Source organism: Marinobacter salexigens, assembly GCF_018860765.1.
GTDB lineage: Bacteria > Pseudomonadota > Gammaproteobacteria > Pseudomonadales > Oleiphilaceae > Marinobacter > Marinobacter salexigens_A.
The window spans coordinates 57,704-115,374 of record NZ_JAHKPV010000001.1; the positions used below are offsets into that span (position 1 = coordinate 57,704).

Annotated in this window: 54 protein-coding genes and 1 pseudogene (1 of these 55 cut by a window edge); 38 read left to right on the forward strand and 17 right to left on the reverse strand. The window is 53.7% G+C overall.

The genetic code is table 11. The annotated features are described in order from the left end of the window. The 6 genes from KO508_RS00280 to KO508_RS00305 all read left to right on the forward strand — a co-directional run. A partial coding sequence (locus KO508_RS00280) for an autotransporter outer membrane beta-barrel domain-containing protein (protein ID WP_216006363.1) occupies nt 1–1,085 on the forward strand: 1,085 nt, incomplete at its 5' end. Between the two features lie 593 nt (nt 1,086–1,678). Then, entirely contained in the window at nt 1,679–2,053 is a 375-nt protein-coding gene (locus KO508_RS00285) for a DUF4398 domain-containing protein (RefSeq protein ID WP_216006364.1), read from the forward strand. A 27-nt stretch (nt 2,054–2,080) separates the two neighbouring features. Further along, complete coding sequence (locus tag KO508_RS00290) at nt 2,081–2,917, forward strand: OmpA family protein (RefSeq protein WP_216006365.1); 837 nt, start codon at nt 2,081–2,083, stop codon at nt 2,915–2,917. 84 nt (nt 2,918–3,001) lie between these two features. Then, complete coding sequence (locus KO508_RS00295) at nt 3,002–3,259, forward strand: YdcH family protein (RefSeq protein WP_216006366.1); 258 nt, start codon at nt 3,002–3,004, stop codon at nt 3,257–3,259. Between the two features lie 174 nt (nt 3,260–3,433). Then, nucleotides 3,434–5,782, forward strand: coding sequence for a molybdopterin-dependent oxidoreductase (locus KO508_RS00300; RefSeq protein ID WP_216006367.1), 2,349 nt, complete (start codon nt 3,434–3,436; stop codon nt 5,780–5,782). Further along, nucleotides 5,751–6,206 carry a DUF2489 domain-containing protein gene (locus KO508_RS00305; protein ID WP_216006368.1) on the forward strand — a complete coding sequence of 152 codons (456 nt, stop codon included), beginning with the start codon at nt 5,751–5,753 and terminating at the stop codon, nt 6,204–6,206. The genes KO508_RS00300 and KO508_RS00305 overlap by 32 nt, the downstream gene beginning before the upstream one ends. Nucleotides 6,207–6,484: 278 nt before the next feature. Here the strand turns inward: KO508_RS00305 and KO508_RS00310 are convergent, their stop codons facing one another. From KO508_RS00310 to KO508_RS00320, 3 genes are all read right to left on the reverse strand, one after another. Further along, nucleotides 6,485–7,849 (reverse strand): aminoacyl-tRNA deacylase and HDOD domain-containing protein, encoded by a 1,365-nt coding sequence (locus KO508_RS00310; protein ID WP_216006369.1) that lies wholly within the window; start codon nt 7,847–7,849, stop codon nt 6,485–6,487. A 145-nt stretch (nt 7,850–7,994) separates the two neighbouring features. Continuing rightward, nucleotides 7,995–10,070 carry an ATP-dependent DNA helicase RecG gene (gene recG, locus KO508_RS00315; RefSeq protein ID WP_216006370.1) on the reverse strand — a complete coding sequence of 692 codons (2,076 nt, stop codon included), beginning with the start codon at nt 10,068–10,070 and terminating at the stop codon, nt 7,995–7,997. An 8-nt stretch (nt 10,071–10,078) separates the two neighbouring features. Then, nucleotides 10,079–11,038 (reverse strand): hydrogen peroxide-inducible genes activator, encoded by a 960-nt coding sequence (locus tag KO508_RS00320; RefSeq protein ID WP_216006371.1) that lies wholly within the window; start codon nt 11,036–11,038, stop codon nt 10,079–10,081. Nucleotides 11,039–11,114: 76 nt separating this feature from the next. On the opposite strand from KO508_RS00320, the gene KO508_RS00325 reads away from it, so the two are divergent. Next, entirely contained in the window at nt 11,115–11,981 is an 867-nt protein-coding gene (locus KO508_RS00325) for an NAD-dependent epimerase/dehydratase family protein (protein ID WP_216006372.1), read from the forward strand. Nucleotides 11,982–12,046: 65 nt separating this feature from the next. Here the strand turns inward: KO508_RS00325 and KO508_RS00330 are convergent, their stop codons facing one another. From KO508_RS00330 to gmk, 4 genes are all read right to left on the reverse strand, one after another. Beyond that, on the reverse strand, nt 12,047–12,433 hold the full coding sequence (locus KO508_RS00330) for a RidA family protein (RefSeq protein WP_216006373.1): 387 nt from the start codon (nt 12,431–12,433) through the stop codon (nt 12,047–12,049). 89 nt (nt 12,434–12,522) lie between these two features. Further along, a complete protein-coding gene (locus KO508_RS00335) occupies nt 12,523–14,664 on the reverse strand; it encodes a RelA/SpoT family protein (protein WP_216006374.1) in 2,142 nt (713 codons plus the stop codon). 21 nt (nt 14,665–14,685) lie between these two features. Then, the gene (gene rpoZ, locus KO508_RS00340) at nt 14,686–14,898 is read right to left on the reverse strand and encodes a DNA-directed RNA polymerase subunit omega (protein ID WP_200366995.1); all 213 of its coding nucleotides are present in this window, start codon (nt 14,896–14,898) and stop codon (nt 14,686–14,688) included. An 85-nt stretch (nt 14,899–14,983) separates the two neighbouring features. Further along, nucleotides 14,984–15,631 carry a guanylate kinase gene (gene gmk, locus KO508_RS00345; RefSeq protein WP_216006375.1) on the reverse strand — a complete coding sequence of 216 codons (648 nt, stop codon included), beginning with the start codon at nt 15,629–15,631 and terminating at the stop codon, nt 14,984–14,986. A gap of 177 nt (nt 15,632–15,808) precedes the next feature. Here gmk and KO508_RS00350 point away from each other — a divergent pair, with 177 nt between their 5' ends. From KO508_RS00350 to fauA, 10 genes are all read left to right on the forward strand, one after another. Then, nucleotides 15,809–16,696, forward strand: coding sequence for a universal stress protein (locus KO508_RS00350; protein WP_216006376.1), 888 nt, complete (start codon nt 15,809–15,811; stop codon nt 16,694–16,696). Beyond that, entirely contained in the window at nt 16,696–17,511 is an 816-nt protein-coding gene (locus KO508_RS00355; RefSeq protein WP_216006377.1) for an RluA family pseudouridine synthase, read from the forward strand. The genes KO508_RS00350 and KO508_RS00355 overlap by 1 nt, the downstream gene beginning before the upstream one ends. A gap of 744 nt (nt 17,512–18,255) precedes the next feature. Continuing rightward, the gene (locus KO508_RS00360; RefSeq protein ID WP_216006378.1) at nt 18,256–18,531 is read left to right on the forward strand and encodes a hypothetical protein; all 276 of its coding nucleotides are present in this window, start codon (nt 18,256–18,258) and stop codon (nt 18,529–18,531) included. After that, the gene (locus KO508_RS00365) at nt 18,528–20,048 is read left to right on the forward strand and encodes a PepSY-associated TM helix domain-containing protein (RefSeq protein WP_216006379.1); all 1,521 of its coding nucleotides are present in this window, start codon (nt 18,528–18,530) and stop codon (nt 20,046–20,048) included. The genes KO508_RS00360 and KO508_RS00365 overlap by 4 nt, the downstream gene beginning before the upstream one ends. Next, nucleotides 20,048–21,364 carry an ABC transporter substrate-binding protein gene (locus KO508_RS00370; protein WP_216006380.1) on the forward strand — a complete coding sequence of 439 codons (1,317 nt, stop codon included), beginning with the start codon at nt 20,048–20,050 and terminating at the stop codon, nt 21,362–21,364. The genes KO508_RS00365 and KO508_RS00370 overlap by 1 nt, the downstream gene beginning before the upstream one ends. Beyond that, nucleotides 21,357–22,394 (forward strand): FecCD family ABC transporter permease, encoded by a 1,038-nt coding sequence (locus tag KO508_RS00375; protein WP_216006381.1) that lies wholly within the window; start codon nt 21,357–21,359, stop codon nt 22,392–22,394. Before KO508_RS00370 ends, KO508_RS00375 begins: the two co-directional genes overlap by 8 nt. Then, the gene (locus KO508_RS00380; RefSeq protein ID WP_216006382.1) at nt 22,391–23,428 is read left to right on the forward strand and encodes a FecCD family ABC transporter permease; all 1,038 of its coding nucleotides are present in this window, start codon (nt 22,391–22,393) and stop codon (nt 23,426–23,428) included. Before KO508_RS00375 ends, KO508_RS00380 begins: the two co-directional genes overlap by 4 nt. A 63-nt stretch (nt 23,429–23,491) precedes the next feature. Continuing rightward, nucleotides 23,492–24,301 (forward strand): ABC transporter ATP-binding protein, encoded by an 810-nt coding sequence (locus KO508_RS00385; protein ID WP_436836607.1) that lies wholly within the window; start codon nt 23,492–23,494, stop codon nt 24,299–24,301. A gap of 128 nt (nt 24,302–24,429) precedes the next feature. Further along, nucleotides 24,430–25,359 carry a helix-turn-helix transcriptional regulator gene (locus KO508_RS00390; protein WP_216006384.1) on the forward strand — a complete coding sequence of 310 codons (930 nt, stop codon included), beginning with the start codon at nt 24,430–24,432 and terminating at the stop codon, nt 25,357–25,359. 164 nt (nt 25,360–25,523) lie between these two features. Then, nucleotides 25,524–27,686, forward strand: coding sequence for a TonB-dependent alcaligin siderophore receptor FauA (fauA, locus tag KO508_RS00395; protein ID WP_216006385.1), 2,163 nt, complete (start codon nt 25,524–25,526; stop codon nt 27,684–27,686). A gap of 396 nt (nt 27,687–28,082) precedes the next feature. On the opposite strand, the gene KO508_RS00400 is transcribed toward fauA, so the two are convergent. Then, nucleotides 28,083–28,949 (reverse strand): YicC/YloC family endoribonuclease, encoded by an 867-nt coding sequence (locus KO508_RS00400; protein ID WP_216006386.1) that lies wholly within the window; start codon nt 28,947–28,949, stop codon nt 28,083–28,085. A 218-nt stretch (nt 28,950–29,167) separates the two neighbouring features. Here KO508_RS00400 and rph point away from each other — a divergent pair, with 218 nt between their 5' ends. Further along, nucleotides 29,168–29,884, forward strand: coding sequence for a ribonuclease PH (rph, locus tag KO508_RS00405; protein ID WP_216006387.1), 717 nt, complete (start codon nt 29,168–29,170; stop codon nt 29,882–29,884). A 136-nt stretch (nt 29,885–30,020) separates the two neighbouring features. Here the strand turns inward: rph and KO508_RS00410 are convergent, their stop codons facing one another. After that, nucleotides 30,021–30,827, reverse strand: a complete 807-nt coding sequence (locus tag KO508_RS00410; RefSeq protein WP_216006388.1) for an exodeoxyribonuclease III — start codon at nt 30,825–30,827, stop codon at nt 30,021–30,023. A gap of 81 nt (nt 30,828–30,908) precedes the next feature. On the opposite strand from KO508_RS00410, the gene pyrE reads away from it, so the two are divergent. Both pyrE and KO508_RS00420 read left to right on the forward strand, forming a co-directional pair. Further along, nucleotides 30,909–31,547 (forward strand): orotate phosphoribosyltransferase, encoded by a 639-nt coding sequence (gene pyrE / locus KO508_RS00415; protein ID WP_216006389.1) that lies wholly within the window; start codon nt 30,909–30,911, stop codon nt 31,545–31,547. A gap of 3 nt (nt 31,548–31,550) precedes the next feature. Further along, nucleotides 31,551–32,204, forward strand: a complete 654-nt coding sequence (locus KO508_RS00420; protein WP_216006390.1) for a DUF4124 domain-containing protein — start codon at nt 31,551–31,553, stop codon at nt 32,202–32,204. Nucleotides 32,205–32,332: 128 nt separating this feature from the next. Here KO508_RS00420 and KO508_RS00425 read toward each other — a convergent pair whose 3' ends face one another. After that, nucleotides 32,333–32,737, reverse strand: coding sequence for a hypothetical protein (locus KO508_RS00425; RefSeq protein WP_216006391.1), 405 nt, complete (start codon nt 32,735–32,737; stop codon nt 32,333–32,335). Nucleotides 32,738–32,953: 216 nt separating this feature from the next. After that, a complete protein-coding gene (locus tag KO508_RS00430; protein WP_216006392.1) occupies nt 32,954–33,292 on the reverse strand; it encodes a DUF2782 domain-containing protein in 339 nt (112 codons plus the stop codon). Nucleotides 33,293–33,379: 87 nt separating this feature from the next. Between KO508_RS00430 and polA the strand changes: the two genes are divergently transcribed. Both polA and KO508_RS00440 read left to right on the forward strand, forming a co-directional pair. Beyond that, complete coding sequence (polA, locus tag KO508_RS00435; RefSeq protein WP_216006393.1) at nt 33,380–36,133, forward strand: DNA polymerase I; 2,754 nt, start codon at nt 33,380–33,382, stop codon at nt 36,131–36,133. A gap of 193 nt (nt 36,134–36,326) precedes the next feature. After that, nucleotides 36,327–36,689: a hypothetical protein gene (locus KO508_RS00440; RefSeq protein WP_216006394.1), complete on the forward strand. Its 363-nt coding sequence runs from the start codon at nt 36,327–36,329 to the stop codon at nt 36,687–36,689. Nucleotides 36,690–36,728: 39 nt separating this feature from the next. Here KO508_RS00440 and KO508_RS00445 read toward each other — a convergent pair whose 3' ends face one another. The 3 genes from KO508_RS00445 to KO508_RS00455 all read right to left on the reverse strand — a co-directional run bounded on the left by KO508_RS00445 (nt 36,729) and on the right by KO508_RS00455 (nt 40,517). Next, nucleotides 36,729–38,150, reverse strand: coding sequence for an OmpP1/FadL family transporter (locus tag KO508_RS00445; protein ID WP_216006395.1), 1,422 nt, complete (start codon nt 38,148–38,150; stop codon nt 36,729–36,731). A 120-nt stretch (nt 38,151–38,270) separates the two neighbouring features. After that, entirely contained in the window at nt 38,271–39,392 is a 1,122-nt protein-coding gene (locus KO508_RS00450; RefSeq protein WP_216006396.1) for a PilT/PilU family type 4a pilus ATPase, read from the reverse strand. A gap of 90 nt (nt 39,393–39,482) precedes the next feature. Further along, nucleotides 39,483–40,517 carry a type IV pilus twitching motility protein PilT gene (locus KO508_RS00455; RefSeq protein ID WP_216006397.1) on the reverse strand — a complete coding sequence of 345 codons (1,035 nt, stop codon included), beginning with the start codon at nt 40,515–40,517 and terminating at the stop codon, nt 39,483–39,485. Between the two features lie 140 nt (nt 40,518–40,657). On the opposite strand from KO508_RS00455, the gene KO508_RS00460 reads away from it, so the two are divergent. From KO508_RS00460 to KO508_RS00505, 10 genes are all read left to right on the forward strand, one after another. Continuing rightward, a complete protein-coding gene (locus KO508_RS00460; protein WP_216006398.1) occupies nt 40,658–41,362 on the forward strand; it encodes a YggS family pyridoxal phosphate-dependent enzyme in 705 nt (234 codons plus the stop codon). 62 nt (nt 41,363–41,424) lie between these two features. Continuing rightward, on the forward strand, nt 41,425–42,258 hold the full coding sequence (gene proC / locus KO508_RS00465; protein ID WP_216006399.1) for a pyrroline-5-carboxylate reductase: 834 nt from the start codon (nt 41,425–41,427) through the stop codon (nt 42,256–42,258). Nucleotides 42,259–42,288: 30 nt separating this feature from the next. Next, nucleotides 42,289–42,873: a YggT family protein gene (locus KO508_RS00470; protein ID WP_200366956.1), complete on the forward strand. Its 585-nt coding sequence runs from the start codon at nt 42,289–42,291 to the stop codon at nt 42,871–42,873. 168 nt (nt 42,874–43,041) lie between these two features. Then, nucleotides 43,042–45,006: a dynamin family protein gene (locus tag KO508_RS00475; RefSeq protein WP_216006400.1), complete on the forward strand. Its 1,965-nt coding sequence runs from the start codon at nt 43,042–43,044 to the stop codon at nt 45,004–45,006. Nucleotides 45,007–45,142: 136 nt separating this feature from the next. Beyond that, nucleotides 45,143–46,291, forward strand: coding sequence for a homoserine O-succinyltransferase MetX (metX, locus tag KO508_RS00480; protein WP_216006401.1), 1,149 nt, complete (start codon nt 45,143–45,145; stop codon nt 46,289–46,291). Continuing rightward, the gene (metW, locus tag KO508_RS00485) at nt 46,288–46,890 is read left to right on the forward strand and encodes a methionine biosynthesis protein MetW (RefSeq protein ID WP_200366950.1); all 603 of its coding nucleotides are present in this window, start codon (nt 46,288–46,290) and stop codon (nt 46,888–46,890) included. Before metX ends, metW begins: the two co-directional genes overlap by 4 nt. Further along, nucleotides 46,890–47,348, forward strand: coding sequence for a DUF4426 domain-containing protein (locus KO508_RS00490; protein ID WP_216006402.1), 459 nt, complete (start codon nt 46,890–46,892; stop codon nt 47,346–47,348). Before metW ends, KO508_RS00490 begins: the two co-directional genes overlap by 1 nt. Nucleotides 47,349–47,355: 7 nt before the next feature. Beyond that, entirely contained in the window at nt 47,356–47,955 is a 600-nt protein-coding gene (gene rdgB / locus KO508_RS00495; RefSeq protein ID WP_216006403.1) for an RdgB/HAM1 family non-canonical purine NTP pyrophosphatase, read from the forward strand. Between the two features lie 5 nt (nt 47,956–47,960). Further along, nucleotides 47,961–49,109: a radical SAM family heme chaperone HemW gene (gene hemW, locus KO508_RS00500; RefSeq protein WP_354667986.1), complete on the forward strand. Its 1,149-nt coding sequence runs from the start codon at nt 47,961–47,963 to the stop codon at nt 49,107–49,109. Then, complete coding sequence (locus tag KO508_RS00505) at nt 49,109–49,642, forward strand: hypothetical protein (protein ID WP_216006404.1); 534 nt, start codon at nt 49,109–49,111, stop codon at nt 49,640–49,642. The genes hemW and KO508_RS00505 overlap by 1 nt, the downstream gene beginning before the upstream one ends. Nucleotides 49,643–49,665: 23 nt before the next feature. Here the strand turns inward: KO508_RS00505 and trmB are convergent, their stop codons facing one another. The 3 genes from trmB to KO508_RS00520 all read right to left on the reverse strand — a co-directional run bounded on the left by trmB (nt 49,666) and on the right by KO508_RS00520 (nt 52,361). Further along, nucleotides 49,666–50,418: a tRNA (guanosine(46)-N7)-methyltransferase TrmB gene (gene trmB, locus KO508_RS00510; RefSeq protein WP_216006405.1), complete on the reverse strand. Its 753-nt coding sequence runs from the start codon at nt 50,416–50,418 to the stop codon at nt 49,666–49,668. Nucleotides 50,419–50,489: 71 nt separating this feature from the next. After that, nucleotides 50,490–52,016, reverse strand: coding sequence for a YifB family Mg chelatase-like AAA ATPase (locus tag KO508_RS00515; RefSeq protein WP_216006406.1), 1,527 nt, complete (start codon nt 52,014–52,016; stop codon nt 50,490–50,492). A 90-nt stretch (nt 52,017–52,106) separates the two neighbouring features. Continuing rightward, entirely contained in the window at nt 52,107–52,361 is a 255-nt protein-coding gene (locus KO508_RS00520; protein ID WP_216006407.1) for an accessory factor UbiK family protein, read from the reverse strand. A 390-nt stretch (nt 52,362–52,751) separates the two neighbouring features. Between KO508_RS00520 and glnK the strand changes: the two genes are divergently transcribed. The 6 genes and pseudogenes from glnK to KO508_RS00550 form a co-directional block, all read left to right on the forward strand. Continuing rightward, nucleotides 52,752–53,090 (forward strand): P-II family nitrogen regulator, encoded by a 339-nt coding sequence (gene glnK / locus KO508_RS00525; protein WP_071264623.1) that lies wholly within the window; start codon nt 52,752–52,754, stop codon nt 53,088–53,090. 69 nt (nt 53,091–53,159) lie between these two features. Beyond that, complete coding sequence (locus KO508_RS00530; RefSeq protein ID WP_216006408.1) at nt 53,160–54,428, forward strand: ammonium transporter; 1,269 nt, start codon at nt 53,160–53,162, stop codon at nt 54,426–54,428. 295 nt (nt 54,429–54,723) lie between these two features. Next, nucleotides 54,724–55,329, forward strand: a complete 606-nt coding sequence (locus tag KO508_RS00535; RefSeq protein ID WP_216006409.1) for a hypothetical protein — start codon at nt 54,724–54,726, stop codon at nt 55,327–55,329. A 24-nt stretch (nt 55,330–55,353) separates the two neighbouring features. Continuing rightward, on the forward strand, nt 55,354–56,061 hold the full coding sequence (locus tag KO508_RS00540) for a hypothetical protein (RefSeq protein ID WP_216006410.1): 708 nt from the start codon (nt 55,354–55,356) through the stop codon (nt 56,059–56,061). Nucleotides 56,062–56,365: 304 nt separating this feature from the next. Next, nucleotides 56,366–57,453: pseudogene (locus KO508_RS00545) on the forward strand (IS3 family transposase). 121 nt (nt 57,454–57,574) lie between these two features. Next, nucleotides 57,575–57,671 carry the start of a hypothetical protein gene (locus KO508_RS00550; RefSeq protein WP_216006411.1) on the forward strand. It continues 221 nt past the right edge of the window, so only the first 97 of its 318 coding nucleotides appear in the window; the start codon lies at nt 57,575–57,577; its stop codon lies beyond the right edge, outside the window.

Genomic DNA, 57,671 nt, shown 5'->3' on the forward strand with positions numbered 1-57,671 from the left:
CCGAGCCCGAGCCCGAGCCCGAAACGCCCATTGAGACCTTCGCTCTGGCGGGCATGAGCCACAACCAGACGGTAACGGCGGATGCGGCCTTCACTCTGGGCGCCGGCCACGGCGTGTATGACCGAGTGCTGAATATGAGCGAGGCCCAGGCCTTTGCTGCCATGAGCCGGCTGTCCGGAGAAATCCACACCGGCACCCGCAGCCACCAGATCAGCGGTGCCGAGCAGGTGCGCCATGCCGCCCTGCAGCGGATGAACGGGGCACAGGACCCGTCCCGGGGCCTGTGGTTCTCGGTTCTGGGGCAGAACCGTGAGCTGGACGGCGACGACCATGCCGATCTGGACAGCGAGGATTATGGCCTGCTGATCGGCGTGGATGGCCAGCTGGGCAATGGCTGGCGCCTGGGCCTGTTCGGTGGTGGCAGCACCGGTGAGGTGAGTCTGGGCGGTCAGGATGCCGCCAGCGACAACGAGACCCTCTACCTGGGGGCTTACGCCAGCCAGAACTGGAACGCGCTCCGGCTGAACCTGGGCCTGGGCTATGGCCGGGGCGCGGTCGAGACCGAGCGCCGCCAGGTGCTGGGCCAAACCCTGCGTGCTGACTACGACGTCAGCAGCCTGCTGGCATTCTCGGAACTGGGTTACCGGTTGGCATTCGGGGGCCACTGGCTGGAGCCCTATGGCGGCGTGTCCTGGGTGTCGCTGAGCAGCGACAGCGCGCAGGAGCAGGGCGGTAGTGCGGCCTTGCGGATCGACAGCCAGAACAGTGATACCGGCTTCAGCACCTTGGGCCTGCGCGGTGGCACGGATGTGGCTGTGGGTGAGAGCCAGGTCAACCTCCACGGTGGCGTGGGCTGGAAGTACGCCTTTGGCGATCGCCAGCCGGAAAGTCGCCAGACTTTTGTGGACGGCGGTAGCCGCTTTACCATCCAGGGCGCACCGCTGGCTCGCCATACGGCTGAGGTAGAGGTGGGTGTGTCGGTGCAGGTGTCATCGGATTCGACCCTGGGGCTCAGCTATCAGGGCGAGATGTCCCGTGATGCTGACAGTCAGGGTGTAAGCCTGGACTGGGCGCTTCGTTTCTGAGGCTCGTCTGTCTCCACATGGCAGTAGCCGACGGCATTGGAGGCCACTTTCACGGGTATGGCCTTTTGTTTACCCTCACGAACAAGCTGAACATTAATGGCTCGGGTCACTTTGCGACGCGCTCTTCCACTGCTGGTATTTTCCAAATTCTGAGTGTTCGCTTTGCAAGCTTTGCGGGCATTTCAGGATCTCAACCTCTGACCATGACATGGTGGTATGATCAATTCCATTTAACCCTTCGTGCCCAGTACACCCCACGCCGCTACTTACATGTACCTCCTTTTGTCATGCCTACTTTGTGACAGGTACTTCACCCCTAACCCACCCCAAAAAAACCGATACTTTCCGAATAGTTACGCCCGCTTTGCGCAGATAAACCACACCCGTATCCTGTCAACCAAACTAGGTTTATTGCGAACAAGTCATGGTTGATTGCCACCTGACTGCTAAACTAGCAAGCAAGGTGCGTTTGGCGCCCTGCATTTTACGGTTCATCTCGCCGTTCAAAAGAGTCCGTCAAATCTGTTGGCAGGAACGTTTCGTAAATTAATAGGGTCCTGCCGTACAGTTATTTCGCCGAAAGGAGATCGTGCATGATTAAGCATAAGTCGAAGTTATTCACCGCCAGCATTGCCGGTATAGCGCTTACTTTGAGCGGCTGCGCAAGCCCCGGCAAGCCACCAACAGCAGAACTTCAGTCGGCAGAAAATTCTCTCCAGCAGGCCGTTGCTGCAGACGCTCGGGAGTTTGAGCCAATTCTGCTCAACGATGCCCAAAATAAAGTCGCCGACGCAAAAAAAATGATTGATCAGGAAAAGTACACTCAGGCGGAAAGGCTACTGGAGCAAGCCGAAGTAGATGCCCAACTGGCAGCTGCTCGCGCGGACACAGCAAAAGCTAAACACGCTGTCGAAGAGATCAATCGAAATATTGAGTCCATGCGCAAGGAAATCAACCAAAGCCAGTAAATGCCATATCTTAGGAAGGAGACTGTTATGAACAAACGCAACATAACACTGGGCGTGGCTGTGGGCTTGTCAGTAATGATTTCAGGCTGTGCCACAACGCCACCTGAAAATGCGATGGTAACTGAAGCCCGCGCATCCTACGCCAAGATTCAAAACGATCCAGATGTTGCCCGCAGCGGCAACCGCCAGCTACGCAATGCCAGAGATGAATTGCAACGGGCTGAGTATTTGCTGGAGGAAGGCAAAGACACTGTTCGTATTGAGCACGCAGCCTATCTTGCCAACCGCCACGCTGAAATTGCTAACGAGCAGGGTCAGCGTGCAAGGCTACAAAAGCAGATTGACTCGGCGGAAGAGCGCCGCCGTGTGTTAACGCTAGAGCAGCGGTCAAGTGAAGCCCAACGAGCTCAAATGGAAGCCGAGCAGGCTCGCCGGGAAGCCGAAATGCTGCGCAAGCAAATGGAAGAACTACAAGCCGAACGTACAGATCGCGGCATGGTTCTGACGCTTGGCGATGTACTTTTCGACTTAAACAAAGCCGACCTAAAATCTTCGGGAGAGCAAACGGTTGCGCGCCTAGCCCAGTTCATGAAGGAATACGAAAAGCGCAGAGTCCGTGTAGAAGGTTATACCGACAGCACCGGCGACGAGTCGTACAACCAGCAGTTGTCTGAACGTCGGGCGCAAGCGGTTCGTGATGAACTGGTAGCCCAAGGCATAGACCGTCGCCGGGTTGAAGTTCGAGGGTTTGGCGAACAATACCCTGTTGCCAGTAACGACACCGGCGTTGGCAGACAGCAAAATCGTCGCGTCGAAATCGTTATTTCGGACAAAGACGGCAATATTGAAACACGTGGAAACTGAGCTAGGTCAGATACGCCTGGAGCAAACGCGCTAAGCTGAAAGTTGGCTTTAGATAACACGCTGAACAACTTGGAGTACGAACGAATGCCACTTGAAAAACACGATCTTGCACAGGACTTTCCGGAGTCTAAAGACGCTATCCATACCCTGAAGACAACCGATAACCACTTTGCGAAGCTTTTCGAAGCCTATCAAGACATCGATCACGAAGTTTATCGTATCGAACAAGAGGTTGAGACAACCTCCGATGAGTATCTGGAAGAGCAGAAAAAGAAGCGAATGAGCTTGAAAGATCAGCTCTATGGCATGATTCGTGATTATGAGGCCTCAATGGCAAGCTAGATCCGCCAAGTCCTCGCAAACCCTGCAATACCTGTAGGGTTTGCGCCTTCCTTATCCCTCCGCTAAAAACTCTTGATTCTCTCCCTCCTCGTTTCCCTCCACCGGTATTTTCCTGCTAATCTGGTTGCACAACGAAACCCAACCTGAATAATAAAAATCTCGGGAGAAACCCTCATGAAAAATGGCACCCATTACCGTACCTGTCACCTTTGCGAAGCGATGTGTGGCGTTGCCATTGAGGTAAAAGCAGGCAAAATTGCGTCTATCCGCGGGGATAACAAAGACCCTTTAAGCCGAGGCCACATTTGCCCTAAAGCAGTGGCGCTGCAAGACCTGCACGAAGATCCGGAACGCTTACGCAAGCCGGTTCGCAAAACGCCTACGGGTTGGCAGGAGATCGAATGGGACGAGGCGTTCACAACTGTTGCAGAAAAGCTTCACAGTACCCGCTCAACCCATGGCAGAAACAGTATTGGCGTATACCTTGGCAACCCGAACGTGCACAACCACGGCTCGTTAATCGCTACCATGCCGTTCCTTCGGGCCATCGGCTCTCAGAACCGCTTTTCGGCAACGTCTAACGACCAACTTCCGCATATGCTTGCGAGCTTGGAAATGTTCGGCCATCAGGTTCTGTTCCCTATCCCGGATATCGATAACACCGATTTGTTTATCTGCATTGGCGGCAACCCCATGGCCTCCAATGGCAGCTTAATGACCGTACCCGATTTTCGCGGCAGGCTAAAAGCTCTGAAACAGCGCGGCGGCAAGATGATCGTGGTAGATCCTCGGCGTACAGAAACTGCCCAACTGGCCGAAGAGTTCCATTTTATTCGCCCGGGTACGGATGCATTCCTGTTAATGGCCATGGTGAACACTTTGTTTTCGGACGGCTTGGTTCACCCGGGGCCTGCAGAGCAATTTATAAAAGATCTGGGCCTATTACGCTTGGCCGCCCTGCCCTTCACCCCTGAGGCAGTCGCTGAAACGACCGGAATTGCCGCAGCCAGCATTCGTGATCTGGCGCACCAACTTGCCAACACGCCCAAAGCGGCGCTTTATACCCGCATGGGGACCAGTACTCAAACCTTCGGGAGTATTGCGACCTGGCTCGCTTATTGTTTAAACATCCTTACCGGAAAGCTGGATAACGTTGGCGGCGTTATGTTTACTCAGCCCGCTATTGATCTTATTGCTCTGGGTGCCATGTCCGGGCAGCGAGGGCACTTTGGCAAGCGGCACAGCCGGGTGAAAGGGTTGCCGGAGTTTGCTGGCGAATACCCTGCAAGCACTATGGCCGACGAAATCCTCACTCCGGGCGAGGGGCAAATTCGAGCGTTCGTAACGGTAGCGGGTAACCCGGTGCTTTCAAGCCCCAATGGGCGGCGGCTAGACGAAGCACTGAGCGGGCTGGACTTTATGGTTTCAGTAGATTACTACATCAACGAAACCACACGCCACGCGGATATTATTCTGCCACCGACTGCCGCGCTTGAGCGTAGCCATTACGATATCGTGTTCAACATGCTGGCGGTTCGTAACGTTTCCAAATACAGCGAGGCACTTTTTGATGCTGGCACGGACAGCCGTCATGATTGGCAGATTCTGTTGGAGCTGGCTCACCGATTGGAGAAACTTCGTAAAGGTAACAAGCTGCCTCTGCGTTCAGAGCTAGGCTGGCAGGCATTCAAACGGGTTGGCCCAGACTCGCTCGTTGACTTGCTTCTGCGCACTGGCCCCTACGGCGTAGATACCAGCCGGGTGCGCGGAGTTCTGGAACCTACCACAAGCTTGATTCTAAATTTACTGCCCAAGCATCATCCATTGAAAGGTTTGGCTAAGCTAAGCTCTCTCAATCCACAGTGGAAGGAATTACCCAAAGGCCTTTCCCTCAAGCGTTTGAAAGAAAACCCTAGCGGTGTTGACCTAGGCGCTTTGCGACCTGCATTAGCGAACCGCCTATTCACCCGGGATGGAAAAATCAATCTAGCCCCGCGACGGTACTTAAAGGATGTAGAGCGCCTGCACCGGCAACTCTCTGCCCCCGCTTCAACCGGCGAACTTCTGTTGATTGGCAGGCGCCATGTGCGCACTAATAACTCCTGGATGCATAACAGCCACAGGCTGGTTAAAGGCAAAGATCGCTGCACGCTGTTGGTAAACCCGGATGATGCAAACAGGTTGGGGCTTCAAGCCGGATGCGACGCAGAGATCCGTGCAGAGAATCGTTGTATTCTATTGCCTGTAGAAATTACGAGCGACATGATGCCCGGCGTTGTTTCTATTCCCCACGGCTGGGGTCATGACCGCGACGGAACACAACAAACCACTGCATCGGCCCATGCTGGCGCAAGTATTAACGATGTGTTGAGTGATCAGCATATCGATCCGGTAGCGGGTACGTCCGTATTGAACGGACAGCCGGTAACTGTCAAAGTCTCGCAGTCAATACAGCCGTCTACATCCGCCCGAACCACACAGGGAGAACAGCATGCCTCAATGGCTACAGTGGAGCCTGATTAGTGCCGGTGCTATCGCCATCATTGCTTTGCTGGGTTTTATACGGCGGCAAATGACTATGTTGACTGAAAACCGGAGGCGCCAGCAGAAGGCTGAGGCTTTTAAGGCGAAGCGGCGTCAAGACATAGTCGACAGCATTAAGGTTATCGCCATGGCGATAGAGGAAGATCAGGTTGAGTACTCCGAGGCCTGTTTGCGCATCAAGGGCTTGCTCGACCATATTGCACCTGAATTGATGGAGAAATCACCCTTCCGTGTTTTTTTGGAAGTGCATGAAAAACTCCGCCATATGCCGACCCACCAAGCTCGTCAGGATACTGAAATTCGTTTTGTGGAAAAGATGGACAAAGAGCGATTTGAAGTAGAAAAGCGCTACGCGGATGAAATTCGCCGCGCCGCGACGGCGATACGAAACCACCGCTTTTAATTTTGTTTGAATTTGTGTCATTTTGTAACACAAAAAAGTAAAGGTGTTTTTTTATCGCATGAATATCAAAGGCTTGTTTAGCTTAAAAAAATGACGGGGCGCTCAGCTTCGTGTGCAGCGAGATAACGGCTTTTCTTTTTGCAGATTGTGTCTAACTTCAAGAGTAACAGAGCAGTAATTGTTGCACGGGTGGTCGCTCTGCGTTGCTTCTCCTGTTTTTGTTAGGACGACTCTGCCATGAGCAGAAACCTTGCCGGCCCTCTTGGCCGGCCTTTTTGTTACTGACCCATCATGCCTGCCATGGCCATAACACTGTCTTTGCTGGCCACCAGCTCGTCAAACTGTGCCTCTACCAGCTTAAGATCCAATCCCAGCTCGTCATAAATCACTTGTTCAATAGGTTCACAAGCACCTAATTGAACACCCCGTGCCGTTAGCAGTTGGCGCCCCAACCACAAAAGCCGGGCATAAACGCTGTGCGTGCCCCGGTAACGAGGATTCTTCTGATACCTTAGGGCCACGTTTACCTCATCTGGCATGCCCCAGTTTTCCATAAGCTGGGCAGCAATTTGTTCGCGGGTAATACCCAAAAGATAATGCTCGGTTACCGAGGAATCGATATTGGAGTTTACCTCTAACGAGCGGCAAACCAGCTTAAAGTGGGGAGGAAAAACCTGAGCCAACAGAATATAGCCAAAGTTGTGCAGCAGACCAGCGAGATAGGCCAAACCAAACACCGGGCGCTCACCGCGAGGCATCATGCTCGCCAGAACACCCGCCGATTGGGCTTGCCAGATGGCTTGCTGCCAATAGTCCACGTACCCATCCGGATGATCTTGCGGCTGTTTCAGCGCTCGGCCCAAAGACAAGCCCATGGCCAAGTTCATTACCATATCAAAGCCAAGTACTCTTGATACTGCATCGTGTACAGAGCGCACTTGGCCCGCGGCAGCATAAAAAGAGGAAGACGCCCAACTTACGACCTGAGCGGCCAAGCTGGGATCACTTTCTACAATATCCACCAAGTCTCCCATAACCGCGTTCGGGTTTACTCGCAGACGAATAATACGCTGAGCCGTTTCTGGCAGTGGCGGAAGCTCTAACGTGTCTTCTAGGCGCTGCTGAATGCGCAGGCTGGTAAATTTTTTGAGCGCAAAAGTCAGTTGGTTTAGATCATTAGCCGGATCATCAAGATTTACAGCTATGTTTTCAGAGGCCACGGTAAACGAGCGAAGTTCTGCATTTTTCGTCAGTGCACGGAATTCTTCAGCAGGCATAACCATCGCCAGGTTTTGCTCTCCTAGCTCCAAAGCAACACAAGGCAAATCATTAACACGCCGATCCACAATGGTGGGCCAGCCTGTTAAAGAAGGCAGCGCCGGCAGTTCCCGCAGCCCGGCGCGCTCTTTAATACGCACTTGCTCACGGGGCTTCATAAGACGGAAATCCCGCCCCAGTTGTTTGTTCAGCTGTTCAAGGTCAATTAAATCATCTTTGCAGCAGATGGCCTGAAGGTTTTCCTTGCCGTCGTGAAGCAGCACCATTCGCAATAACTCGTGGCTGTTAGCCTGACGCGTATCTCTAAGCGAAACACCTTTTGCGGATTCGCCAAGAGCCTGTTGTACCGTGACAGGTAATTCCATCATATTCTCCCAAGTATCGCTGCTGGCAGTCCGGCCAAAACGTCCGCCATTGGATTTTTAGTATAGGGTATGACTTAGCAATAAATGTTGATATAGAGCCCGTTCATAAGGATGTATTCCTAGTTGACGCGAATATCAAACCGGTTTAGACATCTCCATAACGTGTTTTTTCTCCCAGCCAACGTCGGATTAGAGCCTGTACTAACTGAGGGTGCTTCATAAGCCCCGGTGCCATCTCCCGCACTGGTTCAATCCAGCCTTTGTCACGCTCAAAGTCTGCCAGCCTGAACTGCATCATGCCAGTCTGGCGAGTGCCTAACACCTCTCCAGGCCCACGAATTTCCAAATCTTTCTCGGCGATAACAAAGCCATCCTGACTTTCACGCAGGGCTTGTAGTCTTGCTTTACCATTGGCTGACAAAGGAGGATGGTACATGAGAACGCAAAAGCTGACCTGCTCACCTCTGCCCACCCTACCCCGAAGCTGATGTAGCTGGGCCAGCCCCAAACGCTCCGGATTTTCAATAATGATCAGAGAAGCGTTGGGCACATCCACTCCCACCTCAATCACCGTGGTGGCAACGAGTAGGTCAAGCTCTCCGTGTTTGAAGCGGTTCATCACTTCGGCCTTTTCAGCCGATTTCAGACGGCCATGGACCAGCCCAACCTTTAATCCCGGCAGCCGCTCTGCCAGCTCCTGTGCGGTTACCTCTGCAGCTTGGCACTGGAGGGCTTCAGATTCTTCAATCAGGGTACAGACCCAGTAAGCCTGCCGACCCTCTGTACAAGCTCCGCGTACACGCTCAATGACAGCTTCCCGGCGGCCATCCGGAATAACGATGGTTTCAACCGGCTTGCGGCCAGGGGGTAATTCATCAATCACTGAGGTATCCAGATCGGCGTAGGCACTCATGGCCAAGGTACGAGGAATTGGGGTGGCAGTCATGATCAACTGGTGCGGCGCCAGAGTTCCACCAACGCCTTTTTCCCGCAAAGCCAAGCGCTGGTGCACACCAAACCGGTGCTGCTCATCCACAATCACCAGTGCCAAGCGATGAAACAGCACGTCTTCTTGAAACAGTGCGTGGGTGCCTATAACAACACTGGCGCGCCCTGAGTGAACTGCCTCCAGCGTCTCTTTTCGGGCTTTGCCTTTGATCTTGCCGGTCAGCCACGCCAGTTGAGTGCCCAAAGGCTCCAACCAATCACAAAAATTCTGATAATGCTGCTCAGCCAATATTTCGGTAGGCGCCATAAGCGCAACCTGAGCGCCCCCACTAATGGTCTGTATCGCGGCCAGCGCAGCCACCACGGTTTTACCCGAACCAACATCTCCCTGCACCAAACGCAGCATGGGCAGCGGCTGGCTAAGGTCTTGACGAATCTCACTCAAAACCTGACGCTGGGCGCCTGTAAGCGCAAAAGGCAGCGCATCCAGAAACCGTTCGGACAAGTTGCCGGTAGGAAGTAAGGGCAATGCTTGCCGGGCCTGAATCTGTTCCCGAACCTGCAACATGCTTAATTGATGAGCCAGTAACTCTTCCATAACCAGACGCTGCTGTGCCGGGTGGCGTCCTTCCATGAGAAGCTGAACCGGCGCATTCGCGGGGGGAGAATGCACCAATTGGACGGCCTCGGTAATTCCCGGTAGCTGATAGCACGCCAGCAATTCAGTTGGCAGCCAGTCGCGTATGGGATGCCGCTGAAGGTATCCCAAAGCCTGCTGACACAAGCCTCTGACTCTGGGCTGCTGTATACCTTCGGTCAGTGGATAAACCGGCGTAAGCGTTGCTTGCTCCCCTGAGGGCATAGCGGGTGGGTTGGTTTGGTACTCTGGGTGGTAAAACTCATATCCGGCACGTCCCGGCCGCACTTCGCCGAAGCAGCGAACCCGGGCGCCATCTGACAGCTGGTTTTTCTGGGCGGCGTTGAAATGGAAAAACCGCAGCACCAGAAATCCACTGCTATCTTTCAGAGTAACCTGCAGGCTGCGGCGACGCCCCATCACCAAATCCGACTTCATCACCTCGCCTTCTACAACCGCCACATCACCCACTCTCAAGCTGCCCATGGGTATGATTCTTGTGCGGTCTTCGTAGCGATGGGGGAGATGGAACAGCAAGTCTTGCAGCGAAGCGATACCCAGCCGCCCAAGTTTTTCAGCAAGGGCGTTTCCTACGCCCTTGAGCTCGGTGACGGGGATATCATCCAGTGATGCCATGGCTCAAATCAGTCCGTTGCGGCTGCAACCGGTGTGTCTTCCTTCGCCTTTTCAATCACCCTGCACTGGCCTGCCGCAAGCGAGAGGACATCAATAGCTTTCGGCCGCGGAAAGGTTACTCGCCAAGCCAGCGCGACAGTGCGGGATGGTACAGGCGGAGCAAAAGGTCGGGTTACGAGTACATCTTTTTGGTATTGCATGCCGGTGGCCGCAGACAGTGGAAGCACGGTAATCCCCAAACCGGAGGCGACCATGTGGCGTATGGTTTCCAATGAGCTGCCTTCGGTCACCAAAGATGGCGCACCATCATCAGCTCGGCGGGTAACCGCCTCTACTAGAGGCGGGCAGGACTCAAGGATCTGGTCCCGAAAGCAGTGCCCTGGTCCAAGTAGCAACAGCTGTTCGCGAGCAAGCTCTGCGCCGGTGATCTGTTTTCTATCTGCCAGTGGATGATCTGCTGGTAGCAGGACAACAAAAGGCTCATCGTACAAAGGCAAGGTCAGTACTTCTGCCTCTTCAAATGGTAGCGCAATGATAATGGCGTCAAGCTCGGATTGGCGCAGTTTCTGTCGCAGGTTGGCGGTGTAGTTCTCTTCTATGTAAAGGGGCATTTCTGGCGCTGCCCGGCGCAATTCGGGTAACAAGTGCGGAAATAGATAAGGCCCAATTGTGTAAATAGCACCAACCTTGAGCGGGGAGCTCAACTGATTTTTACCATCCTGAGCCATGTCGCGGATCACACCTACCTGATCCAAAACCCGCTGAGCCTGCGCAACAATGCGCTGGCCGGTTTCGGTCACACGAATGCTGCTTTTGCTGCGCTCGAACAAGGGCACGCCCAACTCGTCTTCCAGTTTTTTGACCGCAACGCTGAGCGTCGGCTGACTGACGTGGCAACGCTCGGCAGCGCGGCCAAAATGCCTTTCACGGGCAAGCGTAACGACGTATCGTAACTCGGTAAGAGTCATGGTGATCTCCGGTCAAAAGGATACGGGGCAAAGTTTCACTTATTTATGGGTTAGAGGATAAGGATTGATATTGTCTATGGCAATCGCTGATCGCAATAGTAGACCAGGAATTCTCATAGCTGGTTGTGGCAAACTCGGGGGCGCCATCGCCAGCATGCTAAAAGAGTCGGCACAGGTTTACGGACTGCGCCGCAACCCTGCCAAAGTACCTGAAGGCGTTGAGGGTATAGGTGCAGACTTAACTCGCCCGGAAACTCTAGTTGGCAAGCTACCAGATAATCTGGATACGATTATCTACTGCCTAACGCCTTCCAGTTACGACGAAAAAGGATATCGCGATGCCTATGTGTACGGGCTCTCGAACTTACTAGAAGCGTTGGGTAACAACCCGCTAAAACGGCTTTTTTTTATTAGCAGCACCAGTGTTTATGCTCAGGATGATGACAGTTTGGTCGACGAATCCAGTACCGCGTCTCCTACCCGCGTAACGGGCCAGCAAATTCTTGCCGGTGAGCGAACAGCACTCGATAGCGACCACCCCGCCACCATTGTTCGCTTCAGTGGGATTTACGGGCCATCACGACGGCGCTTTTTGGAGGAGGTCATTGAGGGCCGCATGAACCCGGTAAGGCCCGCTCCGTTTAGCAACCGCATTCATGAAGAAGATGCCGCTGCGGCAGTCGCTCATCTCAACGAGCTGGCACTTGCAGGCAAACCGCTGGATACCTGCTATGTGGCCAGTGATTGCGAGCCCGTTCGTCTTGACGAAGTGGTCGATTGGGTGCGCGAGCAGGTGCCCTGCGCCCAGCCTGTAACCGAGGCCAGAAAGGGCGGTCGCGCGGGTAGCAAGCGCTGCAACAACAGACGGCTGCTACAGACCGGATTTACATTCCGCTACCCGGACTTTCGCGCGGGATACCGCAAAATGATTGAGAAGGGTTAGTCTTAGAACGAACAAAGGCGGCCTCGGCCGCCTTTGTTTTAATCATCTTACCAATAAGCGCTGAATTAACTCAGCACCATCACAGCCTCTACTTCTACCGGAACGCCTTTCGGTAACGCCGAAACCTGTACCGCTGCCCGGGCGGGGTATGGCTCCGGGAAATACGTCGCCATGATTTCGTTAACCGTAGCGAAGTTTGCTAGATCGGTCACGTAGATGTTCACTTTAACGATATCCTTCAATGCACCGCCAGCGGCTTCACAAACCGCTTTAAGGTTATCAAATACCTGCCGGGTTTTTGCCGAAAAATCCCCTGCTACAACTTCCATGGTTCCGGGATCCAGCGGAATTTGACCGGAAATGTAGACCGTGTCGCCTGCCTTTACAGCTTGAGAGTAGGGCCCAATTGCCTGCGGTGCGTTTTCAGTCTGGATGATCGATTTGTTGGTCATATTGTTTGTTTTCCTTTCGTCTAAAACGCCAATCGTCGCTGTTCCGGGCGCGAGCTGTCAACCAGACAGACCTCCAAACTCTTGCCGGGTTAGTATTTCACTCGATTGATCGACGTAACAGCTTTGATGTTGCGTACCCGACGCATTACCCGGGCCAAATGCTTGCGGCCATGCACCTTAACAACAAGGCTAACAACGCTAAAGCGCGCGTTCTGCTCGTCGACATTTATCCGCTCTATGTTACCGTCTGCCATTGCAACCGCGTTGGCCACCTCAGCAATTACCCCACGCTGGCGCTCTAACTCAACTCGCAGCTCGACAGAGAACTCATCGGTAATGTCTTTAGCCCAGGTGAGGTGGGTCAAGCGGGTCCTGCCCTCATCATCTTCCGGTAAACGGGAACAGGTGTCGGAGTGGATAAGCATGCCACTGCCGGAATCCATCACTCCAACAACGGGGTCTCCAGGTATCGGCTTACAGCAGGCAGCAAAGTGAACCAGCATGCCTTCGGTACCTTGTATGGTAACCGGCGTATCACTGCCACCCTGAACATCCTTAATCGCCCCGTTTGGCTCTTCGCTTTCAGCACCACTCACCAACTGACGCGCTACCAAATACGCCATGCGGTTACCCAAGCCAATATCACTGATTAGCTCATCAAAGCTATTTACCTGATTGTGGTTCACAACGACCTGCTTCTGAGCATCATCAATATCAGCTAGACGCGCACCGAAACCATTGAGAGACTTTTTCAACAGCGCACGGCCCAATTCCATCGACTCCGCCAACTTTTGGCTGTTTAGGGTATGGCGAATACTGCTACGCGCTTTTCCTGTCACCACAAAACTCAGCCAAGCAGGGTTCGGGCGGGCACCCGGGGCAGTAATAATCTCTACTGTTTGGCCACTTTGAAGAGGCTTACTCAGAGACCCGAGATTGCGATTAATGCGACAAGCAACCGTAGCGTTACCGATGTCCGTGTGGATGGCATAAGCAAAGTCCACCGGTGTTGCGCCCCGGGGCAGCTCCATGATCTTACCCCTTGGGGTGAACACATAAATTTCGTCCGGGAAGAGATCCACTTTAACGTGTTCAATAAACTCAAGGGAGTCATCCGCGCGCTCGCGCATTTCCATCAAGCCCTTAACCCAACGGTCTACTCGCGTCTGATTGACACTTGTAGCGCTGGTCGGCTCGTTTTTATACATCCAATGGGCTGCAATGCCATCGTTGGCAATGTGTTCCATTTCCTCGGTACGAATCTGGATTTCGATATTTACGTGCATACCAAAAAGGGTGGTATGCAACGACTGATAACCATTGGCCTTGGGCATAGCAATATAGTCTTTGAACCTGCCCGGCATCGGTTTATAAAGGCTGTGAACCGCACCCAAAATCCTATAACAGTCGTCTTCAGTATCGGTAATGATTCGGAAGGCGTACACGTCCATGATTTCATAGAACGATTTCTGCTTAAGCTTCATCTTGTTGTAGATACTGTTCAGGTGCTTTTCGCGCCCAAGTATCCTGCCCGGCAATCCACGCTCTTCCAGTTTTTCCTGCAGCCGGCCACGTATTTCTTCAATGATTTCACGGTGGCTGCCACGCGCTTTGGCCACAGCTTTAGAAATATAACGGGATCGCATTGGGTGGAGCGCTGCAAAGCCAAGATCTTCAAGCTCTGTGGAAATTGCATGCATGCCAAGGCGGTTGGCAATGGGAGCGTATATGTCTAGGGTTTCGGTGGCAATGCGCTGGCGTTTTTCGTAGGGCATGGGGCCCAGAGTGCGCATGTTGTGCAAGCGGTCAGCAAGCTTAACCAGAATAACCCGGATATCTCGGGCCATGGCCAAGGTCATTTTCTGGAAGTTTTCTGCCTGAGCTTCGGCACGGGAACGGAACTCTATTTGGGTCAGTTTACTGACACCATCCACCAATTCAGCCACATCCTCGCCGAACTGTTCAGCAAGGGCATCTTTGGGGATACCCGTATCTTCTATAACATCGTGAAGCATTGCAGCCATCAAGCTCTGATGATCGAGCTTGAGGCCTGCAAGAATGTGAGCAACTGCGAGAGGGTGAGTTATGTAGCGGTCACCGCTTTTTCGCATCTGGCCCTCATGGGCCTGCTCGGCATAATAGTATGCTCGTCGCACCTGATTAATGCGACTGGTATCAAGATAGGTACTAAGCTCGCCCGCTAGCCCTTCTACCTTAGCCTCATGCGACACCGCAATCTATCCGAAACCGCCCTAATCTTCTTCGATTTCAGTTAGCAGATCGCGGCTAACCAAGCCAGCGGCGATTTCGCGCAGGGCGATAACCGTAGGCTTATCGTTTTCTTCCGCAACCATCGGCTCAGCGCCTTTTGTGGCAATCTGGCGGGAACGCTTGGTCGCCAGCATGACCAACTGGAAGCGGTTATCCACATGTTCGAGACAATCTTCAACGGTAACTCGTGCCATAACATCCCCGACAAAATTAAAATGACTGATTTAGCAGACCGCGTAGTTTACTGCTAGCGGCACAAATTGTATACAGCAAAAGCCCCTATCGGGCCTTGCTCTCACTTGTTTCAATGAGCCCCGAGAGCAGTCGGCTGTGCCGGGCCTGCTGACTGGCTATACGTAAACGCTGGCTACGTACAATAGCCAAGAGGTCGGTTAGCGCTTCCTGAAAGCCGTCATTCACTACCAAGTAGTCAAATTCCCCGACATGCTCGCATTCTTTTCTGGCTTCGGATAAACGCCGCTCCATTACTTCCGTTGCGTCCGTACCACGGCCCACCAGACGATCCCGCAAGGTTTCATAAGAAGGCGGTACAATAAATATGCTTACGCATTCTGGAATAAGCCGACGCACCTGAGCAGCGCCCTGCCAGTCGATTTCGAGAATAACGTCTCGCCCACTGGACACCATTTCCCGAACCCATACCTGCGACGTGCCGTAATAGTTACCGAAAACGTCTGCATGCTCCAGAAAGTCGCCACGACCTATCATAGCCTCAAATTCTTCACGGCTTACAAAATGGTAGTTAATGCCGTCTTTCTCGCCTTCACGCATGGGGCGCGTGGTATGAGATACAGATACTCCCAACTTTTGATCTGCATGCAACATTTCTGCTACAAGACTGGTCTTGCCAGCACCCGATGGCGCAGAAATAACAAACAGCGTACCCGTTTCACCGGACTGGCTCATGATTCGACAACTCCTGAACTGGGCTTGGCCGCCACTACTGGAGACCCGCAAAGCCGGTAATTATACGATCTTTGACCAAACAGCGCATCCCGGATGCCGCCACAACTGGTAATATCGAAGTGCGTAGCAGCCAAGAAAAGACACCACACTCAAGCTCAGCAAACAACGGAAGGCAGCATGGACAAATTTCTGATTGTCATGGACCCGGCCCACCAGCACCAAAAAGCTCTGGCAAGGGGAATCGAACTGGCACGCGCAACGGGCGCCCATCTGGAAATTGTGGCCTTTATCCATGAGCACCTCGGCGCCTTGCCCTCAGACGCTACAGTGCAGCAACGCGCCCGAGATGCACTCATTGACCTTCGCCAACGTTGGATGGATCAAATGCTGGCTCTTTCAGATTGCGGCGACCTGCAGGTCTCCACACATACGGTGTGGGAAAAGAACATACACCAGTGGATAATCGAACACTGCCGCCCTAATCGTTTCAAGGCTGTCATCAAAACCGGCAACCGTTCCGAGACCTGGCGGTATACGCCAACCGATTGGCACCTGATCCGTGAGTGCTCGGTACCTGTCATGCTGGTTGCGGAGCAGAAGTGGAATCACGCTCACCCGATTCTGGCTGCAGTGGACTTAAGCTCTACCAAGCCCGTTAAAAAAGCCCTCAATACAAAGATCATTGAGCAGGCAAGCGCTCTGGCAAAAGCCTTCGACAGCGAAGTGCACTTGGTTCATGCGCTGCATATTTCCGAGGTATTGGCAGACCTTGAGATCATCAATGTAGCCGAGCATGAACAAAAACGCAGAGCCGCATTGGAGCCCGCCATTACGCACCTATGTAACACCTGGCGCTTGAGTCTGGAGCAGGTGCACATGGCCGTTGGCCCTGCACACAAGGTTATCCCCAGCGTAGCCAGCAAATTGAAAGCCGACATGGTGGTCATTGGAACCAGCGGTAAAACCGGCCTGAAGGCTCGCGTGATTGGCAACACTGCAGAGAAGGTGCTCACTCACCTGAGAACCGACCTGCTTGCAATCAAGCCCGGAGATGCCACCCAGTAATGCGCAGAAAATTCGACGTTACAACTGAACAGCCAGAAACCGCCAGTGAAGCCTTGAGTCAGGCATCGGGGTTACCGCGCCAGCGCATCAAAGACGCCATGAACAAGGGAGCCTGCTGGTGGACACTCAAAGGCAAAACTGTGCGGCTCCGGCGGGCGACTAAGGAACTCAAAGCCGGCACCCGGCTGCAACTCTATTATGATGAGAAGGTTCTGAGCCGCAAACCAGAAGCCGCAACCCTAATAGAAGATAAAAGCCGCTACAGCGTTTGGTACAAACCCCATGGATTGCTGGCTCAGGGCTCGCAGTGGGGGGACCACTGCAGCCTGCTACGCCACGCAGAGCTTGAATTGAAGCGCCCCTGCTTTCTTATCCACCGGTTGGATGGGGATGCTGCCGGGCTAATGCTGATTGCCCACGACTCGAAAGCCGCTGGCGCGCTCTCCCAATGCTTTGCCGGACGCACCATGGCCAAACACTATCTGGCCAGAGTAACCGGAATTATCAACGCTCAAAACCAGCTAATCGACACACCCGTTGATGGCAAAGCCGCCATCAGTCGCGCAACTACGCTAAGCGTCGACGAAGCCACTGAAACCAGCCTTCTGCAAGTGATTATCGAGACAGGCCGCAAACACCAAATCCGCAAACACTTGCAGAGCATTGGTCATCCAATTATTGGCGACCGGCTGTATGGCAAGCCTGCACGAGTTCCACTGCAATTACTCGCTGCTAGCCTTGAGTTTCACTGCCCTCTTAGCCGCCAGCGGGTAAAATTGGCATTGCCAGAAGAACTGAGGCGTCTAAGCACCTGAGCTCCTTTTGTCACTCCTAGTTAACCGAGAACTGCACTCCTGCGGTGGTAACGGGCTGGACGATGCCAAACAAGGTTTGTAACAGGCGCCTTTGTGCTTCACGGCCACACTGCACCAATCGATGCATACCCTCAAGCACAACCCGATAGCCCGCACACTTGGAGAGAAAATCGTTTAATGCTTCGTGAAGGTAGCATTGTAGATGCTCCCATCATTTCTGCACCAAGCTCCACGAAGAATGAAAGCGATCAGCGCGACCGAATCGTCGGGCCGCCTATGATGCCCCAGGCCAGAATAGGCAATCAGTCGCACTTTCACATGAACATGCACAGCAGCGTCGAGAACACGCCCGGGCGAAAGTGGAACTCCCATTCAGGTAAATCAAACAAATTTTTGGCTATAGCAAGGTCAGCTATCTTGGCCTTGCTAAAAACAGTAACCGTCTGCACATACCCGTTACTCCGGCAAGTCTCCGAGAGCCATGCCTAATAAGAATAGACCTCAGGAATGCCCCGTAGCTTCACTCAACCTTCCAGAATAGAAAGGCTTCTATCCGCGCAAGATGCTCAGGTAGGACGTCAAGGAATCTATGTCATATGCCACAATGTTTATGCATCCTGCCAAAGCATCTGTTTGATGAATGCGACCGTCTAAACCAGTCGATAGACTGCCTTCGCTCAGCGCATCCGGGTCTCTCCCATCCGGGTGTCCGCCGTCTCGCTCACCGTTGGACAGGACAGATTCATGACGGCTAAAGTTCGGTTTTATCCAGCCCCCTTGCTCAGGACGCTGGTTGCCATCGTCTGTGCGTTCCTGTTGACGCGCTGGAGCAGCCTGGCGGTGCTGGCCTTACCCTGGCAGCCGGAGCAATCCGTGGTCGCCGGTATGTTGCTGGGATTTAGCATCTTCGCGGCCACGGTGATCTGGGTTTTCGTTGCGGGCAGCCTGCGCAGTGCGTGCCTTGGCATTCTGCCTGCCGGGGCATTTCTTATGTATTTCAGTCAGCAGGGCGGCTTGTGATCGCGCCTCTGGGAGCGGGTGTACGCCAGCGTATGGCGCAATTGCATCGCTGGGCGGGTCTGCTCTTGGGTTGGTTACTGTTTGTCATTTTTCTGACCGGCACCCTGAGCTTTTTTCGCCAGGAAATCACATTATGGATGCAACCGGAACGCCCCTTAGTCTCCGAAACAGTTCCGTCGGCTCTGGCGCTTGAACAAGCGTCCGGTTATCTGCAACGGCATGCTTCCGAAGCCAGCCACTGGACCGTAACGCTTCCGGGCACGCGTGACCGTCTGGTTCACCTGAACTGGCGGGGGGCCAACGGGCAGGGCCAAGTCTACCTGAATCCGATGGGTGGAGAGGTGATACCCGTCCGAGACACCCGCGGCGGGGATTTTTTCTATCGCTTCCATTTCCAGTTGCACTACCTGCCGGTTCTCTTTGCCCGTTATCTGGTGGGCATTGCAGCCATGCTGATGCTACTGGCCCTGATCAGTGGCGTCATCACCCACAAGAAAATTTTCAAGGACTTCTTCACCTTTCGCTCGGGCAAAGGCCAACGCTCCTGGCTGGATGCACACAATGGCTTTTCAGTCCTCGCCCTGCCTTTCCACCTGATGATCACCTACACAGGGCTCGTCACCCTTATGATGCTGTACATACCCTGGGGACTGAACCAAGCGTTTCCTGAACCTGAACAGCGCCAACGCCTGATCAGCGATGTGTTTGCTGTCATACCGACGGAGCCCCCTTCCGGCGAACGGACGCCGATGGTGGCTTTGCCAGCGTTACTCGCACAGGCCGAGGCACATTGGGAAGGAGCGAAGGTTGGTCGGGTTCAGGTCTCCAACCCCGGTGATCGGCATGCCCGGGTCGTTATGGAAGCCAGAAGCGACCAGCCGGACCTGCTGGGCATCCGTGGTCACCCCCCCTTTCTGGTCTTTGATGCTGGCAGTGGCGAACCGCTGAGAGAGAAAGTCTCGGCGCCAGCCTACGATACCTACGGCCTTCTATTGGGGCTGCATCTTGGGCGCTTTGCCGACTGGCCCACCCGTTGGCTCTATGCCCTGCTGGGCGTTGCCGGGTGTGGCATGCTGGCCTCCGGGTTAATACTCTGGTCCGTCAAGCGGCGCCAGAAGCCGGGGCATTCCGCTGTGGGCCTCTGGCTGGTCGACCGGCTCAATCTGGCAACCCTGGCCGGTTTTCCGGTGGCGGTCGTGGCTTTTTTCTGGCTGAACCGATTGCTGCCAGCGGCATGGCCAGAGCGATCCCAGTGGGAAATTCACGGGCTGTTTCTGGCTTGGCTGGCCATGCTCATTCACGCACTCATTCGCCCCTTACACGCCGGTTGGCGGGAGCAACTGGGGCTGGCCGGCGCACTGTTGCTGGGCCTTCCTGTTCTGAACATGGTGACCACGGAAAGAGGGTTCGCCACCAGCCTGGTTGCCGGTGACTGGTTGTTTGTCGGTTTTGATCTGGCTCTGATCATTCTGGCAGCCCTGATGTTCCGGTTCGCCCGACAAAAGCGAGCCTCCTGATGACGCATCTGATCGTATTCACCCTCTCCTTCGCAGGGTTTCAACTGTTGGCGATAACCACCCCCAAGGGAACATTCCGGCATCGGCGCGATGGGTTCTGGTTGGGCTGGCTGATGTTGCTGACGGCGCTGATAGCGGCTATCCATATCTGGCACCCCGGATTGGGCGTGACGCTTTGGCTCGGTTATCTCAGTGCCGGCGCAGGCGCCGTATTTGTACTGAACATGTCGGGGCGTCGTCATGGTCTCTTTACTCGATGGCCCATCATTTCGGTCATGCTGTTCGGTGCAATACTTCTGGTTCTTTCCGGTTGTGACCGCACATCCGCGCTACCCGATGACAAGGCGACGAACCCAGCCTCCTTGTCACCATCCCGGGCATCCAGTTTTCCGGTCCGGATCCGCACCGCCCATGGGGAAGCGTATATCGCCCGCCCCCCCGAGCGGCTGGTCACTCTTGGAGCAGCCGCGGAAGACTGGGCGCTTCAATTGGGGGTGGTGCCGGTTGCAATTGAGCCCCATTACTGGGGCGGAGATCACGCCGGTTACCTGCCCTGGTTCCGTGACGCAGTGCAGGCTCAGGGGGGCAAGTTGCCGGACATCATCAGCAGCTACCCGGAGCTGGATGTGGAGCGCCTGCTCGCCCTGCAGCCGGACCTGATTCTGGCGCCGCAATCCGGACTGACGCGCGAAAGCTATCATCAACTCAGTCAGTTGGCACCGGTTGTCGGCTATCCCAGCCAGCCATGGCTAACCCCGGTTGAGGATCAGGTTCGGCTAATTGCCAGAGCATTAGGCCGATCGAATCGCGGCGAGGCTCTATTGGCAGAGCGTCGGGCCTATCTAGCGGCCCATGCCAAGGCGAATCCTCATTTTTCCGGGGTATCCCTGGCCTATATCAATGCGGCAAGCCGGGTCGGCAACCTGTCAGTGTATGTGCGGGGTGACCCACGTGTCGATGTGCTGTTGGCACTGGGTTTCGTTGAACTGCTTGAACTGGCGGATCTGCAGGCAAGCCGTGGCCACTTTGCCGCCCTGCTCGGTCTGGAGCAGGCTGACCGGCTGGATAAGGCCGGCCTGATTATCAGCTGGTACAGCTCTGAGCAAAGCCGGCGTCAGGTTGAATCCCTGCCGTTGATTCGTCGGTTGCCAGCCTTGCGGGAGTCCCGCTATCTGGCCATTACAGACCCTGCACTGGTGATGGCCAGTTCTTACGGCAGCTTGCTCAGTTTGCGCTGGAGCCTGCCCCAGCTGATCGCCCAACTCAATCAGGTTTTGCTACCGGCACTCGCAGAGGAAGGCAGTCTCTATGATTAGTAACGCAGACCTTCTTACCGAGAAGAGGCCAATCCCCGTTTCGATCAAGCTGGGCCTGCTGACCGTTATTCTGGCGTTTCTGGTTCTGGCGAATCTACTGGGCGGAACCCGCTGGCTTTCCCCCGCCTTACTGATGCAGCTGTTTGAGCCCCCCGGTAACAGTCATGAGCTTCTGGTTCTGCAAGCACGACTCCCGCGCTTACTGATCGGTCTGTTGGCAGGAATGGCACTGGCGGTGGCGGGCACAGTAATTCAGGCACTGTGTCGCAATCCATTGGCCGATCCCGGCTTGCTGGGTGTCAATGCCGGTGCCAGTGCCTCGCTGGTCACCCTGAGCCTGTTGCCGGTAGCCGCTGAATGGGGCCTGTTCTGGCAGGCATTACCCGGAGCGCTGTTGGCCAGTGCCTGCGTCTATATGCTGTCATTGCTACAGCATGCCAGTGGACAGTCGCAGGCTCCTGTACGCCTGATTCTGGCAGGAGCAGCCATCAGCGCTGTGTTGGGGGCCTATGTTCAGGCCCGAGTGCTGCTGAATCCACAATTATTCGATGGTTTTCGCTACTGGATGGCGGGTTCACTGGCCGGTCTGCGCTGGGCCGACGTGCATGCTCTCTGGCCTTACCTGATTCCCTCGGCGATCACTCTATGGCTCTTGTCACCCGGGCTGAACCTGTTGCTTCTGGATCGAAGTACGGCCCTGTCACTGGGCGCCAGTCTGCAGCGACATTCCGTACTCGCCTGGCTCAGTGCTACCCTGCTTTGTGCCGCTGCAACGGCTGTCGTCGGTCCTCTGGCGTTTGTCGGCCTGGCATCTGGCCACCTGGCTCGGGCCTGGCTCCCCCAGTCGTTTCAACTTCTATTACCTGGCACTGCGCTGATCGGCGCGGGGCTGGTGCTGCTGGCCGATCTGATGGCCAGAACCTTGCTGCCGCCAAGGGAACTGCTTACCGGAATCCTGATCGCCGCTCTGGGAGCCCCTTTTCTCTATATTTCGGCACGCAGCGCGGCCGGGGAGCGGAGCGCCTCATGAGTGTTTCTCGCTTTCCTGTGTGGCAATGGGGCCCTCTTACGATCCGGGCGCCCGCCCGAGGCGCCGTAAAGACCGCCGTATTTGGCACCCTGGGGGTCTTCCTGGCCCTGGCGTTGAGCCTGACGCTGGGCGAAGCCGGGCTGTCTCCGGACCGCCTGCTTCAGGCCTTTCGTGGCGAAGCCGAACCCTACGAACACTGGCTGTTTTGGCAATCACGTTTACCCAGAGCACTGACTGCACTGGGAGTGGGTGTAGCGCTGGGGGTTGCCGGCGCCATCTTTCAGAGCCTGAGCCGCAACCCGCTGGGGAGTCCGGATATTATCGGTATCAATGCCGGTGCCAGTGCCGGAGCCGTCCTATGGCTGCTACTTGTACCGGGGATGTCAGTTGCCTGGGGGGCCCTGATTGGTGTCGTAACCGTGCTGCTTTTGCTGATACCAGGGATGGGGAGAAACGGACAACTGTCTCGCAGTCTGGTGCTCATGGGTGTCGCAATCAATGCGCTTGCCATTGCTCTGGTGCAGTTTGCCCTGACGCTGGTACAACGAGAACAGGCCCAGCAAATGCTGGGTTATCTGGCCGGCAGCCTGTCTCATAGAGATTGGCAGCAAGTCACCTTGATTGCCACAACCCTCGCCGTAGCATTGCCTGGGCTGCTGCTATTGAGCCGTCGGCTGGGACTGCTGGCGTTGGGACGGGATACCGCAATAAGTCTGGGCGTCCCTCTGCGCACCACCCAGTTACTCGCACTCGTACTCGCCACGGTTCTGGCACTGGGCGCAGTGCTGTGTGCCGGGCCGGTCGCCTTTGTTGCTCTGGTCGCCCCCCACCTGGCCCGCTGGAATGGGAAACAACTGGCTTTGCTACGCTCAGGGTTAATCGGCGCCTTGCTGCTGTTAGGGGCCGATACATTAACTTTGATATTGCCGGGAACTCAGCGGCTGCCAGTCGGGGTGCTGACCGCCATGCTGGGCGGCGCCTATCTTGCCTGGATCCTGTTTGCCGAACTCTTCCGACAAAGAACACGGTCCTGAACACCGCTGACATTAGATAAAACCGAGGAGATCCCCGTGACACCCAAGCAACCAAAGGACTGTATTCTGCAAGGGCAAGAGCTGCATCTGGACTATGCCGGAAAATCCGTAATCGCCGGGTTGAACATTCATATTCCTCGTGGGCGGCTCACCGTTATTCTGGGCACCAACGGGTGTGGTAAGTCCAGCCTGCTAAAGATGCTCAGCCAGGTGTTGCCCCCCAGCAAAGGGCGAGTCATGCTGGATGGAAAAACGCTGGCAGACATGGGCAACAAGGAGAGAGCGCGGCAACTGGCGCTGCTGGTGCAAAAACCCGAACTGCCGGAAGGAATCGAAGTTCAGGAACTGGTCAGCCGGGGCCGATACCCTCATCAAACGTTGTGGCAGCAGTGGTCACCTGACGATGAACGCGCCGTTGCCAACGCCCTGTCGGCAACCGGGTTAACCGGCATGGCTCGGCATCCGGTCGCCAGCCTGTCAGGTGGCCAGCAGCAACGGGTTTGGCTGGCGTTAGTGCTGGCCCAGCAAAGTGAAGTCCTGTTACTAGATGAACCCACTTCGTTTCTGGATATCCGAGCCCAACTGTCGGTTATGGATTTTTGCAAAGCCCTGAGGCAGCAGGGCAGAACTCTGGTGCTCGTGTTGCATGATATCAATCAGGCTCTGCGCTATGCCGATCATCTGCTGCTAATGCGAGAGGGGCGAATACTGGCACAAGGGGCTCCCACAGCACTGATCAGCGAACAGTTATTGAGGGAAGCGTTTGACCTCGATGCTCGCATTATTCAAGACCCCGAAGCGGGCTGCCCGATGCTGATACCCCGAGTCAGGCAGTACGACCATGCCTGGGATAGAAGGGTACGCCCTGCTTGAAGATCGGCGGCCCCTCACTCGCCAAAAAACATGATAATCATTTAGATTTGCACTTTTAACTACTGGCAGGATAATAGGCCTTGTTGAATCATTATTACGCCTAATCAGCCAGCGGATTGTATCTCCTCATGCCAGATCGCCATTCTCAGGGGCCATTGGACACACGATTTTTTACGTATCAGGATCTGCTTGCTTTTGGCAGTAGGTATGCACTGGATTACCGCTTTCCTGACTGGTCTGGCTCAGGCAATATCCTGCAAGGTCAGGTAGAAGAGTTTCGGTTGCGTCCTGGCATGCAGCTGGTTTGCTCCAATGTTCGGGTGATCGAACCTTACGAATCCAGTTCGCTGGACCCTGCCCCACTTAACATCATCATCGTGCTGCAAGGGCGTGTCAGCCTAATCCTCAGGGGCGAGACCATCGAACTGTCGGAGCAAATGGCCGTAGCTCTGAGTCTGGAAAAAGAAGTGCAGTTTGATGCCTTACAACAGGCTGGACAGGACCTCAGGGTGTTGACCCTGAGCCTTGACCATGTAGCGCTAGATCAATTACAAGTCCCCATCCGCAGGGGCAACGGGTGGTTTACCTGGCGATTACCCCCGCACCTTTATCAGGGACTACAGCTCTTCCGCAACGATACGAGTCTGGCAAAACTCTATATCGAAGGCCTGAGCCTGCAAATCCTGTCACAAGGCCTGAAGCTCGATAAGCCATGCACATCAACGTGTAAGGTTCGCATTCACCCGAAGGAACGGTTGCGTCTGGAACGCGTTCGGGATCGGATTGTGGCCCATCCGCAAGCAGAGTATAGCCTCAATGAACTGGCCCAAACGGCTGCCATGAGCCCGAGCAGCTTGCGCAGCAAATTTAAAGCCTGCTACGGGCAAACACTATTCGACTTCCTGAAAGAACAGCGACTGCAAATGGCACGAGACTATCTGTTGAGGGGGTTTAGCGTACAGCAAGCTGCACATTTCACCGGCTACAGTTATGCCACCAATTTCACAACAGCCTTTCGAAAACACTTTGGTATTGCCCCCAGCTCCCTGATTCGCTGACTTCATCGCAAACTGCATAGCCATCCTGTCGTTCGGCATAGCTCAACTGCGAGGGAATGCTAAAAAATAACCATTCCCATTTGCCACTGATTTTGGCTTGGCATCTTGCAAGGTGTGAAGTGCAAAACATGGCATCATCCCTTGTGGCTTGGAGATATCCCTGCATGTTCCTTGACTTTTTTGCACTCCGTCAGGTTGGGCGATTCAGCCTGCTAACCGTTCCCCTGGTGTTGAGCGCTCCTGTTTCCGCCAAAGAGTTCCCTGTTGAACTGGAAACGCTGGTGGTCAGTGGTCGCCAGTTATCAGCTGATTCAGAGCAGCGCGACAGCTATGCCCCAGGCGCCAGTACAACCGCAACGAGCTTACCCCTATCCATCAAGGAGACGCCCCAGGCCGTCAGTGTGATTACCCACCAACAGATCAAGGATCAGGGATTGGGCTCCAGCGGCGAGATTTTGCACCAGGCACCAGGCATCTCGATGACCCGCAACGACAGCAACCGCTTCAACTATTCCGCCCGCGGGTATTCAATCAGCACCTACCAGTTCGATGGTCTGATGACGCCCATTCAGGGCTACTGGAACTTTGGCGATACCGACTGGGATAGTGCCATTTACGACCGGATAGAGGTTGTTCGTGGTGCAACCGGGCTCCTGACCGGCGCCGGTGACCCCTCCGCCAGCGTCAACTTCATTCGGAAAAAGCCATTGCCGGAGTTCGCTGCTCGTCTCAGCGGAGATCTCGGGCGCTGGGACGGGCGACGGTTGGTGGCTGACGTCTCCACCCCGCTTGGAGATTCAGGCCGAACCGCAGCACGTTTCGTTGCTGTACGCGACCAACAGGATACCCATGTCGACAATATGGAGCACGACAAACAAACCTACTACGGTGTCATCAACACACAACTGACCCCCGATACGGATATCAGTCTGGGCGTTGAATACCAGCACAATCAAACCGATGGCGCCGGCGGCGGCTTTCCTATGTTTTATGCGGACGGCAGTCGTACCGACTTTAATCGCTCAGCCTCAAACAACACTCGCTGGTCTCACTTTTTCAATGAAACCACGCGGGCGTTCATCGACGTGAATCACTTTCTGGATAACTACTGGCGACTCAGGGCGGCTTACAGCTATGACGATGGTAACTACGGTTTGACCTATCTTTTCCGCAGCGGTTTTCCGGACAAGAACACCGGTGAAGGTATGTCCCCATATTTTGCCAACTACCGGGGAGATCGCAGCCGTCAGGATATGCATTTCACGGCAGAGGGACCTTTCGAACTCTTTGGTCGCGAGCATGAAGCGGCCTTCGGCTGGATACGTACTCAGGACGATCTCGACATGAGTCTGGCTGGCCCAGCAGGAACCGTACCTGACATCAGAGCCTACCGTGATGGTCAGGGCGATCCTGTTACCGAACCGGTATGGGGTGCATACGACAGTGTCGATGACAGCAAGTTGATTCAGAGCGGTGCCTATGCCGTCACCCGATTGTCGCTCGCCGATCCTCTGCATCTGGTTGCCGGCATCCGCCTCAGCAACTGGGAGCTTGAACAGAGCTATTTTGGAGACAATCGAAAATATTCCTACAGCGCTGAACTCACACCTTATGCCGGGCTGATATACGACTTTGACCACCGGTTCAGTGGATATGTCAGCTATACCGAAATTTTTCAGACTCAGAACGTACGTTCTACAAACGGCTCTTTGCTTGATCCTATCACCGGACGCAACTATGAGGCGGGCTTGAAAGCGACGTTGGCGGATGCACTTGATATGAATGTAGCCGTTTTCAGAAGTGAGCAGGACGGTCTGGGTGAAGCAATTCCGGGTGAAACGGTGAATGGTCGCCCGGACACCCAAGCCTATCGGGCCGCCGATGGCGCCACCGTCGAGGGGTTTGAAACCGAGCTGGTTGGGCGATTGGCGCCGGGCTGGAACCTCAACGCCAGCTTTACTTTGGCAAATCCGAAAAATGCAGATGGGGACCGAATGAATACCGCACACCCTCGCCGGCAAGCCAAGTTGTTTACCAGCTATCAATTTACTGGAAATTGGCGTCCGCTTCGCCTTGGCGGAGGCATGCGCTGGCAGAGTGACATCTACCGGGATACCCGAGGACCGGTAGGCACAACACATGTTACCCAAGGCAGTTACACCGTGATAGACCTGATGGCCCGTTACGACTTTACTCCGGATATCAGTGCTCAACTGAACCTGAACAACGCATTAGACAAGGAATACCATGATCAGATTGGATTTTATAGCCAAGCCTGGTGGGGCGCACCACGCAACCTTCGCTTGTCACTGAGCTACGACTTCTAAGTGGTAACAAGCTCTGGCTGGAATCTGTGGTCCATGCCAGACAGGTAGGTCTATCATTGGCCTTTTGGGTAGCCATCGACGCAAGGCACCCTTGATCTACAAGCAGACGAAAAATCTTCTAGCTGTACAGCTTTTATTAGGGCACACCAATATGGCCAGTACTGTTCGATATCTGGGTGCCGAGGTAGAAGTTACTTTGAAGATAGCTTAGAGCATTGACGTCTAATTGTTGTAACGTGGCCCTTCGATCCTAGATCGTTGGGTGACGGAGCTCCCTATTATACCTCCCGATTTACTGCCGGATTGAACTAGATCTTGGTGTATACCAATAGACAATATTAATACACAAGCCTTAAAAAACAGGCTCTTAATTACATTTATGAACACAGACAGACATCACTCGATATTCTGAACCTGTTCACGCACCTGCTCTATCAGAACCTTCAAATCAACCGCCGCACGGGTTACGTCAGCATCAATGCTTTTACTGCTCAGGGTGTTGGCCTCCCGGTTCAGCTCCTGCATTAGAAAATCCAGCCGACGGCCAATGGCCTCATCGCGCTTGAGGGTGTCTGTCACCTCATTGATATGCGCCTCCAACCGGTCCAACTCTTCTGCCACATCGCATTTTTGTGCCAGCATGACCATTTCCTGAGCCACCCGTTCTGGGTCCAACTCCACTCTGGCCTTTTGAAAACGCTCACGAATGTGTTCCTCCTGTGCTTTTAAAAGCCCGGGCATCCCTTCGCGAACGGTCGCCACCAAGGCCTTCATCTGCGCTAGCCGCTCGTCAAATAATGGGCGCAGGCGCTCACCTTCCCGCTCACGAACAACGGTCAACTCCGCAACCGTTTGCTTGAACAGGCTCAGGCCAGCTTCCCGTGCCGAGCTGTAGTCTTGCTCTGGCACCGACAGGACTCCGGGCCAGCGCAGAATATCTAAGGCATTGATATGCGCCGGGTTGTCCAACATCCGATTAACATGGTTTGCAGCCTCGTTGACTGCATGGGCTACATCCTCGTTAATCTCAAACCCTGAAACACCCGACTCAGCGGACTGCAAACGAATCGACACATCCACCTTGCCCCGCTTCAACTGCTTTCGAAGCTCTTCCCGGAACGGGTTTTCAAGCTCTCGCAAGGCGTCTGGCAACCGGAAGGAAGGTTCCAGATACCGGTGATTGACGGTACGAATCTCGCAGGTCAAGGTTATCTGACCATCTTGAACATCTTTGCGGGCAAAGGCCGTCATACTTCTAATCATAGGGAGCTCCAGCTTTTGTTAGTGGGCGCGATCATTCTATGCATAGCCCGAGTCTAACAGGCCGCGATCACTTGCCGCGACCACCACCGCAAACAACACGCCCGCCGTTACCGGCCCACCAGTACCTGAGCCCTACGTGTTACACTTCGCGACTTCTAAACACCAATCCGACCGGGAGCCACGCACCCGGACACTCATTTAAACGATCAGGAATCACTATGCGTCCAAGCGGCAGAACGCCAGAACAGCCTAGAGACATTCGCATTACCCGAAACTACACCCGACACGCCGAAGGCTCTGTGCTGGTGGAATTCGGAGATACCAAAGTCATCTGCACTGCTTCTGTGGAAAACAAAGTACCTCCCTTCCTGCGCGGTGAAGGTCAGGGCTGGATTACCGCAGAATACGGAATGCTGCCCCGCTCAACCGGCAGCCGCATGGGCCGCGAGGCCGCCCGTGGTAAACAAGGCGGCCGCACCGTCGAAATCCAACGTTTGATCGGCCGCTCTCTACGCGCTGCTGTCGACATGAAAGCTCTGGGTGAACACACGATCACCATAGACTGCGACGTAATTCAGGCCGACGGTGGCACCCGCACCGCAGCCATAACCGGCGGTTGCGTTGCGCTGGTAGATGCCCTCAACCATCTGGTTGAAACCAAGCGTCTGAAAAAATCACCACTGAAACAAATGATCGCGGCGATCTCTGTGGGCATCTACAAAGGCACCCCGGTTGCTGATCTGGATTACCCGGAGGATTCTGAAGCCGAAACCGACATGAACGTGATCATGACCGATCAAGGTGGCTTCATTGAAATCCAAGGAACGGCAGAAGCTGCGCCGTTTGTTCAGGAAGAACTGAATAGTATGCTGGCTCTGGCCAAACAGAGCATTGAGAAGTTGTTTGTTCTGCAGAAAGAAGCACTGGAGGGCTAGGAAAATTTAGCGGGTTCGGAGGGGGAGGCCTTTCCGGGACCGTCTCCGGCCAAGGACGGCCGGAGTCGAGCGCGCAAGGATGCGCTTGTAGCGTGTTCCGGAAAGGCCTCCCCCTCCGGACACGCGACAGTCTAGCTCAAATACCAATCTCTATATCGTAATCCATAATCACTGGAGCGTGATCCGAAAAACGGGTAGTGCTATCAATCCAGCCATCTTTAATGGTCTTGCGAACACCCGGCGTCATCAACTGATAATCCACCCGAATCCCCGCTTTTTTTCGCGAACCCTCAGTCTGCTCCGGCCACCAAGTGAATTGATTGCTCTGTTTATTGATATCACGGAACGCATCCACGCAGCCCATTTCATCAAATAAGCGATCCAGCCAAGCACGCTCGTGAGGCAAAAACCCTGAAAAATCAAACCTGTGGTAAAGCGGGCTCGCATCTGTCACATGATGGGCCGACTGCAGGTTCGCCCCAAAAATAAACTGACGACGCTTACGCAGGGTTTTCTGCATGTGCAGACCAAAGGCATCCATAAAGTCATCTTTATGGTCGAGCACCGTTAAGTCATCCTCGCTGATCAACTCCTCCTCACGCCCAAGAGCGCAGGGAGCCAACACCGAGGCAACCGAAACCTTGTCAAAATCGGCCTGAATAAAACGCCCTTCACGATCCGCAGACTCATTTGCAAAGCCGTACATAATGGCCTTTGGAAAGTGCCGCGTGTAAATCCCTACGCCGCCGTCTTCATTTTTTTCGCCGTCAATGAAATAAGCTTCATAGCCTTCTGGGATGAGATTTTTATCTTCAATCTCATAGGCACGCATACGGTGATCCTGAACACAGACAACGTCTGCATCCTGCTCGGCCAGCCAGTCGAAGAAACCTTTATCAACAGCCTGAGCAAGACCATTGACGCTGATTGATACTACCCGCATACGTGTTCCCTGATTCGGTTTGTGTGTATGATACCGTTTTTACGCGTCATTAAAAGATCCACACCCGCCAGAAGCCTTGCCATGCACGACTATCAGCAAAAATTTATCGAATTCGCCATCCGTCGCAATGTACTTCGTTTTGGTGATTTTACACTCAAATCCGGTCGCACTAGCCCCTACTTTTTCAATGCCGGGCTTTTTAACACCGGAGGCGACCTATTGCAGCTCAGCCAAGCCTACGCTGCCGCCATCGACCGTAGCGGTCTCGATTATGACATTATATTCGGACCTGCCTATAAGGGCATTCCGCTGGCAACCGTGACGGCTATGGCGCTAGCCAAAGAGGGCAAGAGCAAGCCATTTGCTTTTAACCGCAAAGAAAAGAAAGATCACGGTGAGGGCGGTAATATTGTTGGTGCCCCGTTGCAAGGTAAAGTGCTAATCGTTGATGATGTCATTACAGCCGGCACAGCCATTCGCGAATCCATCGACCTTATTCGCGCCTCGGGTGCCGAGCCTGCCGGTGTATTGATCGCCCTGGACAGACAGGAGCGAGGCAATGGCGAGCTTTCCGCAATACAGGAAGTAGAAAGCGAATTTGGCATTCCGGTGGTCAGTATTATCCGCCTGGAACAGGTTTTGGACTATCTTAAGACCAACCCGGAGTTTTCTGGCCATGCCGCGAAGGTTGCCAGCTACCGGGAACGCTACGGAGTCTGACTGATGCACAAACGCCTTACCGTATGTTCAGCCGCTGCCACTGCACTCTTTCTTGCGCTGGGCATAACAACCCAAGCAGAGGCTGGCATGTACCGCTACACGGACGAAGAAGGCCGAACCGTAATCAGCAACACCATTCCTCAACCAGCAACGAAACGCGGCTATGACATCCTCAATTCAAACGGGCGCGTGGTCGAAGTCATTCCTCCAGCACCAACAGACGATGAAATAGCCGCGCGCGAGGCCGAAAAGCAACGTCAAGAAGAGCTTGCCATTCAGCGCGAAAAAGACACGCGGCTTTTGAAACGCTTCAGTCATCCGGATCAAGCCATCAAGGCCATGCATCGCAAACTGGGCGAACTGCAAGGGCTGATTCAACTCAAACGGGGCAATATCTCTGTTATATCCAGCCAACTGGATAATGAGCAAAGCCGTGCAGCGAATATGGAGCGCACAGGCCAGAAAATACCGGATGCAACCCTCGAAAAAATACGCCGCCTTGAATCCCAAATTCGCGATATTGAACGGGAGATTTCGTGGCAAGCTCAAGATATTGAGACGATGAAACAGACGTACGAGAAAGACATCAGACGTCTGGAAGAAGTCACCGGAGAGACTCGCACACTATCGCTGGAACCAGCCAACCCTTCTAAGTAATACGCTGTAATCAAAATCGTCAGAAGTACCCGCTTACAACCAAAAAAGGGGCACCAAAACGAAACTTGGCGCCCCTTTTTTTCAGCACCGACACAAACTCTGTGTCGGCCTCACTACGTCAGCTTAAGTTAGGCTGATGCAGCTGTTTTCTTCTTTGCAGTGGTCTTGCTAGCTGCTGGCTTCTTAGCTGTTACAGACTTCTTTGCATCTTGAGCGGCTTCAGACACCTCGCCTGCTGCTTCGGAAACAGCATCTGCACCTTCAGCGGCTTCTTTCTCAAGCTTGGCTACAAGATCGCCAGCAAAGTTACCAAAGCGGCTGTTCAGGGTGCGCAGCTGGCCAAAAAGGCTGTCGCTATAACCGTTGTAACGCTTACGCAGAGTCTTGACGCTGTACTCACGAGCTTCAGACTCGATCTTTTCCGCGTAGTCGAATGGCTTGGCCGCAAGCTTCTTCTGCTGCTCTTCAGCTGCATTGATGCCCTTGTCTACGATTTCCTGAAGCTGCTGCTGATAGGTTTTAAGTTTACCCATGTCAATTCCCCTTGGTTTACAGAAGTAATTCCAGACCTTCCCCTCACTGCTACTGATCGCGGCTTGGCCTGCTCAATCAGCGCGAAGGTAAACGCCTCTGTCTGATTCTGTACCCAAGGTTACGGAGAAAAATTAGAATGTTCATACTAAAAGCGAAAAGCACTTGCACTCGACATATAGGTATTTCTGCAGCTCAGCCCAAGCACTGATTTACACTCACCAACGAAACAAAATCCAGCTCGGAACCAGCATGTCGGAATCGGTCTCTCGTACCCAGCCGCCGCCATCTGCAGGCACCAGATAGTATTCAAGCCCCACTTCCGGCACCACTTTAATCTCCACAAGTTGTCCATTCACCCGATACTCGTAGAAAACCTCATCGTCGCCAGGCCGAATGACAATCTGTGGGCCAGCGCTGGAAGGTTGGTAATCAGACACCACAACCGGCTCTTTGGGCGTTTCAACAACAGCCTCATCTAGAGCGCCGCTATCCTGTGCCAACGCAGGGCCAATGCCGTAGGCAAGCAGAAGTGCGGAGCAGGCGATTCGTTTCATTTTCGTGATACCCTTTTGATCATCAAATTAAGTACAGAGTTGCATAAGCCAACCCTAGCTTCAATCACAATCCGGACTCCTGCTGACATGACTGAACAAAAGACCCCACCCGTGGTGCTTGTGGACGGTTCGTCCTATTTATTCCGTGCTTATCATGCACTTCCACCGCTAACCACCAGCAAAAACCATCCCACTGGCGCCATCAAAGGTGTTATCGCGATGATTAGGCGCTTGGAACAGGATTTCCCCGGCTCCAAACTGGTCGTGGTGTTCGATGCCAAGGGCAAAACCTTCCGCCACGATTTGTACGAAGACTATAAGGCGAATCGACCGCCCATGCCGGAAGATCTCGCCATACAGATTGAGCCGATCCATCAAATGGTAAAAGCTATGGGCTTGCCCCTGCTGATTGTAGGCGGCGTGGAGGCAGACGATGTTATTGGCACGCTGGCCAACGAAGCCACTAGCAAGGGCATTGATGTAGTGGTTTCAACTGGCGATAAAGATATGGCTCAGCTGGTTAGCGACCATGTAACCCTGATTAATACCATGACCGAAACCCGTATGGATTGGGATGGCGTGGTCGAAAAGTTTGGTGTTCGCCCCGACCAGATCATTGATTATTTGGCATTGGTTGGGGACAAGGTGGATAACATTCCGGGCGTCAATAAGTGCGGCCCCAAAACCGCAGTAAAGTGGCTGGAAGCCTACGACAGTCTAAACGGGGTAATGGAACACGCAGGCGAGATCAAAGGCAAGATTGGCGAGTATCTAAGGGAAGCCATAGAAACCCTGCCTCTGAGTCAGGAACTAGCCACCATCAAAATGGATGTTGAACTGGATTTCGGCTTGGAAGACCTGCAAGAGAGACAACAGAATGATGAGGATCTACTGGCGCTTTTCCGGGAATATGAACTGCGCGGCTGGACGGCTGAGCTAGAAGCCAAAGCTTCGGAAGCCACCCGAGAGGACAGGAATGAAAACTCAGGCAACCAAAGCAACACGGCGACATCGGCACCAGCCCCCACAGAGAAGCGCTACAGCGTAATCACCGATCAGAAAGAGCTGGATGAGTGGGTCGCAAGACTTAAACAATCCGATTTATTCGCCTTTGATACAGAAACCACCAGCCTGCGCTACATGAGTGCCGAAGTGGTTGGCGTCTCTTTTGCCATTGAAACGGGAGAAGCCGCTTACGTGCCTTTTGGTCATGACTATATGGGCGCACCGGAGCAACTTGATCGCGACCAAGTTCTGGCCCAGCTCAAGCCGCTACTGGAAGACGCGAACCTAAAGAAAGTTGGCCAAAACCTTAAGTACGACAAAAACGTGCTGGCAAACCACGATATCTGCCTAGAAGGCATCGCTGAAGACACCATGGTGGAGTCCTACGTGCTCAACTCCGTGTCATCCCGCCACGACATGGACACGCTGGCCAGGAACTATCTGGACGAAGAAACCATCACTTTCGAATCTATTGCCGGCAAAGGCGCCAAACAGCTTACCTTTAACCAGTTGGAGCTGGAAAAGGCGGGCCCCTATGCCGCTGAAGACGCCGACATAACCCTACGCCTGCATCAGGTTCTACGCCCACAGTTGGCCGCGACCGGGAAGCTGCAGTCAGTTTACGAGGATATCGACCTCCCCTTGGTGCCCGTTTTATCCCGCATGGAACAGCGCGGCATACTGATAAAAGCCAACACTCTACGCCAGCACAGTCAGGAACTGGCAGAGCGAATGGCCGAGCTGGAGAAAGAGGCTCATGACGTTGCCGGCGAGAAATTTAATCTGGGCTCGCCCAAGCAGTTACAGGCCATTTTTTACGAGAAGATGGGACTGCCTGTAATCAAAAAAACTCCCAAAGGGGCACCCTCGACAGCAGAACCTGTCTTGCAGGAGCTGGCCCACGAGCACGAGCTTCCAAGACTGATCCTCGAACATCGCAGCCTGAGCAAACTCAAATCAACTTACACAGACACCTTGCCAGAGCTGATCCATCACCGCACTGGACGTGTGCATACCTCCTACCATCAGGCGGTTACGGCCACCGGGCGGCTCTCATCCTCAGAGCCCAACCTGCAGAATATTCCTGTACGTACGGATCAGGGCCGGCGCATTCGTCAGGCATTTATTGCGGAGGAAGGCTCCAAACTTATCGCGGCTGACTACTCCCAAATAGAGCTGCGGATCATGGCCCACTTGTCCGAGGACAAAGGTCTGCTGACAGCGTTTGAACATGGAGAGGACATTCACAAAGCAACCGCCGCAGAAGTCTTCGGTGTGGCTCTGGAAGACGTAAACGGTGATCAAAGGCGCAGCGCCAAAGCCATTAACTTCGGCCTGATTTACGGCATGTCCGCGTTCGGGCTGGCCCGCCAGCTGGATGTGGAGCGCAAGGTTGCCCAGCAGTATATTGATCGGTATTTCGAGCGCTACCCGGGCGTATTGCAATATATGGACAACATCCGGAAGCAGGCCCATGACGATGGCTATGTCGAAACCCTGTTCGGTCGACGTCTGTACCTGCCTGAAATCAATGCACGTAACAAGCAGCTTCAACAGGCAGCCGAACGTACTGCCATTAATGCGCCTATGCAGGGGACTGCCGCAGATATCATCAAGCGGGCGATGATTGAGGTAGACAGCTGGCTGCGCAAAGAGCACGCAACCAATGCCAGCATGACCATGCAGGTCCACGATGAACTAATCATCGAAGTGCGGGAAGAATTTCTGGAGGAGGTCAAGAAAGGTCTGGTTCAACGCATGTCTGCTGCCGCCAGCCTGAAGGTTCCACTTCTGGTTGAAGCCGGCACAGGTAACAACTGGGATGAGGCTCACTAACCTCGAAAGCTGGCATCCAACGCCCTGTTTCTGCTCGCATTTAGCATGACGCGCACAATAACGGGGCGTTCCTCCCCTTGCAGCCTCCCACAAACCGGTGATTCTGCTACAGTGCTTGATCGGCACGAAATCTGCTTTAAACCGCAGGTCCGGGATAAAACCCGATGCAGTGACACCGATGTGAGGCCCTTCCATGAACTCTATAGCGACTGAACGCAGCTGGTTGTTCGACCCTTCTTTGCTAAAACTAGCACACCAGTGCCGGCGCCTGATTCAATCTGAATTTGGCGTAAAGCTCCATTTCGACGAAGCAGACCTGGCGCAGCACCTGGCCGACTACGCGAGCAAAACTCGATCTCGTCATCTGATACTTACTTGGGAAACTCTAAAAAGACGAGTGCCAGAACTGCAAACACAGGATGAAGAACAAGATGCGGCAGCAAAAACGTACCGGGGGCAACCGATCATGGAAGATCAACGTGAGCAAAAAGAGGAAAGCTTCGGGGAGGAGCCCCAGCACAAGAAGCGAATATACCGGGGACAAGTGGTAGGCTGATTCTGGAAAGGGAATCAGCCTCCAGATACAACAAATAGATCAGAAGGCTTTACTAATCTGGATAGCAGCACTCCAGGCTTCAAGCTCGTATTCACCCTCGTAGAACGAGTTCGTGTCCCTCGGGCTCGGAATAGTGCCAGCCGGCGTTAATACGTAGGATTTATCCGAAACTTCTGGATCCTCGGTGAACAACAAGGTGCCTACCGCAGCATCTATTGTCCAGCCGCTTTGAGCTGGCTTCCATTGCGCACCGAGTGTCAGCCAGTGACGATCACTGGAAGGAATACGCGCCGTAACATATTGGTCTACCGGCGACTCATCCCAGGCATAACCTGCCTTGAATGCCCATTCAGGCGTTGCCTGATAAATACCGCCCACATTAAGCTGCCAGGTGTTCTTCCACTCTTCCGGGATATGCGTCAGTTGGTCTGGCATGCCACCCGGGCTATTGGACGTCAGCGGCTTGCTGGAATCACGTCCGTAAATATCAAGAGATTCGAACCGGCTCCATCGTGCGTAAGTTGCACCTGCCAGAATCGTAAACTCATCGTTCAATCTGTGCAGGATGCTGGCAGTGACGCTCTCAGGAATAGCCAGAGGCACGTTAGCAGGCTCTGTAGAATCAATAGCTCCGACAAAGCCTGAGCTCGGATCCACTGCTGCGAAATCCGTAAACTTGGCATCGCCTTTCAGCTCAAGTTCAGTCCCGGTTTGAGCCTTGAGGCCAATCTGGGTTTGGCTATTCAGCTCGTAAAGGAAACCAACTTGGAACGTCACGGCAACATCATCGCCCTCAATGTCAGCGTATCCTTGCACTGGAGTTCCCGGGACAACATTAGACCCAGCCTGAGCAATCGTGCCCGAGTTATCTACAAACTTCGTGAGCTTGCCTTCAACGTAGAGCACGTTAAGGCCAACACCCATCGACAAACCCTGACCGTTATTTACGGAAATAGCCGGCGTGAATGAAAGAGCTGTCAGCTCGGTTTTGTCCGCAAAGTAGCGGCCAACGAAATTGTCGTCATAGTCTGCAGCCAAACCGTATGGCGCGTGTATGCCGAAGCCCACATCAATCGAATCGCTAACCTCATGAGTCAGATAAAGGTTTGGCAAAAGCGCCGGGTCTGCAATATCACCACCCGTAGTTCCCTGAACTGCACTTTGGGGTAAAGCGGAAGGGAGCTGATTGTTTGCCCTTGCTCCGCCTTTTGCCTCGGCATCAATATCCAGAATCGCGGCACCAAAGGAAATATTGGTGCCTTCAAGCTGACTCATACCCGCTGGGTTGAAATAAACAGTCGTCGCATTTTCCGGGTTTGCAGCAGAGCCGGCATTAGCCGTACCCATGGCGCTGGCACTTTGCTCGTTCAGGGAAAAACCACCAGCAAAAACACTAGCAGGGGCGGCTACTGCGGCCAGCGTTGCCAGCCGAACAGCACGGGTGAGAAGGTTGGATTTCATAACAGCGGCGTCTCCTTTGTATCGTAGGGGCGGAGTATACGCAGCTGTTGCCAGTGGCCTCAAATGCTAAAGCTACTGATTTGATAAATTAATCGTTTTCCGCTTTCGCACTTTTTTCGATCAGGTGTCCTGAATGGTCAATTTATCAACAGAGGACGACAACTTATCTGCCCCTTGGGCATCGGCACCCAATTTTATCAGCAACCGCAGGTCATTCGCCGAGTCGGCGTGAGCCAATGCATCTTCGTATGTAATCGAGCCTTCGGCGTAAAGTTCATAGAGTGCTTGGTCGAAAGTCCGCATACCGGATTCGGTAGACTTGGTCATCAGCTCTTTGAGCTTGTGCACTTCGCCCTTGCGAATCAGGTCCGCAACTAAGGGGGTGTTAATGAGAACTTCAATAACAGCCTTCCGGCCTTTACCATCAGGCGTAGGGATCAGTTGCTGCGCTACGATAGCCTTCAGGTTGAGAGATAGATCCATCCAGATTTGGTTATGCTGTTCTGGCGGGAAAAACTGGATAATCCGGTCAAGGGCTTGGTTAGCATTATTGGCGTGCAACGTTGCAAGGCAAAGGTGGCCCGTTTCGGCAAACTGAACAGAGTATTCCATGGTCTGGCGGGTACGAACCTCACCAATCAGAATAACGTCGGGCGCCTGACGCAACGTATTTTTCAATGCTACTTCAAAGCTCTCTGTATCAATCCCCACTTCCCTCTGCGTCACGATGCAGCCTTGGTGTTGGTGCACAAACTCAATGGGGTCTTCAATGGAAATAATATGGCCGCGACTATTGCGGTTGCGGTGCCCCAGCATAGCAGCCAATGACGTTGATTTACCGGTACCCGTGGCCCCGACAAATATGATGAGACCTCGCTTGGTCATCGCCAGTTCTTTGGTAATCTCAGGAAGCGCCAAATCATCAATTTGGGGAATTTTTACTTCAATTCGACGCAACACCATGCCACACAGGTTACGCTGGAAGAAGGCGCTCACCCGAAATCGTCCAATGCCTCGAGCACTGATCGCAAAGTTACACTCGTGGGTTTCTTCAAACTCGGCCCGCTGTTTTTCAGACATTGCGCCGTATACAAACTCCCTCGTCTGTTCCGGTGTTAAGGCATTTTTTGTGACCGGCAATACTTTACCGTTCACTTTCATGCTGGGCGGAACACCGGCCGTAACAAAGAGATCTGAACCTCCTTTTTCAACCATCAGACGAAGCAGTTTTTCGAATTCCATTTTATTTACCTATGTTCTTTTCTAAGTGATACATCGGCTCAAACTGAAGGGAGAAGGGGTGGCACCCCTCTCCTGCCTAATCGTTCAACGTCAAAAATTGTCCGGCATTTTCGCCTTGAGTCGTGCAGCGTCCCGAGAAATCAGGCCCTTCTGCAGCAAACGCTCAAGACACTGATCCAAAGTCTGCATGCCCAGCGAACCACCCGTTTGAATGGAGGAGTACATCTGGGCAATTTTGTCTTCCCGAATCAGGTTACGGATCGCAGACGTACCAATCATGATTTCGTGCGCCGCAATTCGCCCGCCACCCATTTTCTTCATCAGAGTCTGGGAAATTACCGCCTGCAACGACTCGGAAAGCATCGACCGCACCATGGACTTCTCTTGCGCCGGGAATACGTCCACAACCCTGTCGATAGTTTTTGCTGCCGAGGTAGTGTGCAGGGTTCCGAAAACCAAGTGCCCCGTTTCTGCCGCAGTGAGCGCCAGGCGAATGGTTTCCAGGTCTCGCAACTCACCTACCAGAATAATGTCGGGGTCTTCCCGTAGCGCGGAGCGCAGCGCCTCATTAAAGCCTAGCGTATCCCGGTGCACTTCCCGTTGATTCACAAGGCACTTCTTGGAATCGTGCACAAATTCGATCGGGTCTTCCACCGTCAGAATATGCTCATAACGCGAATCGTTTATGTAATCCACCATCGCTGCCAGCGTGGTGGACTTACCAGAACCGGTTGGCCCGGTTACAAGAACAAGACCACGTGGCACCGATGCAATATCCTTAAACACCTGGCCCATGCCAAGGTCGTCCATTGTCAGCACTTTCGAGGGGATCGTCCGGAAAACAGCACCAGCACCCCGGTTCTGGTTAAACGCGTTCACACGGAAGCGAGCGACACCAGGCACTTCGAAAGAAAAGTCGGTTTCCAGAAATTCTTCGTAGTCCTTGCGCTGCTTGTCGTTCATGATGTCGTAGATCAGCCCATGAACTTCTTTATGCTCCAGGGGCGGAAGATTGATGCGGCGAACATCGCCATCAACACGTATCATCGGGGGCAAGCCGGCGGAGAGGTGCAAGTCAGACGCACCCTGTTTCGCCGAGAAGGCAAGCAGTTCAGTAATATCCATAGAAGTCCTCGGAAGGCTTTATTCTTTTATACAGGTAGCGCCTATCTGACATAACCCTACTCCGATCACTTGGCATTTCAGTGACCTGCGAGTAACGTGTCGCCATAGAACGGGCAGACCAAACGCGACTATTTCATACTATGAGCAGCATAGCAGACAACCTCGGGAGCGTAACCCGACGCATACAAAAAGCAACATTGCACGCAGGCCGTGAACCCGGCTCTGTGAGCCTTCTGGCTGTCAGTAAAACCCGCTCGGCTGAAGAGCTGCGGCAGGCAGTGGCTGCAGGCCAGCGGGCATTTGGGGAAAACTACCTGCAAGAGGCTCTGGAAAAAATTGAGGCGCTGAGCGATCTCACGGAAATCGACTGGCACTTTATTGGCCCGATCCAATCCAATAAAACCCGGCAAATCGCCTCGGCTTTTTCTTGGGTTCACAGCCTTGATCGTCTGAAAGTAGCCCGACGCTTGAGCGAGCAAAGAGAAACCGGCTTGCCCCCATTGAATATTTGCCTTCAGGTCAATATTAACAATGAACAGAGCAAATCCGGTTGCCAGCCAGATGAACTGCCAACGCTGATCGAGGAAATAAGCCAGCTACCCGGGCTCACGCTCAGAGGGCTTATGGCCATACCCGATCCAGAGCAAACAGAATCGGCCCTGAGGGAAAGCTTCCGCAAGCTTGCCAATACACTCAAAAAACTCCGGCAGGACTATCCGGAAGCCGGTCCTTTAGACACCTTATCAATGGGCATGTCCGGCGACCTCGAAATAGCCATAGCAGAGGGTGCCACGTGGGTCCGCATTGGCACGGCCGTTTTTGGTGAGCGCTCGCCTAAGAGCTGAACAGGCCGGTACCTGCTATTATCTGTGCCGGACGTATAACCGAACAACCGTTGGAGCAAACCTTGAGCAAATCACCAACCATTTCGTTTATCGGTGCCGGTAACATGGCCAGCGCCATCATCGGTGGCATGCTGGACAGCGGCTTTAAAGCCAGCAGCATTTGGGCCAGCGCGCCAGACGACAGCCATCTGCAATCTATCCGCAAACGTTTTGGAATCAGCGTAACAACAGACAATCGTTATTGCGCCCAACAAGCCGACATGGTTGTTCTGGCAGTGAAGCCTCAGGCAATGGCGGACGTATGTCGCGATATAGCCCCTATCGCCCAAAACACCCGCCCGTTGATGGTGTCTATTGCCGCGGGCCTTGGGGCCGACACGCTTGATGAGTGGCTTGGTGGCGGCCTACCTATTGTCCGGGTAATGCCAAACACCCCCTCTCTAGTTGGCAAGGGCGCAGCCGGACTATTTGCCAGCGCGAGCGTTACCAGTGATCAGCAAAAAACGGTGCAATCCGTTTTTGAAGGTATCGGAATGGCTATCTGGGTTGAAGATGAAGCCCTGCTGCATGGTGTTACTGCGCTTTCGGGCAGCGGCCCGGCCTATTTCTTTTTGATGCTTGAGGCACTTGAAGCCGCGGCCACCGATGCTGGCGTGAACGCCGCAACCGCCAGACAATTAGCCATTCAAACCATGGCTGGCGCTGCCGAGATGGCTGCGAAAAGTGAACATAACCCTGCGCAGTTGAAAAAGAACGTTATGTCTCCGGGCGGCACAACAGAACAGGCAGTGAATACCTTTGAAGAAGGCGGAATGCGCGAACTGGTGAAAAAGGCCTATAACGCAGCCTACAAGCGCTCGGAAGAAATGGCCAAAGAATTGGCAGGTAAAGAGTAAACCAGTCACTGACAACGGAGAATTAGCTACATGCTGGCAGACATACTGATTACGATCCTGCTGATCGTTTCCACGTTTTACATGACCATAATACTGTTGCGTTTTTTACTGCAATTGGCCCGGGCAGACTTTTATAACCCGATTTCCCAATTCGCGGTCAAAGCAACAAACCCTCTATTAAGGCCTTTACGACGGGTTATTCCGGGCTGGGGTGGAATTGACGGTGCCGCTCTGGTGCTGGCAGTTATTATTCAAGCCATCACCTTCTTTTTGATTCTCGTAGCCCTAAACGGCGGCATTCCTTCGTTTAATCCGCTTACCCTGCTGGTATGGGCCGTGCTGAACGTTCTAGATTTGATCGTAAAGATCTATTTCTGGTCTGTTATCGCAGTGGTTGTGGTTAGCTGGATTGCTCCCGGTAGCGGACACCCGGCGATTCAGCTGGTTGCGCAGATTACAGAGCCAGTGATGCGCCCGGTGCGCAAATTGATGCCTTCCATGGGAGGGTTAGACCTATCACCCATTATCGTATTCCTTATTTTGAATGTTATTTCCGTTGTAATCGAGCACATGAAAGTAGCGGTTGGCCTTGGCGCTATCGGGCTGGGAATGTAAATCAGGTCTCAATTAGACAATTTGTAACAGTTTTCCACAAAAAGCTGGAACAAGAGGCCGCAAAAAATTCGGGAACGGGTTAGTATTAACAGTAATTAATTCGTCCGTCGTGCGGATTCCGGGCCAATTGCCCGGAAAATGCCGGAAGTCGCGCAAAAGGAAAACCCGATGAGTCTTCAGGGAAACTTGACCCAGCAGGTAGAGGCCTACCACAACTGGAAAAAAGAGCTGATTCGCCAAATCGGTCGTTATAGGCTGTGGCTTCAGGATAACAACCTATTCTCTGATGACATAAGTGCGCGCATCCGCCACGGGCTTGAGCTTCTTATTGAAGATGAGCTCACAATTGCGTTTGTAGGCGAATATTCCCGTGGCAAAACGGAACTCATCAACGCTTTATTCTTCTCTGAGTTCGGCCAGCGCATGCTGCCTTCTCAGGCTGGGCGCACAACCATGTGCCCCACGGAGCTGTTTTTTGACCGCAGTGCCAACGAAAACTACCTATTATTGCTCCCCATCGAAACCCGTACCGGAGATTTGTCGCTGCAGGAGCTACGCAAACAACCGCAACGCTGGGTAAAGCATGAGTTGGACGAGCGCGACCCTGAAGTCATGCGCGAGGTTTTAGGTGAAGTCGCACGGGTGAAAAGTGTTTCCCCGGCAGAAGCCCGTGCTCTGGGCTTTGATCAAAGCATGCTGGAGCATGACCGCAACAACCCCAGTCAAGTTCTAATCCCAGCTTGGCGTAATGCCCAGATTAGTATTCGCCATCCACTTTTTGAGCGCGGTCTAAGAATTCTCGATACGCCGGGGCTGAATGCTCTCGGCTCCGAGCCTGAGCTGACCATCAGCATGTTGCCACAGGCCCATGCCATTATCTTTGTGCTTAGCGCTGACACTGGCGTTACCGCCAGCGATATGACTATTTGGAAAGAATATATCGATATTGAGCACGCCGACCACCGCGCAGGTCGTTTTGCGGTGCTAAACAAGATTGACGTGCTTTGGGGTGATCTGCAGGGCGAAAAGCATACGAACGAAGCCATTGAGCGAGTGCGGGGCTATACCGCTGACCACCTTGGCATTCGCCAACAGGATGTTATCCCGCTGTCCGCCAAACAAGGGCTAGTCGCAAGAGTTCGAAAAGATCAGGACCTGTTCGCCCGATCCAACATCGGCAATCTCGAACAGCTCATTATTCAGCGCATTCTGATGCACAAAGAGCAGTTGATCACCCAGAGCCTGATCAACGATCTACTCGGCATGCTGCAAAACAGTCAGGCGGCCATGCAAACCCGGCTGGAATCTCTTGAAGAAGAGTTTAGCGCCTGCTCCGGAAGCACCATGGATAAAGCAGCGCTTACCCGATTGGCAGATCGTTCCCAAAAAGACTACGACTTCTACTACAAAAAGCTGATCACACTGCGCTCAAGTCGCAGGCTGATGGATTCGCAAGGCGAAATACTGAAAAAGCTGGTGGATGAAGCGAGATTTGAGACTCACGCCGAAGAAATTCGCAAAAACATGACGAAAAGCTGGACGACATCGGGCATGAACAGTGCCATGGAACAGTTTTTCGAATTGCTTGAAAGTGATTTCACCAACCTTCTCAGTGAGGGGCGTCTCGCCGAAAAAATGGTGGGATCCATTTATCGTCGCTACAACGAAGATACCCGCGCCCGGCACCTTGAACCCATTCCGCTGCGTGCCGGCCGCCATGTAATTGCCGTTAGGGAGTTACGTAAAAGAGCCCGACGTTTCCGCGCCAACCCTAAAAACCTACTCACCGAACAGTCTGTGCTGGTTCAGCGCTTTTTCAATGTGATGGTTAGCGAAGCCAGAACCCTACACAACCGCGTGCGTCAGGATGTAGAGCGCTGGCCCTCGGAAGCGCTTCTACCCATCATGCAGTATTCCATGGAACAGAAGCAGCTGCTTGAACACCAGATTCGGCGCCTCCGGGATATGGTAAGAAATGATCGCGACAGCCGTGTCGAGCGTGAGCGACTGGCCAACAGCATCTCAGACCTGCGCCGACAACTGGAACTGGCGGATGTTATGCAACGTCAAATCCGCAAGCCCGCTCCGACCATGATTCAGCAAAAAGTGGTCAATATCTCCGGCGTAATCTAGCCGCCCGCTGAGCCATCATACAGCCTGTCGGTTGCAGCCATGACAGCCCGCCTTTAAACTGCTTCGCTGGTATAGGTTTTTTGCCCTGACCAGCCAAGCTGTTACCAACGGATCGAACCAGGAACCTGTCGCGCCGATGCCCGATTCCCTGCCTGTGGATTCTGTCGGGGTAGTCACCCCGCAGACGTATCATTTTGAAACACCCATCGAACTCGCGTGTGGCCAAGCACTTGAGCGCTATGATTTGGTGGTTGAAACCTATGGCGAACTCAACTCTGATCGCAGCAACGCCGTACTCATCTGCCATGCGCTGAGTGGTCACCATCACGCCGCCGGTTACCATTCCATGGACGACCGCAAACCAGGCTGGTGGGACACATGCATTGGCCCTGGCAAGCCTGTTGATACCAATCGTTTTTTTGTGGTTTGTCTTAACAATCTGGGAGGTTGTCATGGCAGCACAGGCCCCAGCTCAACCAACCCTGCCACCGGCACGCCATACGGCCCGGACTTTCCTGTGGTTACGGTTAGCGACTGGGTAAAAAGCCAGGCGCTACTGGCAGATCGCCTCGGCATTGAATGCTGGGCCGCCGTTGTAGGTGGATCTCTAGGCGGGATGCAGGCGTTACAGTGGAGCCTAGACTACCCGGAACGCCTGAGGCACTCGGTAGCCATAGCCTCCAGCCCTCGATTAACAGCTCAAAACATAGCCTTCAATGAAGTGGCAAGGCAGGCCATCACCTCCGACCGGGAGTTCCACGATGGCCGATACTACGATTTCGATACCCTACCCCGACGCGGCCTGATGCTGGCGCGAATGGTCGGCCATATCACCTATCTTTCAGACGCATCCATGGGTGAGAAGTTTGGCCGAGAGCTAAGGGATCAAGCCTACAAATTTGGTTACGATGCTGAGTTCCAAGTCGAAAGCTACCTGCGCTACCAAGGTGAGCGCTTCTCTGAAGTCTTCGATGCCAACACTTACCTGCTGATGACCCGTGCACTGGACTATTTCGACCCGGCTTATGACTTTGGCGGCGATCTATCCAAGGCCCTTGCCAAAGCCAGTTGCGAGTTTTTGGTGCTATCGTTCAGCACGGACTGGCGCTTTACACCGGCCCGCTCTGAGGAGATGGTGAACGCCATGATCGCAGCGCGCCGAAAAGTGAGTTATGCGGAAATTGACGCGCCTTGGGGGCACGATGCGTTTCTGATTCCCACCCCGCGGTATACTGATATCTTCACCGCATACATGGATCGTGTTGCCAGAGAGGTAGGCGCATGAGGGCGGATCTTGAAATCATCCAGCAGTGGGTAAAGCCGGGGCATCACGTGCTCGATCTTGGCTGCGGCGACGGCACGCTACTCGATTTTCTCAAGCGGGAGCGCAATGCCAGCGGATTTGGTTTGGAAATTAATCCCGACCACATAACCACCTGCATGAATCGCGGGGTCTCGGTGATCGAGCAGAATCTCGATACCCAAGGGCTGGACAACTTTGAAGACAACAGCTTCGACATTGTGCTGATGACACAAGCGCTGCAAGCGGTACGTCGGCCAGACAAAGTGCTCGACGAAATGCTGAGGCTAGGGGCAGAAGGCATAGTTACCTTCCCCAACTTCGCACACTGGCGCTTGCGTTGGGGCCTCGCGCTTAGCGGCCGCATGCCCGAATCTGACTCCTTGCCGTATAAATGGTACAACACGCCCAATATAAGGCTGTGTACCTTTAAGGATTTCGAAGCTTTGTGCCGACAAAAAGGTATTCGCATCAAAAGCCGTCGTGTCGTAGACGGTCAGCACCAAAATAATTGGCTGGCCCGCCTCTGGCCAAACCTATTGGGCGAGATCGCAATCTATCGCATCACTCGGGAGAATACGTAATGATAAACAAAGCCCTACACAACTTTTTTACAACTGCGGCAGTTGCCTTATTTGCTGTCGTTGCAAGCCTGCCTGCCCATGCTGGATCCGAGGACTTCGGTGACTATCAGGTGCAATGGAGCGTATTCCCCAGCACATTCTTAACCGCCGACATTGCAAAAGCCAACAACCTCCAGCGCAGCAAAGGCATTGGCATCGTCAATATTTCCGTGATGCAAGAAGATGAGAACGGCGTGACAAAGCCTGTAGCGGGTCAAGTGGAAGGTCAGGTTTCCAACGACATACAGCAGGTGAAGTTTCTAGCCTTTCGCAGAATTCAAGAAGGCGATTCCGTCTACTTTATTGCGCAATACCAATACGCGTCTGGCGAACTGATGACCTTCAATGTTACGGCTCGCCCTACCGGGCACCGTGAGGAGTTGCCGGTTCGGTTCGTCCACACTCTTTTCAGTGACTGAGCGGACTATGCCCGAACAACTTGTTATTGCCAGCAACAACAAAGGCAAAATTAGCGAATTTACCCAACTCCTTGCCCCACTAAACCTTGTTCCTGTGCCGCAAGGCGATCTGGGTGTTGGAGAAGCCGAAGAGCCAGCGGTCACCTTTGTAGAGAATGCCATCTTAAAGGCGCGCCATGCGGCTAGGGAAACCGGCTTGCCAGCTTTGGCTGACGACAGCGGTCTGGCCGTCGACGCGCTAAACGGAGCTCCAGGGGTTCGCTCAGCAAGGTACGCTGGAGTTGGCGCGTCCGACTTTGACAACCTGAATGCACTATTGGAAGCCATGGCTGATGTGCCTGACGGCCAACGCAGCGCTCAATTTCACTGTGTGTTGGTGTATCTACGCCACGCAGAGGACCCAACACCCATTATTTGCCACGGGCGCTGGCCGGGAACAATTCTCCGGGCACCACAAGGCGATGGCGGGTTTGGCTACGATCCAGTCTTTTTCTGCCCCGAAAAGAGCTGCAGCGCCTCTGAGCTGACCCGAAGCGAAAAAAATCAGATCAGCCACCGGGGGCGAGCCTTGGCACTGCTAATGGATCAACTCAAGGCAGAGGCCTAAACCCCGTGATTAACCAAACACCAGAGCCGGTTACGCCGCCTCTGAGCTTGTATATTCATGTGCCTTGGTGCGTGCGCAAGTGTCCGTACTGCGATTTTAATTCCCACGCCATCGAGAACGATATCCCCGAATCCGCTTACCTGAGCGCCCTGCTCGAAGATCTAGATCAGGATCTGACGCTGGCACCCGGACGCACCGTTGAAACGGTGTTTATTGGTGGGGGAACCCCGTCGCTAATGAGCGGCGACTTTTACCACAAGCTCTTTCAAGGCCTTAGGGAACGGCTAGCGTTTGCAGACGATGCGGAAATCACTCTGGAGGCCAATCCCGGTACTCTGGAAGAAGGCCGCTTTGAAGCTTTCCGTAGGGCAGGCATCAACCGTTTGTCTATTGGCGTGCAGAGCTTTAATCCGGCCCATTTGAAAGCACTCGGCCGCATTCACGACAGCGCAGGCGCGCACAGGGCTATTGAGAGCGCAAAAAAAGCAGGCTTTGATAATTTCAATCTGGATTTAATGCACGGCCTTCCAGGCCAGACCCCCGACCAGGCCCTTGAGGATCTAACGACGGCAATGAGCCACAAACCGCCGCACTTGTCGTGGTACCAGTTGACTCTGGAGCCCAACACTGAGTTTTACAGCAGGCCACCAGACTTGCCAGAAGACGAGTTGCTTTGGGATATTGCCCAGCAAGGTAGCGACTATCTGCACCAACACGGCTTCACTGACTATGAGGTATCTGCGTGGTGCCAAGAGGGCAAGGCCTCAAGACACAACCTTAATTACTGGACGTTTGGAGATTATTTGGCGCTAGGAGCGGGGGGGCATGGAAAAGTCAGCCTTCCTGCTGGCGAAATCAAACGCTACTGGAAAACACGGCAGCCAGAGGCCTACCTCAACCGCATTGGTAGCCGGACCGCCGGTAGCGCTAGTATTGATGCAAAAGAACTCCCTCTGGAGTTCCTAATGAACGTATTACGGCTAAGGAAAGGGGTGGCTGAAAGCCTTTTTTACGAACGCACGGGTTTACCCTTGTCATCCGTTGCGGTACAACTTGAGAGTCTGCGTGACGATAAACTCTTGGTCAGTGACCGCCTTCAGGCAACCGCACTGGGGCAAAGGTTTCTGAACAGCCTGTTGGAGCGTTTTCTGTAATGGACACGGAAAAAGGACTACCAGCTTTTCCCAAAAGTCTGAAAGCCTGCCTCATTGCAACGGTGGTATTGCTGGCGGCCTTGGTGTTGATTAACCAGCCGCTAAAAACGTCGGCAGCGAATCAAGGAATCGTTAGTTTCCAACTGGCGGGAAGCGCAGAGCAAGCACTTGCTATCATACAAAGTTGGAGTAGCGAAGGCTTGTACTGGGCTAAGCTCTCCCTGTGGTTGGATTTCCTATTTATTCCGGTCTACTGCCTCACCCTGATACTGCTCACCCGGCACTGCACAGTCGACCGGCCCGGCGTTCGTGAGCGCACGGCGGCACGTTGGGTTCGAGCACTGTTTATCGCTGCCGCTGTGGCCGATATAACGGAAAACCTATTGTTGCTGAACAATCTGGAAACGCCCACTGACACCCTAAGCCTTGCGGCCGCCATCAGTGCGCTGGCCAAGTTTACCGCCCTGACACTCGGCATTGCAGGTTTGGTGATAATACGCGCAGCCCGGCGCCATCCATTGGAGCCGGGGTGACCATCACCATAGAGTGAAGACGCTTAGTTAGTGCGGTGAAACAATAGGTCCCACACCCCATGGCCAAGATTTTCGCCACGTTTTTCAAATTTGGTAATCGGGCGATAATCAGGCCTCGGTGAGTATTCGCCCGGTTGTTGAGTGTTCGAAAACCCTTCAGACTCGCCCATTACTTCCATCATGTGCTCTGCGTAGTTTTCCCAGTCTGTGGCCAGATGCAGAACACCCCCGACCCTAAGTTTGTGGCGAATACGCTGAACAAACTCTGGCTGTACCAGCCGGCGCTTGTGATGTTTCTTCTTGTGCCAAGGGTCCGGGAAGAAAACCATCACCTGATCCAAACAGGCATCTGGCAGGCACAAATCGATCACATCGTTTGCATCCATGTTGTACACGCGGACGTTCTCCAGCCCACGCTCCTCGATGTCTTTCAGTAAGGCCCCTACGCCAGGTAGGTGCACTTCCACACCGATAAAATCCTGCTCCGGCGCGGCTTCTGCCATCTCTGCCAGCGAGCGGCCCATGCCGAAACCGATCTCAAGGTTGAGCATGGCATCCCGGCCAAACACCTGCCGCGGGTCAATCATACCGTCTTCGCGGCTCAGACCAAATTTCGGCCAACTACGCTCGAAGGCCTTTTTCTGGCCTTCGGTCATGCGCCCTTGGCGAAGCACAAAGCTACGAACGCCACGGCGCGTGGTAATGGGCGAATCGCTGTCGGTTTTCTTCGATTGGTTGTCATCACCAAGATCGTGCGGTTCTTTCTGGTCAGTCATCTGCAATCCTTAACCCCAGCCTGCGGGTCTTGTTAACGGAGTTTGCAGACAGTTTACCAGAGTAAAATGAATCAGGCGGATACCACGGAACTCTTACCTGTATGGCGATCAAACTGTCGGTACCCGAGCGCCTCCATCAGATGCGGCTGGGTAACTACTTCAGACCCATCAAGATCTGCCAGAGTGCGAGCAACGCGCAATATTCGATGCAGCGCACGGGCTGAAAGCCCTAACTTTTCCATCGCACCAGAAAGTAGCTTTTCACTGGAACGCTCAAGGCCACAGACCTCCTGTAAATCGCGGCCTGATAAAACGGCATTAACACACCCGCGCTGGGTCTGACGCTCTCTGGCACGCGCTACTCGTTCCCTCACCACTGCGCTGGGTTCACCATCATCACCAGAGCGCATCAACACATCGCCACTTTGGACTGGCACTTCCACGTGCAAATCGAACCTATCCAACAGAGGGCCAGAGATTTTCGAACGGTAGCGCATCACCTGCTGGGGCGTGCACTGGCATTCAATGGTTGGATGCCCGCTGTAACCGCAGGGGCACGGATTCATAGCGCCGATGACCTGAAACCGTGCTGGGAAAGTGACCTGTCGAGCAGCCCGGCTGATCGAGATTTCTCCAGTTTCCATAGGCTCGCGCAGTACTTCAAGAACTCGGCGCTCAAACTCGGGCAACTCATCGAGAAAAAGTACACCGCGATGGGCCAGCGAGATCTCGCCTGGCCTTGGGCTACTACCCCCGCCTACCAGCGCCACAGCTGAAGCCGTGTGATGGGGAGACCTGTACGGTGGTTGGCGCCAACCACCTTCCCCTACCCGCAACCCGGCGACCGAATGCACACTCGCCACCTCCATGGCATGATCGTCACTCAAATCCGGTAGGATTCCGGGTAACCGGCTGGCCAGCATGCTTTTCCCAGTACCTGGGGGGCCAAAAAATAGCAAATTATGGACTCCGGCCGCAGCTACCTCCAATGCGCGCCGAGGCACGCTCTGCCCACGCACGTCTGCAAGATCTGGCACGCCCTTGGTGGCTGCTAGTTTCGGCTTGGTACGAGCCACGGGCACCAAACGTGCCCGCCCGCAAAGATGCTCACAGACCGCCAATATATGGCCCGCTGCGAGCACATCGTCCTGACTTGCAAGCGCTGCTTCCTCAGCGTTTTCATTGGGTATCAGCAGATTCCGACCCGCGTTGCGCGCAGCCAGTACGGCAGGTAACACGCCTTTCAGCGGGCGGAGTGCACCGTCAAGAGAGAGTTCGCCAAGGAATTCGCAGGAGACAAGGCTTTCAGCAGGGATTTGCCCGGAGGCTGCAAGAATACCCAGCGCAATGGGCAAATCGAATCGACCGCCTTCTTTGGGCAAGTCCGCAGGCGCAAGATTTATTGTTATCCGCCGAGCGGGAAACTCAAAGCCCGCATTCAATAGCGCGCTTCTTACCCGTTCACGGCTCTCACGCACTCCGGTTTCTGCCAAACCAACTATCGTTAGAGCAGGTAACCCTCCGGAAAGGTGAACCTCAACGGTAACTTCTGGGGCGGAAACACCAATACTGGCGCGGGAATGTACAACGGCAAGCATAATAACCTTCCATGGTTTTTGAATATCAGCGGGGAGCCGAAACATATCGGCCAGCCTGACTCCGGCATCCTGCCGGTGAATGTTTTTGCTTTACTGTGCGGTCGGAGCCTTCTCCAGCTCAGCAACTCTTTTCTCCAATGCTTCGACCTTTTCGCGGGTTTTCATAAGCACCGCTTGTTGGGCGTCAAACTCATCGCGGGTCACCAATTCCAAACGGGACAAAACCGACATAACTGTAGCACGGGCCTGAGTTTCAAAATCATCCCGGGCGGCTCGAGCCATATCCGGAACAAACTGTCCAAACTGACCTTGTAGCTGTGCGAAAATATCCTGTGGACCTTTCACTCATCACCTCATTGATTAAAATAATGTGTGGTTTCGGCCAAAAGACACGTGCCGTGACCGGTTTGCAGGAGTGTATCACACCGCTAGCCCTGCCATACTAGGCGCGGTAAGCACCATTGTGGCCCTCATAGCCTTTCGGCCTGCTCCGAAGTGGCTCAAGGGACTGCAACACGCCCTATTTTGGTGCGCAGACAGCTTCTCCGCTTTATGGAAAGCTGCGACCAAAATTAACTAAGACATTGAATTTTAGACATTTTTTTGCGTTGGCATACTCGGTGCTATAGCTCTCGTACGCAATCCGCACAATTGACGTGCGAAGCGACAGCACCCCGAACTCAACAACCGGCCGTGGGGCTCTCACGTTGAGACGGTTTTACCAAGGAGAAAGCAATGAAACTTGTGACAGCGATCATTAAGCCTTTCAAACTGGATGATGTCCGTGAGGCACTATCCGAGATAGGCGTACAAGGCGTAACCGTCACTGAGGTCAAAGGCTTCGGGCGGCAGAAAGGTCATACAGAACTTTATCGTGGCGCAGAATACGTTGTGGATTTTCTGCCAAAGGTAAAAGTGGAAGTGGCCATTGGCGACAACCTACTGGACCAGGTTATTGAGTCCATCACCAAAGCCGCGAATACCGGAAAAATCGGTGATGGCAAAATCTTTGTAACAGAACTGCAACAAGCTATCCGGATCCGGACTGGCGAAACAGGCGAAGAAGCGGTTTGATTCTGATCTAACCACGTAACTGCCAACGCAAAAAAACTAATTCGAAGTGCCTCGTGCGGAGGGCATCCTATGGAAAGCAATATTTTTCACCTGCAGTATGCGATAGATACCTTTTATTTCTTGGTGTGCGGCGCCCTAGTAATGTGGATGGCCGCCGGCTTTGCCATGCTCGAGTCAGGGCTTGTAAGGGCCAAGAACACCACTGAAATTCTCACCAAAAACGTCGCACTCTTTGCGGTCGCCTCCATCATGTATCTGGTGTGTGGTTACGCAATCATGTACGACGGCTCCCTGCTTCTGGCAGGCATCGAAAGCACAGACCCGGCTGCGGTTCTGGGCGACTATGCCGCTCGTGAAGATGGCTTTGAAGGCGGCTCCATCTATTCTGGCGCAGCAGACTTCTTCTTCCAGGTAGTGTTCGTGGCTACAGCCATGTCAATCGTGTCCGGCGCGGTGGCTGAGCGCATGAAGCTCTGGGCATTCCTTGCATTCGCTGTCGTAATGACCGGTGTAATCTACCCGCTGGAAGGCTCCTGGACCTGGGGCGGCAAGGACGTCTTTGGGCTTTATAACCTCGGCGACCTTGGCTTCAGCGACTTTGCCGGCTCAGGCATTGTTCACATGGCCGGTGCGGCTGCTGCACTTGCAGGCGTAATTCTGCTTGGCGCCCGTAAAGGCAAATATGGTCCCAACGGCGAAATCCGCGCCATCCCGGGTGCCAACCTGCCTCTGGCTGCGCTGGGTACCTTTATCCTCTGGATGGGCTGGTTCGGTTTTAACGGCGGTTCGGTTCTGAAACTGGGCGATATCGCCAGTGCCAACTCGGTTGCCATGGTATTCCTCAACACCAATGCGGCCGCTGCCGGCGGTGCTATCGCCGCTCTGATAACCGGCCGTTTGCTCTTCGGCAAAGCGGATCTGACCATGCTCCTCAACGGTGCGATTGCAGGTCTGGTGGTGATCACCGCCGAGCCTTCTACGCCTAGCGCTCTAGTCGCAACCCTCTGGGGCGGTCTGGGCGGCATAGCCGTTGTATTCAGCATCCTCTTCCTGGACAAGCTGCGTATCGATGATCCTGTAGGCGCCATCTCGGCTCACGGCGTGTGCGGCTTTATCGGTCTGATGCTGGTTCCTGTCACTAACAGTGGCTCAACCTTCAGCGGACAATTGATTGGCGCCGTAACCATCTTCGCATGGGTATTCCTTGCCAGCCTGCTGGTCTGGGGCATCATCAAAGCGGTGATGGGCATAAGGGTTAGCCAAGAAGAGGAGTACGAGGGCGTCGATTTGTCTGAGTGCGGTATGGAAGCCTATCCGGAGTTTGTTACCGGGAAGTGATACAAGCTTTGCCAACGATCAGAGGGGCGCCAGTTGGCGCCCCTTTTTTATTAGTGTGCATGCGTTAGGCAAGCCGCTATCCGGCGCCATCAAAACTCCGACCATCTATCTTTTCTGGTGCTATCCGCACGCTCATTAATTGATCGGGAACGAAAACTGGACTCTCCCTATGTTTCAGTGCCATCGGCTGACGCATAAGGACGGACTGACATTGCTGGCGAGTATGGTATAAAATCTCGAAAGTCGAATAACGTTCGGAGCAGTATGGATTGATCACATCAAAAAGGAACTTTACATGCCTGAATACCTGCATACCTGCCACCAAAGAAGAGTGCACTCCGGCGAGCTCTCTCGCTTGACCCGCGTTGTCGAAGCATACGTCAATAGACAAGGAGAAATAGCTCTAACTGATCAGAATGAACGCCTATTTGACTATGGAGACCAACGTATAACACCGCAACAAAAGATCTATATCCAGAATGGCAACAGGCGGGCATTTTGGAATGCTCGAAAAAAAGTAGGCGACCCAATTGCAAGAGTTGCTTTACCCATTTTAGAAGACGCCGGGGTAAACGGAAAAGTAGCCAACTGGCTAACGGGATTGAGAAGTAACCCTGAAAAGTTGAATGCACTGGGCGTCGATTTGATGATCGAACACGCCAAGGCAGTGACGATAGATCTCGAAAATTGCGTTGGAAATGTCCCAGGAGTTCTCAGTCCCGAACAGGTTGCACAGTATCATCACGTGGTTTTCGAAAAGCACGGCATAAGCTCATTCTTGCTTGGATCAGATGGCTACTGGTTATTCGGTGGCACCTTGTTTAACCTGCCTGCAAATCTGTACCGACCGGTTTGGTGCCGAGCATGCGATTTTATCGGCCCTTCAGTTGGCGCCCGCTAGCCTCGTTTCTGACAGGATGAAAATATGAAATCGTGGAAGTTGGCGGTCCTGACTGTATCAGGTCTCTTTGCGACCATGTTTGTGCTCGCCCCGTTTTCGAATGCCGATGCTTACCAACTCCGGCTGGGAGGCGATACCTTTTGCATACCGGATCAATACAGCCTGTTGGATCAAACGGCAGCCCCTGCACTTGATATTGCCGGCAGTGATTCTCTCCGAGTTGCAGGTTCGTTTCAGGTTGCCATACCCGCGGAGGAGGTTGAGGCGTCTCTACCCACTTATCAAACAACTCACGGAAAGTTACCCGCCACACTCGTTGTGAGGCTGGAAGCATTGGATTCAGGCACCATAGCCTGGCGTCTGCAAGGAGAGCGTCATGCAAATGCATTGCGTCTTCTGGGTGAATTCAGTGGCGCAACGGTACAACCAATAGATCATACCGGCCTGTTTAGGGTGAGTGACTATCCAGGGCCTCCGTTCCCGATATGGAAGGTATTGAACCGAGAACCAGAAGCTGGAGCAGACGTTCCTTCTGAATGGAAGCAGTTTCTTGTAGCACATTGCAGTAGGGCTGGCGGGCACAAGGGAAGTAGCTCAAACTGTGAATACTCGGAGGATATTGACGGTCACTGGACTACGGTTATCACCACCGAAAACAATCTTCCCCTTAAAGCGCAAATCACCCAGTTCACGGAACTAAAACTTCGCCAATGGCGTGATCTTTGCCAATAGTGGTTCTCTCTACTCCCAGTTGCGCCGTTTACCCTCCGCATCTGCGCCACACCATACGTTGTCAATTCACCGGTGTTACACAGGCTAAGCCGCTCCATCTGACATCGTCGCGATAGCTGTGCAGAGATGCCTCTGAGGTTCACTTTCTCCCGATTGTATCGCTAGGCGGAAAGACCTCACGGCATCTGGCTTCGAACGTGACAACTCTCTCTTCTGATGAAATTGAGGCGCAGGGTAATCCCCCCGCAAAACCGAGGTGCTCAAAAGTAGAATTTTCCGTAAGCTAAACGCAGGGAGGTTCTGCATGAAGAAATCACGTTTTTCCGATAGCCAGATCATGGCGATCCTGAAGCAAGCCGAGAGCGGCATACCGGTGCCTGAACCCTGTCGCGAGCACGGCATGAGCAGCGCCAGTTTCTATAAGTGGCGAGCCAAATTCGGCGGCATGGACACCTCCATGATCAAGCGCATGAAGGAGCTGGAGGATGAAAACCGGCGACTGAAGAAGATGTATGCCGAAGAACGGCTCAAGTCTGAGTTACGCAAGGAAGCCCTTGAGGGAAAGTGGTAAAGCCATCTCTCCGCCGTGAGATGGCACAAAAAGCCGTTGCGGCTGCTCGCTGTAGTATTCGTCAGGCCTGTGTGACCTTTAGTGTCAGTGAGTCCTGCTATCGCTACCGGGCTAAGCTCAGCAGTGAAAACGCCGAGATCGCTGATCTACTGGTGAGGTTAACCCATAACCAGCGCAACTGGGGTTTTGGCTTGTGCTTTCTGTATCTGCGCAACGTGAAGGGTTACTCCTGAAACCACAAGCGCGTTTATCGGATCTATCGGGAACTGGAACTAAACCTGCGCATCAAGCCCCGCAAGCGTTTGGTGCGCGAGAAACCAGTACCACTGGCGGTGCCCGCGGTCATCAATGCCAGTTGGTCCATGGATTTCATGCACGACCAGTTAGAGGATGGCCGCAGCTACCGGCTGTTCAATGTGATTGACGATTACAACAGGGAAGGCCCGGGTATTGAGGTAGACCTGTCTCTGCCCTCTGAGCGTGTTGTCCGGGCTTTGGATCAGATCATCGAGTGGCGGGGAAAGCCCATGCAAATTCGCTGCGACAATGGCCCGGAATACATCAGTGCCACCTTGGCCGCCTGGGCTAAGAGGCACGTTATTACACTGGTCTTTATCCAGCCCGGCAACCCGCAGCAGAATGCGTATATCGAGCGTTACAACCGCACCGTGCGTTATGACTGGCTGGCCCAATACTTATTCCGCTCGATTGAAGAGGTTCAGGAATATGCAACGCAGTGGCTATGGACCTACAATAATGAACGGCCCAACATGGCCCTCGGAGGCATTACCCCACAACAGAAACTGGCCATGGTGGCCTGAACTCTACTTTTGATGCCCTCTTAAAATGGGGGGATTACCGTACGAGCTACAAACTGATGACATGGGTATAGACAACAAGAGCCAGAGAGGACTCTTGTTGTCGCCAAAGGATGGGTGAGCAATGAAATTATCACGAGAATTTTTTGTTTTTTTATGCTGCACTCTTATTGTGCGCGGCGCTCTTGCTAGCGGAGAGCAGCAAGAATTGATGACAGTAC

What these genes read in the sequence shown, in the direction of transcription:
- recG (WP_216006370.1), bottom strand. Translation starts at nt 10,070, where the DNA reads ATGGCATCACTGGATGATATCCCCGTCACCGAGCTCAAGGGCGTAGGA.
- KO508_RS00310 (WP_216006369.1), bottom strand. Translation starts at nt 7,849, where the DNA reads ATGGAATTACCTGTCACGGTACAACAGGCTCTTGGCGAATCCGCAAAA.
- KO508_RS00455 (WP_216006397.1), bottom strand. Translation starts at nt 40,517, where the DNA reads ATGGATATTACTGAACTGCTTGCCTTCTCGGCGAAACAGGGTGCGTCT.
- KO508_RS00355 (WP_216006377.1), top strand. Translation starts at nt 16,696, where the DNA reads ATGCGCAGAAAATTCGACGTTACAACTGAACAGCCAGAAACCGCCAGT.
- KO508_RS00425 (WP_216006391.1), bottom strand. Translation starts at nt 32,737, where the DNA reads ATGGGTAAACTTAAAACCTATCAGCAGCAGCTTCAGGAAATCGTAGAC.
- rdgB (WP_216006403.1), top strand. Translation starts at nt 47,356, where the DNA reads ATGCCCGAACAACTTGTTATTGCCAGCAACAACAAAGGCAAAATTAGC.
- KO508_RS00475 (WP_216006400.1), top strand. Translation starts at nt 43,042, where the DNA reads ATGAGTCTTCAGGGAAACTTGACCCAGCAGGTAGAGGCCTACCACAAC.
- KO508_RS00410 (WP_216006388.1), bottom strand. Translation starts at nt 30,827, where the DNA reads ATGCGGGTAGTATCAATCAGCGTCAATGGTCTTGCTCAGGCTGTTGAT.
- KO508_RS00380 (WP_216006382.1), top strand. Translation starts at nt 22,391, where the DNA reads ATGAGTGTTTCTCGCTTTCCTGTGTGGCAATGGGGCCCTCTTACGATC.
- rpoZ (WP_200366995.1), bottom strand. Translation starts at nt 14,898, where the DNA reads ATGGCACGAGTTACCGTTGAAGATTGTCTCGAACATGTGGATAACCGC.
- KO508_RS00505 (WP_216006404.1), top strand. Translation starts at nt 49,109, where the DNA reads ATGGACACGGAAAAAGGACTACCAGCTTTTCCCAAAAGTCTGAAAGCC.
- KO508_RS00330 (WP_216006373.1), bottom strand. Translation starts at nt 12,433, where the DNA reads ATGACCAACAAATCGATCATCCAGACTGAAAACGCACCGCAGGCAATT.
- gmk (WP_216006375.1), bottom strand. Translation starts at nt 15,631, where the DNA reads ATGAGCCAGTCCGGTGAAACGGGTACGCTGTTTGTTATTTCTGCGCCA.
- polA (WP_216006393.1), top strand. Translation starts at nt 33,380, where the DNA reads ATGACTGAACAAAAGACCCCACCCGTGGTGCTTGTGGACGGTTCGTCC.
- KO508_RS00450 (WP_216006396.1), bottom strand. Translation starts at nt 39,392, where the DNA reads ATGGAATTCGAAAAACTGCTTCGTCTGATGGTTGAAAAAGGAGGTTCA.
- glnK (WP_071264623.1), top strand. Translation starts at nt 52,752, where the DNA reads ATGAAACTTGTGACAGCGATCATTAAGCCTTTCAAACTGGATGATGTC.
- KO508_RS00370 (WP_216006380.1), top strand. Translation starts at nt 20,048, where the DNA reads ATGACGCATCTGATCGTATTCACCCTCTCCTTCGCAGGGTTTCAACTG.
- KO508_RS00460 (WP_216006398.1), top strand. Translation starts at nt 40,658, where the DNA reads ATGAGCAGCATAGCAGACAACCTCGGGAGCGTAACCCGACGCATACAA.
- KO508_RS00420 (WP_216006390.1), top strand. Translation starts at nt 31,551, where the DNA reads ATGCACAAACGCCTTACCGTATGTTCAGCCGCTGCCACTGCACTCTTT.
- KO508_RS00490 (WP_216006402.1), top strand. Translation starts at nt 46,890, where the DNA reads ATGATAAACAAAGCCCTACACAACTTTTTTACAACTGCGGCAGTTGCC.
- KO508_RS00360 (WP_216006378.1), top strand. Translation starts at nt 18,256, where the DNA reads ATGACGGCTAAAGTTCGGTTTTATCCAGCCCCCTTGCTCAGGACGCTG.
- KO508_RS00470 (WP_200366956.1), top strand. Translation starts at nt 42,289, where the DNA reads ATGCTGGCAGACATACTGATTACGATCCTGCTGATCGTTTCCACGTTT.
- KO508_RS00320 (WP_216006371.1), bottom strand. Translation starts at nt 11,038, where the DNA reads ATGACTCTTACCGAGTTACGATACGTCGTTACGCTTGCCCGTGAAAGG.
- metX (WP_216006401.1), top strand. Translation starts at nt 45,143, where the DNA reads ATGCCCGATTCCCTGCCTGTGGATTCTGTCGGGGTAGTCACCCCGCAG.
- KO508_RS00430 (WP_216006392.1), bottom strand. Translation starts at nt 33,292, where the DNA reads ATGAAACGAATCGCCTGCTCCGCACTTCTGCTTGCCTACGGCATTGGC.
- KO508_RS00390 (WP_216006384.1), top strand. Translation starts at nt 24,430, where the DNA reads ATGCCAGATCGCCATTCTCAGGGGCCATTGGACACACGATTTTTTACG.
- KO508_RS00440 (WP_216006394.1), top strand. Translation starts at nt 36,327, where the DNA reads ATGAACTCTATAGCGACTGAACGCAGCTGGTTGTTCGACCCTTCTTTG.
- KO508_RS00375 (WP_216006381.1), top strand. Translation starts at nt 21,357, where the DNA reads ATGATTAGTAACGCAGACCTTCTTACCGAGAAGAGGCCAATCCCCGTT.
- fauA (WP_216006385.1), top strand. Translation starts at nt 25,524, where the DNA reads ATGTTCCTTGACTTTTTTGCACTCCGTCAGGTTGGGCGATTCAGCCTG.
- KO508_RS00540 (WP_216006410.1), top strand. Translation starts at nt 55,354, where the DNA reads ATGAAATCGTGGAAGTTGGCGGTCCTGACTGTATCAGGTCTCTTTGCG.
- KO508_RS00325 (WP_216006372.1), top strand. Translation starts at nt 11,115, where the DNA reads ATGGCAATCGCTGATCGCAATAGTAGACCAGGAATTCTCATAGCTGGT.
- KO508_RS00400 (WP_216006386.1), bottom strand. Translation starts at nt 28,949, where the DNA reads ATGATTAGAAGTATGACGGCCTTTGCCCGCAAAGATGTTCAAGATGGT.
- KO508_RS00535 (WP_216006409.1), top strand. Translation starts at nt 54,724, where the DNA reads ATGCCTGAATACCTGCATACCTGCCACCAAAGAAGAGTGCACTCCGGC.
- KO508_RS00305 (WP_216006368.1), top strand. Translation starts at nt 5,751, where the DNA reads ATGCCTCAATGGCTACAGTGGAGCCTGATTAGTGCCGGTGCTATCGCC.
- KO508_RS00300 (WP_216006367.1), top strand. Translation starts at nt 3,434, where the DNA reads ATGAAAAATGGCACCCATTACCGTACCTGTCACCTTTGCGAAGCGATG.
- KO508_RS00515 (WP_216006406.1), bottom strand. Translation starts at nt 52,016, where the DNA reads ATGCTTGCCGTTGTACATTCCCGCGCCAGTATTGGTGTTTCCGCCCCA.
- rph (WP_216006387.1), top strand. Translation starts at nt 29,168, where the DNA reads ATGCGTCCAAGCGGCAGAACGCCAGAACAGCCTAGAGACATTCGCATT.
- KO508_RS00295 (WP_216006366.1), top strand. Translation starts at nt 3,002, where the DNA reads ATGCCACTTGAAAAACACGATCTTGCACAGGACTTTCCGGAGTCTAAA.
- KO508_RS00350 (WP_216006376.1), top strand. Translation starts at nt 15,809, where the DNA reads ATGGACAAATTTCTGATTGTCATGGACCCGGCCCACCAGCACCAAAAA.
- trmB (WP_216006405.1), bottom strand. Translation starts at nt 50,418, where the DNA reads ATGACTGACCAGAAAGAACCGCACGATCTTGGTGATGACAACCAATCG.
- KO508_RS00530 (WP_216006408.1), top strand. Translation starts at nt 53,160, where the DNA reads ATGGAAAGCAATATTTTTCACCTGCAGTATGCGATAGATACCTTTTAT.
- metW (WP_200366950.1), top strand. Translation starts at nt 46,288, where the DNA reads ATGAGGGCGGATCTTGAAATCATCCAGCAGTGGGTAAAGCCGGGGCAT.
- KO508_RS00445 (WP_216006395.1), bottom strand. Translation starts at nt 38,150, where the DNA reads ATGAAATCCAACCTTCTCACCCGTGCTGTTCGGCTGGCAACGCTGGCC.
- pyrE (WP_216006389.1), top strand. Translation starts at nt 30,909, where the DNA reads ATGCACGACTATCAGCAAAAATTTATCGAATTCGCCATCCGTCGCAAT.
- KO508_RS00290 (WP_216006365.1), top strand. Translation starts at nt 2,081, where the DNA reads ATGAACAAACGCAACATAACACTGGGCGTGGCTGTGGGCTTGTCAGTA.
- KO508_RS00285 (WP_216006364.1), top strand. Translation starts at nt 1,679, where the DNA reads ATGATTAAGCATAAGTCGAAGTTATTCACCGCCAGCATTGCCGGTATA.